Source organism: Bacillus sp. FSL K6-2944 (assembly GCF_038005385.1).
GTDB classification, from domain to species: Bacteria; Bacillota; Bacilli; order Bacillales; family Bacillaceae_G; genus Bacillus_A; species Bacillus_A cereus.
Genome location: NZ_JBBOTE010000001.1, coordinates 2,938,610 through 2,995,564 on the forward strand (window position 1 = coordinate 2,938,610; position 56,955 = coordinate 2,995,564).

Below are 56,955 nucleotides of genomic sequence, written 5' to 3' on the forward strand. Positions count from 1 at the left end.
TAAATCAGTCCAACAAAAAGTAATGGTTCAAGATATTTAAATGTCTCACCGCCTACGATGTAAGCACGACGCATTAAATCAGTCGCGCCTATTACTGTTACTACAGCCGATTCTTTCGTAAGTGTCGCAAATTCGTTCACAAGCGCTGGTAATATATTTTTTAATGCTTGAGGGAAAATAATATTTCTCATCATTTTTCCGTATGGTACCCCTAAAGCCATTGCTGCTTCTGTTTGTCCTTTATCAACCGCTTGAATACCAGCACGAATTACTTCTGACATGTATGCACCTGAATTCAAGCTAAATGCAAGTACAGCAGCTAAGAATGCTGGTATTTCATAACCAATTATTTGCGGGACACCGAAATAAATAATCATTAATTGCAATACAAGGGGTGTACCACGAAAAATTGATGTATAAAAATCTGCTGCTATATTTAATGCTCGTATTCTAGCAATTTTACAAAGTGCTAATAGCGTTCCTAAAATAAATCCTGCTAAAGCTGATACTGCTACAATTTTCAAAGTAACTTCTAAACCTTTTAGTATATATGGTATCGAAGGCGTAATCGCCGAAAAATCTAAGTTCATTCTTTTCATTCCCCTCACAGAAAAGTGAAAGGCAGCTTATTTTCCGCTGCCAAACCATTTCTTCACTAATTTATCCATTTCTCCATTTTCTTGCATTTTTTTAATTACTTTATTAAATTCAGCTGTTTTATCACTGTTTTTCGGAAGGGCAATTGCTGCTCCAACTTCTTCTGGCGCTTCTTTAATTTCAACTCCTTGTAAATCTTTCATTTTCTCTAAATAATTTTTAGCAACTGTGTCTTCTATAATTGCAGCGTCAAAACGACCAGCTTTAATTTCTTGTACGATTTCTGGTATACGGTCACGTCCCTCAACCTGGAAATCTACTTGTTTTTTAAATTCTGCTGCTTTCTCTTCTTGAATAGACCCTGTTTGTACTCCTACTTTTTTCCCTTTTAAATCCTCTACAGATTTAATGTTAGAATCCTTTTTAGAAACGACCATATTTTTCGCAACAAAATAAATATCTGTAAAATCAACATTATTTTTACGCTCTGCAGTTGGCGTCATGCCTGCCATTACGAAATCAACTTTTCCTGAACTAAGAGATGCTAATAAACCACCAAAATCCATATCTTTCACTTTCACTTCATACCCAAGTTCTTTTCCGATATATTTAGCAACATCAACATCAAAGCCGATAATTTCATCGCTCTTTGACGCATCTACATATTCATAAGGTTTATAATCTGCTGAAGTTCCCATTACGAGTACTTTTTTATTTCCTTTTGTTTCTTTCGATTCCCCATTACTACAAGCGCTGAATATACTTACAATTAAAATAAGTGCAAACGATATTGATACTAACTTCTTCATCTTTCTTCCCCCTAATGATGTATATTTAAAAGTTTAATAGAATATTTATTCGATGTTTGTATTGTATCAGCACTTTTATTTTTATGCAATATATAAAATAAAAATAAATAAAAAAGGCGGCACATCCACTTGATTGTGGACGTGCCGCCTTTTCTCTTATTTTTTATAGTTCTTCACAATTCTCTTCAAAATATGATTGTAGTTTCGCAATAACTTGCATCGGTTCATGACCTTCAATTTCATGACGCTCTACCATCGTTACAATTTTTCCATCTTTTAATAAAGCAAATGATGGAGAAGAAGGTGGGTACCCTTCGAAATATTCACGCGCTCTTGCTGTCGCTTCTTTATCTTGACCTGCAAACACCGTTACAAGGTGGTTAGGACGTTTATCATAATGTACGGAATGCGCAGCAGCAGGACGAGCAATACCACCTGCACAACCACATACAGAGTTTACCATTACAAGTGTTGTTCCATTTCTTTTAAACGCTTCTTCTACCGCTTCTGGCGTCGTCAATTCTGTATATCCAGCAGAGACAATCTCTTCACGCGCTTGGCGGACAACATCATTCATAAAAAAGTTAAAATTAATCACTCTTTTCCCTCCTCTAAAACTACCTATTTGTATCTTACCAGTTAATGTTTATGAAATACAAGTAAGTTTACTTGTATTTAAGTATAGAAAAGGTGTTAGAGCTCTTGCTCTAACACCTTTTCTTTAATGACCACGATGTTTTTGCTTTGCTTTTTGTACTTTCATTAAACGTCTTCTTTCTTTTTCAGCTTCTCGCTTCTCTTTAGACTGCACTTTCTTTTCTTGTTTATGCAATTCATAAGATAAACTAATCGCCTCTTGCGCCTTAGTAAAACGTTTAATATTTATTTCTTTTGCTGCTTGTCGTATGATACGCTTTATGTTTTTAGGACGCTGTTTTTCTTTAACTTCTACACCACATTTTGCAAAGTGCTGAAAATGCTCTAAAAGTGAACCATTCACAAACATAAGCACTTCTTCATCTGACGGTTCCGCCCCAAAAATATACCTCGCCCCATACAATTTCCCTTGTTCTTTACATGTAATGATTCCAACAAAAAATTGGCCATCGTGATATACTGTCAAATCCATTGACAGCCCCTCCTTTAAAAGATTAGAAATACAGGACATCCCGGAGGGGAAGGTTACTGACATGAAATCATGCGTCTGGACTACCAACCAGAACTGTGTTTTTGTATTTCTTTCACTATGATTATATCTTTTTTTCCATAATCTTCATATATTCAGCAATCATTTTTTTATGCGATCCTACAATATAGTCAGGTAGTTCTGTTACTGAAAAGAATTTAAGCTGAACTGCTTCTTCTTTATTCATAACAAAATGCCCTTCGTATTCATCTGTATAATAGGCGGTTGTTACAGATTGAAATTCATCACCGTTTGCTAATTTTGTAAAGTAGTTCGCTCCAGAAAATACATTGATTAGTCGCAAGTTCTTCACTTTTATTCCTGTCTCTTCATATACTTCACGATAAGCTGTTTCTTCTGGTGATTCACTAAGCTCCATTAGCCCGCCAGGTAGCCCCCATTTTCCGTACGGCTCTGTCCGCTGCTGCAATAAAACATATCCATTTTCATTTATAATGAGTACAACAGCACCAACTAAAATTAAAGGGCGATGACCAACTATTTTTCGTAATTCTTCTACATATCCCACCGTATCGCCTCCTTTTTCGTTGTCCACACTATTGTATCATATGTTCGAAACGACAAAATGCGTATATTTTTCATTTTTTTAACAAAATATTTATTTTATGTGATTCATCTACTGTAGCTAACATAATAGATTCCACTTCTGTACTCTCCTCTAGAAATTCTCTCGCCCAAGCTTCTGTTTTTCCTAATAATGCAAGAACATCTTTCTGTATCCTCCCATCCTTTACTAATACAAAAGAAACTGGAGATTTTTTTCCCGCCACTTTAAGATCAAGCCGCGAAACTGCTTCATATTCTGGATACCGAAATATAGAAACGACACCGTTTGCTTCCCATAATGCTAATTTAATCGTTTGAATATCGCTCACATTTCGCATACGAAGTTCCGAAAACAAATATTCCACGGTAATTCTCGCCTTTTTCAAATTGCTAAAATCAATGGAACCATTATGTATAAGAATGATAGGTGCTGGCTCTAAAAAACGTCTCCATCTATCCCATTTCAGCATTAAAACTGAGCTTATAATATGAAGTACAACGAGTATGAACGTTGTAATCATCGAGCCCAGTAACCCTACTTTTTCATCAGACAATGCGTTAGAAATATTCCCACCAAGCAATAACACTAATACAACATCTAAAAAACGAAGTTGTGCGATAGACCTTTGTCCCATCGCTTTCGCAACTAATATTAAAAATATGTATGCTATAATAGCCCGAATAACCCATTCACTACTAGAAAGATGCCGTGCTCCTTCAAAAATATGCATATGCATCACTTTGCACTCCTTACCCGTCTCAAACTGCTAACCTGTTTTAGTTTGCAACGTTTATGAGCATATATGTAAAAAAAGCTGGTTCGTTTAAAAACGAACCAGCTTTTTTTACTTAACTGAAAACATATATTTTTTATACGTTTTCCGTACCGATAGTATGAGCCCCATCATAATCATATTCGAGAATAAGGAACTTCCCCCATACGATAAGAAAGGTAATGCAATACCTTTTACAGGCATTAATCCAACGATCATACCGATGTTTTGGAATATTTGAACTGTTAATATACCGATCGATCCAGCGCATAATAATGTACCAAATAAATTATCAGCGGAATAACCAATAATAATTGTTCGATATAGTAGTAATAGGAACAAGAAGACAACTAAGGCTGCTACGATAAATCCACCTTCTTCGGCAATTGTAGCGAAAATAAAGTCAGTATGCTTCTCTGGGATATAGACGCTTCCTCCCCCAAACCCTTTACCTTCCATTCCTCCACTACCTACAGCTAAAATCGATTGTTGCGTTTGATAACCTTGATCTGCATTTTCAAATGGATTTAACCAACCTACAATACGCGACTGTTGGTGAGGTTTTAGTAAAGTAACTAAATTATTATAGAAAAAATCTTGATACTTAAAGAAAATAAATATTAAAGCAGATAATATGGTCAACGGAATAACTGTACATAATGCTATCAATTTCTTTTGAATACCTGACATAAATAGAATACATGCAATAGCAGCAGCATATAAGAACACCATACCTGTATCAGGTTGACTATATACAACCGCCATAGGTGGAAGTGACACTAGCATAATTTTACCTACTAGCTTTAAATCTGTTTGGAATGTCCTTGCCATATACTGTGCATTATGTTTTACTGCTATACTCGCTACTACAAGTAGCAATGCAATTTTGAAAAACTCAGACGGCTGAATTTGTCCAAATACTGGGAAAACAAACCATCTTTTTGCACCTAATTTTTCAGGTGTAAAACCTGATGGTGGTAATACTTTCAAAAGAATAAGTGAAGCAAACCCAGCAATATAAAGCGGCCAAGATAATTTTTGTAACTGATCTAAATCAATGCTTGCAACAAGAAGTAACAATACAACCCCAATTATGTAGTTAACACCTTGTTTCATAGCAAAGTTTGCAGCTCCATACTGTCCCGTTTGCTGACTGCTATATATAGCAGCTATACTCGTCACACATAGTGCACACAAAATTAAAATTAATTTTACATCTAAACTTTTTAGAAACTCGGTACTTCTTTTCATGACATCCTCCTGAAACATTGTTACGGCAAAAATAAAAAACCAGGAGTCAACATTCTTCATGTTTTGACGACTGATTACACATTATCTATAAAACACTTATATAGAATAACTCTCTTTTTCATACAATACAATATATTATACTACAGTTTCATCAGTAAGATTTGCCAAAAAAATTATTCTTTTCTTATTTTATATCCATATACCATATATCAGCAATGTATTTTCGTAAATTCCTAATACATAATCGTTTATTGTAAGATTACTGGGAAAGATATTTATACATATAGTAGGATGTAGATGAAGAAATAAGATAATAAAAAGCTCGCATAAGCGAGCTTTTTATTAATATACAGATGTATTATTTTCTGACATGTTTTCTAAAATTTCTTTAACACGCCCTAAGAACTTACCACAAATTAAACCATCAAGTACTCGGTGATCAAGTGATAAACATAAGTTAACCATGTCACGAGCACCGAACATACCATTATCCATAATTACTGGGCGCTTTACAATTGATTCAACTTGTAAAATAGCCGCTTGTGGGTAATTAATAATACCCATAGATTGAACAGAACCGAATGATCCTGTGTTATTAATTGTAAATGTTCCACCTTGCATTTCGTCTGCTTTTAACGATTTCGTACGTACTTTTCCTGCAAGTTCTGTAATTTCACGAGCGATACCTTTAATTGTTTTCTCGTCCGCTTGCTTAATTACTGGTACAAATAGTTCTTCCTCTGTTGCAACAGCGATAGAAAGGTTAATATCTTTCTTCTGAACAATTTTATCGCCAGCCCACATTGAATTAATTTGAGGATACTCTTTTAACGCTTGTGCTACTGCTTTTACGAAGAAAGCAAAGAACGTTAAGTTAAAGCCTTCACGCTTCTTAAAGTCACCTTTAATTGAGTTACGGTATGACACAAGGTTTGTCACATCTACTTCAATCATCATCCAAGCATGTGGTGCTTCATGTTTACTACGTAACATGTTTGCTGCGATCGCTTTACGCACACCTGTTACTGGAATTTCGATATCTCCAGGCATTGTAGGTACAGAAACTGGTTTCGCAGCTTCTACTTTTTGCGCTACTGGTGCTGCTTTTGGTGCTTCTGGTGCTTCTGGGCGAGCTTCTACTACTGCCGCTACAGCTTCCTCTTTCTTCGCTGCACCTGCTTGCGGAATATTTCCAGATTCCACTAGCTTTAAAATATCTTTACGAGTGATACGGCCGTTTGCTCCCGTACCTTCTACTAGATCTAAATCAACGTTATGCTCACCCGCAAGTTTTAACACAGCTGGTGAAAAACGTGGTTTTCCATCAGTTGGTTGTTTTACTTTCGGTGCTTTTTCAGACGTAGCTACTTCTGCCTTTGGTTCTTCTTTCGTTTTTTCTTCAACAGCTGTTGCTGCTACTTCATCTGCGCCTTCTACTTGAATCACACAAACTACTTCACCTACAGCTAACGTATCACCTTCACCAGCGATTAACTCTTTTACAATCCCCGTGAAAGAAGATGGTACTTCAGCATTTACTTTATCAGTCATTACTTCTGCAAGCGGATCATACTTGTTTACGTGATCGCCAACATTAACGAGCCATTTACTAATTGTGCCCTCTGTAACGCTCTCCCCGAGCTGAGGCATTGTAATATTTTCTACAGCCATGTATAGTCCCCCCGATTAAAATTCCGCAAGTTCACGCATTGCTTTTTCAACTTTATCTGGATTTACCATAAAGAATTTTTCCATTGTTGGTGCATATGGCATTGCTGGAACGTCTGGACCTGCAAGACGTGCGATTGGCGCATCTAAATCAAATAGACAGTTTTCAGCAATAATTGCTGCCACTTCACTCATAATGCTTCCTTCTTTATTGTCTTCTGTTACAAGAAGAACTTTACCTGTTTTAGAAGCTGCTTCAATGATTGCTTCTTTATCTAATGGATATACAGTACGTAAATCAAGAATGTGTGCAGAGATGCCATCTTGTGCTAACTTTTCAGCCGCTTGAAGAGCAAAATGAACACATAATCCGTACGTGATAACTGTAATATCATCACCTTCACGTTTTACATCTGCTTTTCCGATTGGTAATACGTAGTCATCCTCCGGCACTTCACCTTTAATTAAACGATATGCACGTTTATGTTCGAAGAATAATACTGGATCTTCATCACGAATGGCTGCTTTTAATAAGCCTTTTGCATCATATGGTGTAGAAGGGATAACAATTTTTAAACCTGGTTGGTTTGCAAACATCGCTTCTACAGATTGTGAATGATACAATGCACCGTGAACACCCCCGCCAAATGGTGCACGAATTGTAACTGGACAAGTCCAATCATTATTAGAACGATAACGAATTTTTGCTGCCTCAGAAACAATTTGGTTTACTGCTGGCATGATGAAATCAGCAAACTGCATTTCAGCGATTGGACGCATACCATACATTGCCGCACCAATTGCTACCCCAGCAATTGCAGATTCTGCAAGCGGTGCATCAAGCGCACGATCTTCACCAAATTGATCATACAAACCGTGTGTCGCTTTAAACACGCCACCTTTTTTACCAACATCTTCTCCTAAAACGAATACTTTCTCATCGCGTTCCATTTCTTCGCGCATTGCTAATGTAATAGCATCAATATAAGACATTACAGCCATGAAACGTTCCCCCCTATTCTGCGTATACGTGCTTCAATGCATCTTCAGGTGCTGCATACGGAGCATTTTCTGCATATTCTGTTGCTTCATTTACGATATGCATAATTTCGTCTAACATTTGTTTTTCCGATTCCTCAGTTAATACACCAGCTTCTTTTAAATAAGCCGCGAATGTTATAATTGAATCTTTTTTCTTTGCTTCTTCTACTTCTTCTTTATCACGATAAACACGATCATCATCGTCACTAGAATGTGCTGTTAAACGATATGATACTGTTTCAATTAAAGTTGGGCCTTCACCACGGCGACCGCGATCTGCTGCTTCTTTTACAGCTTTATATACTGCAAGCGGATCGTTTCCGTCTATTGTATATCCAGGCATACCGTAACCAATCGCACGATCTGATACGTTTTTACATGCTAATTGTTTTTCAACTGGAATAGAGATTGCATATTTGTTATTTTCACACATAAAAATAACAGGTAGTTTGTGTACACCAGCAAAGTTTGCCCCTTCATGGAAGTCACCTTGGTTTGAAGAACCTTCTCCAAATGTAACGAACGTTACTAAATCTTTCTTCTCCATTTTTCCAGCTAATGCAATACCAACTGCATGTGGTACTTGCGTTGTTACTGGAGATGAACCTGTAACAATACGATTTTTCTTTTGACCGAAGTGACCAGGCATTTGACGACCACCAGAGTTTGGATCTCCAGCTTTCGCGAAAGCAGACAACATAAGCTCTTTAGCTGTCATACCAAATGCTAGTACAACACCCATATCACGGTAGTATGGTAATGCATAATCTTTCTCTCTATCAAGAGCGAACGCCGCTCCAACTTGTGCAGCCTCTTGTCCTTGACAAGAAATTACGAATGGAATTTTACCAGCACGGTTTAATAACCACATACGTTCGTCGATTTTACGTGCAAGTAACATCGTACGGAACATTTCTAATACTTGCTCATCACTTAAGCCAAGCTCTTCATGGCGCTTTTCTTTTACTTCTGCCATTTTTCATAACCTCCTAAATCCACATTTTTATGCGTGTAACGCTCTTCCATCTACAGCAAGTGCTGCTTCACCAATCGCCTCAGATAATGATGGATGCGGATGAATTGTATGTGCTACTTCCCAAGGTGTTGCATCAAGTACTCTTGCAAGACCCGCTTCAGAAATCATATCTGTTACATGCGGTCCAATCATATGAACACCAAGAATGTCATTTGTCTCTTCATCAACTACAAGTTTTACGAAACCATCTGATTCTCCGTATACAAGTGCTTTTCCGATTGCGCGGAATGAGAACTTACCTACTTTTAACTTATAGCCTTTTTCTTTCGCTTCTTGTTCTGTTAAACCGACAGAAGCAACTTCCGGACTGCTATATACGCATTTTGATACCATAGAGTAATCGATTGGTGTAACTTCTTTCCCTGCAATATGTTCTACTGCAGCAATTCCTTCGTGAGAAGCAACGTGAGCGAGTTGCAGGCCACCGATTACATCTCCAATTGCGTAAATATGCGATTCTTTCGTTTGATAAAACTCATTTGTTTGAATGTATCCTTTTTCCACAACGATATCTGTATTCTCTAAGCCAATATTTTGCGTATTCGCTTGTCTTCCTACAGATACAAGCATTTTTTCTGCTTTAAATTCTTTATTTTCACCGTTGTGTTCAGCTTGGATTGTTACTCCATTATCTTTTACCAATGTTTCTGGTAATACTTTTGCACCAGTTACCACTTTAATACCTTTTTTCTTGAATAGACGTTGCATTTCTTTTGAAACGTCTTGATCTTCTAGTGGTAATATCGTTTTCGCATACTCTAATACTGTAACTTCTACACCGAAGTCAGCAAGCATAGATGCCCACTCAATACCGATTACACCGCCACCAACGATAATAATCGAACTAGGAAGCGTTTCCATTTTTAGAGCATGATCTGAAGACATTACGTACTCTCCGTCTAATTCTAAACCTGGTAATGAATTTGGACGAGAACCTGTTGCAATAAGTACATTTTTTGGAATTAACATTTCATTCTCTTCTCCACTTGCAAGTTCAACTGAAATTGTCCCTGGCATCGGAGAGAAAATAGATGGGCCAAGAATACGGCCAATACCTTCAAACACATCAATTTTACCTTGTTTCATTAAATGTTGAACGCCTTTATGAAGCTGCGTTACTATCTTCTCTTTACGCTCTTGTACTTTCGCAAAGTTTAGTTCTACATTGCTTGCAATAACTCCGAACTCTTCGCTTTTTTTAGCAGTTGCATATACTTCCGCACTACGTAAAAGAGCTTTACTAGGAATACATCCTTTGTGTAAACAAGTACCACCAAGATTTTCTTTTTCGACTAGTGCAGTTTTTAACCCTAGTTGTGATGCACGAATTGCAGCAACATATCCACCAGTACCGCCGCCAACGATGACTAAATCATATTCTTTTGCCATTATCTCAACCCCTAGCTACCGTTTCTTTTTCACGTACAACGTATTCTTTTGGAGCTTCTTCTTCACGTAATACACGAAGTGCTCCTTCTGCTAACGCTTCTAACTCATCTTCGCCTGGATGTACGATAACATCTGCAATCCAGTCCACTCGCTCTTTTATTTCATCGACAAGAATTTTACTGTATGCCAGTCCACCAGTTAATACGATTGCATCGATTTTCCCGTGAAGTACAGCGCTAGCTCCGCCAATCTCTTTTGCAACTTGATATGCCATTGCTTTATAAATAAGAGTTGCTTCAGGATCACCTTTTTCAACCATTTGCTCTACTTTAATCGCATCATTTGTACCGATTAAACTTACAAGTCCACCTTGTCCGACAAGTTTTTTAATCATTTCATCACGGTAATACTCACCAGAGAAACACATTTCTACTAGTTGCCCTACTGGTACTGTACCAGCGCGCTCTGGACTAAATGGTCCTTCTCCGTTTAAACCGTTATTCACATCGATTACTCTTCCTTTTTTATGAGCACCAACTGTAATACCGCCACCCATATGTGTAACTAATAAATTTAAATCCTCGTATTTGTGATTTAACTGTTCAGCTACTTTACGAGCAACTGCTTTTTGATTTAATGCATGGAAGATACTTTTGCGTTCCATACCAGCAATGCCACTTATACGAGCAACCGGCTCCATCTCATCTACAACGACAGGATCTACAATGAATGCAGGAATGTTTAATCCAGAAGCAATTTCATATGCTAAAATGCCTCCAAGGTTTGAAGCGTGATGACCGCTAAAGCCATTTTTCAAATCTTCTAACATCGCATCGTTTACTGTATACGTACCGCCTTCGATTGGACGAAGTAATCCACCACGCCCACAAACAGCGTTTAATTTTGAAATGTTAATACCATGAGAATGTAGAACTTCTAAAATCGTTTCTTTTCGAAACTCATATTGGTCGATAATTCTCTTATATTTTCCAATCTGTTCTACGTCATGACGAATCGTTTCTTCTAGAACGGGTCTTTCATTATCAAAAACACCAATTTTTGTGGATGTACTACCTGGGTTAATAACAAGAATTCGATTTACAGACAATGTTGCTACCTCCACTAATAAATTCAAAAGGAAGTGGAAACCTCATAAGAGGTAACCACACCTTTTGTAAAAGTTATATATGAATGATTAGCGACGGCTAATAATATCGTGACCGTTGCGTAAGTAAGTGCTACGAGAATTCTTCAAGCTTGCAATGCGCTCTTCAGCTAGACGATCTGCCGCTACATAAGTTGCTATGCCATCGCGTTTTGAAATTTCGATTACTTTTGCAATCGTGTCATAAATAGACTCAACACGTTTTAGTGCACGTTCTCTATTGTATCCATATAATTCGTCTGCTACGTTAATTACGCCACCTGCATTAATTACATAATCTGGTGCGTATACAATACCCATTTCATGAATGATGTCACCATGACGATCTTCTTTTAATTGGTTATTTGCAGAACCTGCGATTACTTTTGCTTTAAGTTGTGGAATAGTTTCATCATTAACTGTTGCGCCTAGTGCACATGGTGCGTAAATATCGCATTCAACACCGTAAATTTCATTTGGTTCAACTGCTGATGCACCGAATTCTTCTACAGCACGTTGTACAGCTTCTTTATTAATATCTGTAACGATTAATTTTGCTCCTTCAGCGTGTAAATGTTTGCATAGGTGATATGCTACGTTACCAACGCCTTGAACAGCAATTACTTTTCCTTCTAAATTGTCAGTACCGAAAGCTTCTTTTGCAGCTGCTTTCATACCACGGTAAACACCGTATGCAGTTACCGGAGATGGGTTACCAGAAGAACCGAATGATGGTGAGATACCTGTTACAAAGTCAGTTTCTTCATGGATAATATCCATATCATCTACTGTTGTACCAACATCTTCAGCTGTAATGTAACGTCCGTTTAGTCCTTGGATATAACGTCCTAGTGCACGGAACATTGCTTCGCTCTTATCTTTACGAGGATCACCGATAATTACTGTTTTCGCACCACCTAAGTTTAAACCAGCTGCTGCGTTTTTGTATGTCATCCCTTTTGCAAGACGCAATGCATCTTCAATCGCCGCTTCTTCAGAATCATATGTCCACATTCTTGTTCCACCAAGAGCCGGTCCAAGTGTTGTATCATGAATTGCAATAATTGCTTTTAAACCAGACTCTTTATCTTGACAAAATACTACTTGCTCATAATCATATTTTTCTAAGTATTCGAAGATTTCTAATGTCATTGTCGTTTCCCCCTAATGTTTTACCCTTTTTGGTTTATTTTGAAGCAGTCGCAACTGCCAATGCTAATGAATATACTTTTGTTTCTGCTGAATCAGCACGAGATGTTAAAACGATCGGTGCTTTTGCGCCAGCAATCATTGCTCCTACTTTTGCATCCGCAAAGTATACGAGTGATTTATATAGCACATTTCCAGCTTCAATCGTTGGGACGAGTAAAATATCTGCCTTACCTGCTACATCACTTACTATGCCTTTATGCTCTGCTGCAATTTGTGATACTGCATTATCTAAAGCAAGTGGTCCATCAACGATACAATCTTTAATTTGTCCGCGGCGATTCATTTGTGTTAACATCGCTGCATCAATTGTCGCCTGCATCGCTGGATTCACAACTTCTACTGCTGCAATTGGTGCCACTTTTGGCAAGTCGATTCCTATTGCCCGGGCAACTTCTACAGTATTTTGTATAATAGCAGCTTTTTGTGTTACATCAGGTGCGATGTTCATCGCTGCATCTGTAACGAAAATAAGACGATCGTAATTTGGAACTTCAAATGCTGCTACATGTGAAAGTACGCTACCTTTACGTAGGCCCCACTCTTTGTTTAACACAGCCTTCAAAATATTCGCTGTTGGGATGTTCCCCTTCATAAGCACGTCTGCTTCACCATTTCTCACAGCTTTAACAGAAAGTTCTGCAGCCTCTGCACTAGACATTGCTGCAATCACTTGAACATGTTCTGAAGTTTGTAAACCATGTTCTTGTAGCATCCCCATTATTTTTTCTTGATTTCCATATAGACGAAATTGAGCTAACTGTAATTTAATTGCTTTCGCTACAGCTTCAATTACTTCATGATCTTCAGCTACTGCTACAGCTACAGTTTTTTTAGGCTGCCCTGCTGCTTGATCAATTAAGTATTCTAACTTCATATTTTGTAATCAACCCTTTCCGTCGTCCCTCGTCTATTTATAAAGCAAATACCGTGCCAACTTTTAAAAGTGGTCTTACCAATAATGAAAACGCATTCAAAATGCAGTAAAATCAATACTTTGGAAAATAACAAAAGATTCTGTCTTATTTTGTCGCTTTTTGTATACCATGCAATAAATTGCACGGTACGCAATTTATTGCATGCTATTTTTTGCATGGTCATACTTTTCTAGCTTGTAATATAAATTTCGAACGGAAATTCCTAACGCTTTTGCAGTTTGCGTTTTATTCCCATCAAATCTCTCCAAATATTCATGAATAATATTCCCTTCAAACTCTGTCACTAAATGTTCAAGTGGCTTTTCTTCTAATTCAGGTAATAAATGAGATTGCTTTGACTCCACCTGCTCTTCGTTATGTAATGGCGGTAAATGGTGTACATCAATATAGGTCTCGTTATAATTCATAAAGATAATAGCTCTTCCCAGAATATTTTCAAGTTCCCTCACATTCCCTGGCCATTCGTATGATTGTAAATATAAAATGGCTGAATCAGTGAGCCCTTCTACATTACGACCGTAATCTTGATTAATTTTTTGAATCAATCTGTCCGCAATTGTCGGTATATCTCCTTTACGTTGACGAAGAGATGGAATTTGAATTGGGATTTTATTTAATCGATAATATAAATCCTCCCTAAACTTCCCTTCTAGAATAGCCTTTTCTAAATTCACATGCGTCGCTGCAATTACTCGAACATTAATAGGTATCGCTTTCGTTCCACCAACTTTTACAATTTCTTTTTCCTGCAGTACACGAAGGAGTTTCGCTTGTGTATTTGCAGATAACTCCCCTATTTCATCTAAAAAAATACTACCGTTATTTGCTTCCTCAAAGAACCCACGTTTCCCGCCTCTTTTCGCTCCAGAAAACGCCCCTTCCTCATAACCAAATAATTCACTTTCTAACAACGTCTCCGAAATGGCCGCACAGTTTACACGGACGAACTTATTGTATTTTCGATTACTTCCATTATGGATTGCATGTGCAAACAATTCTTTACCAGTCCCAGATTCACCGCGTAACAGCACTGTTGCTGGTGTATTTGCTCCTAGCTTCGCCTGTTCGATAGCTGCCGTTGTTTCATCTGAATTCCCGACAATATCATCAAATGAATATTTCGCTTCTAATGTGCGAATAATTTGCCTTGCTCTATTCAATTCATTTGTTAACTTTTGAATTTCCGACACGTCACGGATAACGCCGACGCTTCCTTTCAATATTCCATCCACAATGACTGGTGCCACGTTTACAATTACATCGCGCTTTTTTTGCCCAATCTTCATATGTATTCCGCGCACCGCACGACGCGTTCGAAGTACTTTCATATGCATACTTTCGCCTTCTACAATATCAGTTGTAGCAGGCTTCCCAATAATATCTTCTTCTGTTAAACCCGTTAATTTCGTATATGCCGGGTTAATGACTAAACCTCTTCCTTTTTCATCCACAACCGAAATTGCTTCTTCAGATGAGTTAATAATTGCCTCTAATAGTGTTTGAATCTCCTTTAAATCTGTAACTTCTTCCGCTAAATCTACAACTTCTGTTATATCTTTAAAAATTGCAAATGCCCCTTGTACCTCTCCGCCCTCTTTTAATATCGGTATACGCGTTGTAATAATTTTCTTTCCATTCTCTAATGTTAGTTCATAATTTACTTCTATTTGTTTCGTACGTATAATGCGAAGTAATTTACTAGTTGGAATGACTTCTAAAATATATTTTCCTATCGCCTCTTCTTTTTTATATCCGATAATACGCTCTGCACTTTTATTAAAAAGACGAACTTGTCCCTCTCGATCAATTACGATCATGCCGTCATGTGTAGAATTTAAAATTAATTCTCCTTGTTGCGTTTGTTCCTCTAATCGCCCAATCAGCCCTTCCTTCTCATGCGCTAATCCTGTAACAATTTTTGCGATATCACCTGGTATAAGAAGAGTGTCTTTTTTCTTTTTTTCCAATAAAACCTTATGCACATCATCTTCACCTGTCATATCAAATATTACATCGATATGCATAGAAAGAAATGGAGTTACACTTTCTCCAATTGCAATCCCGTATTCCTTAGCAATTTGTAGTCCTTTTGCCAACGGATTTATATCAATAATCCCTATAATTTGAAATATATTCGAACTTTGTAACAGATTCAGCAGTGCGCTCCCGCCTTCACCTGCACCAACAATTAATACTTTTTGTTTCATATATCCCACTTCCTCTCGAAGTAACTCTGCAAATTTTTTCACACCTTTATCTTACTCGTTCAGCACCCTCTTGACAAACCCCCTTTTCTTATAACATCATTAAAATATACGAAATAATCTGAAAAGGAGCGTTATGTATGCAGCGTTACGTTGCTCTACTATTAGCACTCATCCCTATTTCATTAGCTGTGTTTGGTATAAAGTTAATGAGAGATACTGTATTCGGGATTCTATTTCCACCAATCTCTATACTGTGGTTACAATTTTTAATCGGCGCTCTCTGCTTCGGGCTCGGGTTTTATATCTTCGGTGGCTTCGTCTTGCACCGAGACCGTAAACGAAATAAAGTACAAGCTCGCTTTAGAAGATAGGAATGCCCCACTATTTATAAATAAAAAAATGAGACCGTTACACGCGGTCTCATTTTTTTATTGGCATTAACGTTCTGGCCGTTTCAGGGTAATCAGTAATAATCGCCGATATATTCATATCAAAATATTTACGCATAAGCGTTTCTTCATTAATTGTATAAGGGCGAACCTCTACACCACTTTCCATCGTTAGTTCGGCAATAGCATCTTGAAGGTAACGATAATTCGGATGTACTGCTGTAGCGCCCATTTTTTTCGCGTATGCCCACGGACTATGCAAACCTTCGCGATATAAAATTGCTGTTTGAATATCAGGAGCCATCATATGGCACCGTTTCATACTGTAGTGATTAAACGAAGAAAATATAACACGATCCTCTAGACTAAATTTCCGTACAAGCGTTATAACTTCTTCCTCTAAACCTCTGTATGGAATTTTATTATTTTTAAGTTCAATATTAAGTAGCAAACTCGTTTGTGCAAGCCATTCTAATACCTCTTCTAAAAGTGGTATTTTACAAAAACCTACTTTATCACCAAATTTATAACTTGCATCTAACTTGCATAAGTCCTCATATACATAATTCCGAACCGCACCTTTTCCATTTGTTGTCCGGTCCACCGTTTCATCATGAATGACGACAACTTTTCCGTCTTTCGTTAATTGAACATCAAGTTCAATTCCATCCGCTCTAAAAGACTCAGCCGCTTCAAATGAAATCATTGTATTTTCTGGGTACGTTCCAGCCGCACCACGATGTGCAAATATAAGAGTCATCCTCACTCCCCCAATCTTATGCTATACTATACGAAAAAGGAGGTACTTCTATGAGACCATTACAAATCTCTCCAGATACTGCAGTCCGCTTATCAAAAGCACTAGGTGTTCCACTTGAACAACTCATGCATATGCCGCAGCACATTTTAATTCAAAAGCTAGTTGAATTAGAAAAACAAAATAAAGACGAAGAATAATACAGTCCTGTTTTGCAGGACTTTTTATTATTTTCTATTATATCACGGATGCCTTTCCTACTAAAATCCTTTAACAGATGTACTACGATGTGATTTAGCCGTTCCTTCATCATTTAATAATGAATCACATCTTTTCTTTTTTTGTTACACGTCATAAAGAAAGCAGACCATTTATTTATAAGTCCCATTACGTCCTTAAAACACGATAATAAAAAAACTAGAGAAGTCCTTTATATTATTTTTTATTGAACGTGCGGAGCATCCCCTGATTCGTATAGTTCTTTCGCTTTTTCCTCCCCGAATGTAGTTAAAATATAATGTTGCTCTTCTAATGCATCCATTGCTCTAGTTACTTTACAAACGCTATCTTCTTGAGCATCCGAGAAATAATTGTGATCTTCTACAATTTTACTAAAATCTTTTTTCGCCCATCTATCAGCAATTGCTAAAAGTTCATTTTTCTTCGTAAAGCTACTCTTATTTATAATTTCTTTTAATTTTTTAGCATTACTTTGAATCATTGGGATAGAGCCCGATTTTCGTTCTGCCACCACTTTTTGATGAGTCATGCGATGCATCGCTGTAATGACTTCGCTTTCAGTAGAATTTTCAGTAACATACACATCAACAAAGACCCCATCCACCTCTCTACCTACTATTGTTTGGTCTTCTTTTTTATCTATTTGAGCGCTCACTTCTTTATCTACTGGATTATCTGCAAGTTCTAACATTCCAAATGTAACTGCAATAGCAAGAACTCCCATAGCTGCTACTATCCCTAGCCAAGTTGAAATTTTATTTTCCATTCCCCTTCTCCCTATCTATATCTATTTTATTGCCTTATAAAAAACTCACTTACATGTAATATTACTGAAAATAGGTTTTATTTTCCACACTATCAAATAATCTCTTTTTCTCAACAAAATAAAAAGACCAACGAATTATAACATTCATTGGTCTTTCATTAAAAAGTTTATTGGCTTTAAAATTAACATCGAGCATAGCGTTCCAGCATACATCGGTTTTACTAAAACGAAAACCCATTGCTACTTCTACTCTCAGCTAGCTTTATGTTCAAGTCTCAGCTTATCCGCAACCATTGCGATAAACTCAGAGTTCGTAGGTTTTGCTTTTGACATGGATACTGTATAACCGAATAAGGACGAAATAGAATCAATATTCCCACGGCTCCAAGCTACTTCAATCGCGTGACGAATTGCGCGCTCCACACGGCTTGCTGTTGTATTATATTTCTTTGCGATATCTGGATACAATACTTTCGTAATCGATCCTAATAATTCGATATCGTTGTATACCATGGAGATTGCTTCTCGTAAATACATATATCCTTTAATATGAGCGGGTACACCAATTTCATGAATGATACTCGTAATACTCGCATCTAAGTTTTTCGGTTTTCCATCTACTGTTGTTGCTGATCGGAATGATGGTAGTGGACGTTTAATCATAGCGTTTGCTTTACCACTCACTTGACGAATATGACTCGTTAAATTCTCCATATCAAATGGTTTTAATATGAAATATGAGGCACCTAAGTCAACTGCTTTTTTCGTCACATCTTCTTGGCCAAATGCTGTCAACATAATTACGCTAGGCTGTTTTAACCTTTCAATATGTCGCATTTTCTCCAATACAGCTAAACCATCTAAGTGTGGCATAATAATGTCTAAAACGAGTACATCAGGTTGCTTATCTGTTAATAAGTTTAAACACTCTTGACCATTATAAGCAGTACCAATTACTTCCATATCATCTTGAGCGGCTACATAGCTCTCTAACATTGATACTAGTTCTTTATTATCATCCACAAGACATACTTTAATTTTCTCCACAGCTTTTCCTCCCTTACCGAATCGATTCTCCGACATGTGTATCCTTCTAGGCTACATGAATTGTTCGACAATTGTGTGAAAATTCCCTTTTAAAGTTTCTTACTTTCCGATAAAATCACAAAAAAATATGTTTATCGTTCATTTATTCCCTTTCGCAACACATTCCATCATAGAAATACAACGAAACGTTCAACCCTTTCCTTTTATTTTACAACAAAAAACACCTCTTGCGGAGCTTTTACAAAATTTCAACGAATTTTTCAACAGAAAAAGCGAGCTAATAATATATATTAGCTCGCTTTTTTCTCTTGATCATAAATATTAATTCCAGCTTGATGTAACATCCATTCAATATGAACACCATATCCTGATGTTGGATCATTTACAAATACATGTGTAACAGCACCAATTACTTTTCCATTTTGTACAATTGGACTTCCGCTCATTCCTTGTACGATACCGCCCGTTTTCGCTAATAGACGTTTATCTGTTACTTTTATTACCATACCCTTTGTGGCTGGGAATTTTTGCTGCACTGTACTAACGACTTCAATATCAAACGCTTCTACTTTATCTTGATCAATAACTGTTAATATTTTTGCCGGTCCTTCTTTTACTTGATGAGATAATGCGATAGGCATTGCTTTATCCATTATCCCGTTTTTCATATTCGTATTTAATTTTCCAAAAATACCATATGGACTATTAATTGTAATATTGCCAATCACTTCACGGTCTGGTGAGAATCTTGCTAATTTCTCCCCTGGATTCCCATGACTACCTCTTTCAATTGATGTAACTGTCGAGCGCATAATTTGTCCATCTTCGACTTGAATCGGCTTTTTCGTATCATTATCAGAAATAACATGACCAAGTGCCCCATATTTCATAGAATCTGGATGAACAAATGTCATCGTTCCAATTCCAGCTGCCGAATCACGGATATACAAGCCAATTCGATAAGACGATTCACCGTTGTCTTTTTGTGGAGTTAGCTTCGTACGAATATATTTTCCATCTCTTAACAATACAAGATTAAGCGGTTCACCTGTTTCTCCACTATTATGAATAAACGGTGCTACATCACTCATTCTTTCAATTGTTTTACCATTAATTTCAGTAATCATATCTCCAATTTGTACACCTGCTGTTTCACCAGGAGATATTTTACCTTTTTCAGTTTGAATTAAATGATGGCCTACAACAAGTACACCTTTTGTATTTAATTTCACACCAATTGATTGTCCACCTGGAATCACTTTAAAATCTTTTAACACTTTCACATTTACTTTTTTTACTGGAAAACCAGCAAGCTGAAATACCATATCAGCTTCACCATTTTGATGAGAATTTACCATAAGTCCTTGTTTTTGTTCATTCGAACTCACTGTAAATACATGACGATTTGTGGATGAAGCTTTGAAAACTGGTAATGATGATATTTCTGATTGTTGTCCTTCAAAAACAACAAGTTGTTTCGGTGATGAAATAAACGTTCGAAGCGGTTTAAAACATCCAATAAAAACTAAAGAAACAAGGAGACAAAGACCTATTATTTTTCGAAATTTTTCTAATTTCAACTTGTTCACTCTCCTCGCTCCTACCCCACATTCAGCCTCTTGGCTTCACTTTTTAATCTCTCCTTGCAGTGCTTTATTTATAACCGGAAGAATTAAGAAATCGTCATTTGAGAAAAAAAGCTATCCATTACTGGATAGCCTCTGCTGTCTGTTTAAAATGATGCGCTTGCGTAAGTAATTCTTTCGCATGCTCTGTCGTTAAATCTGTGATTTCCACACCAGAAATCATTCGAGCTATTTCTGTTACTTTATCCTCCATAGTTAAAACAGTAACCGATGTAATTGTCCGATCATTCGCTACTTGTTTTCGAATAAATAAATGTGAATCTGCCATTGAAGCTACTTGAGGTAAGTGCGTAATACAAAGTACTTGCGAGTTTACTGATACTCGATAAATTTTTTCCGCAATAGCCTGTGCGACCCGGCCACTTACACCCGTATCCACTTCATCAAAAATAACAGATGCAACCCCTTGATGCTTAGAAAAAATGCTTTTTAAAGCTAAAATGATACGAGATAACTCTCCGCCAGATGCAACCTTTGAAAGTGGTTTTAGCGGCTCTCCTGGGTTCGTTGAAATATAAAATTCCACATGATCGTAACCATCCGCCGTAAGTCTTACCGGCGCACCTTCCACAAGGGGCTCTTCTACATTTCCTTCTCTCTTCATAATTCTCACTTCAAATTTCGTTTTTTCCATATATAATTCTTTTAATTCCTGATGAATTGCATTTGTAAGGTGTTCTGCAAGCTCATGACGCATATTACTTAACAACGTTGCTTCTTTCAGAATAACACTTTCTAATTCCTTCAACTGTTTCTTCGTCGTTTCAATATGAACGTCTTTATTTTCAATCGTAAAAATTTCCTGTTCAATTTTATCAGCATACGCTAAAATCTCTTCTACAGTATTTCCATATTTTCTCTTTAGCATACGAATTTCATTCAAACGTGTTTCGATTTCATCTAAACGATTTGGATCATATTCCATCATATCGAGCTTTTCTCTCAGTTGATAGGCAACCTCTTCTAATAAGTAATAGCTATTTGCAATTGAATCATGATTCTCCTGATACACTTCATCTAAATGTGTAATACTTTCCATTTGCCCCATTGCACTTCTTACATTATCTAACCCTTGTCCGTCGGCACTTAACGAACGATATGCATCACCTAACGCTTTATAAATCTTTTCAAAATTAGAAATTTGCAATCGTTCCTCAGTTAATTCATTTTCTTCATCCATCTTTAAATCCGCCTTGCGAATTTCTTCATGCTGAAATTGAATTAAATCTAAGCGATGTGCCATTTGTTGCTCATTTTCACTTAACGATTTCAATTGTTTTTTTAATTTTTCATAGTCAGCGTATACGTTTTGATATATGTCTAATTGTTTAACGATTCGATCCCCATCAAAGTGATCAAGCATAAACAGATGTCGTTCTTCATTCATTAAATCTTGCGTTTCGTGCTGTCCATGAATATCAACAAGTGTTTTCCCAATTTCTTTTAATATGCTAAGTGTAACAAGCTTCCCATTTACACGACATACACTCTTCCCGTTCGCAGCAATATCACGCTTTAAAATAATCATGCCATCTTCTATTTCTATATCTAACTCTTCTGCCTTTTCAATACATGGATGCTTCTCATCTTCAACATAAAATAGCCCTTCAATCTCAGCCTTCTCTGTTCCATATCGAACAAATTCTGCTGACCCACGGCCACCTACAAGTAAACTAATTGCATCAATAATAATCGATTTTCCGGCCCCTGTTTCACCGCTTAAAACCGTTAAACCTTTTTGAAAAGAAATATTTAATGCTTCAATAATAGCAAAGTTTCTAATCGATAATTCCGATAACAATGCCCCATTCACCTCGTTATAAAATAATCCCTTACTAAAGGATTTTCTCAGTTCTTCATTCAAATAATCATGCTATATATTTGTATGTATATACTCTTCTAACCCGCTTCATTGTACCAAACATTTGTTTTACGGGTCAATCCATCTATTTTCTAACTTTATGCAAACAAAATATTATATTACAATTGAAAATTCATATTTTTAACCAATAAAAATATCTTGTTCACTTTCCACTTTACGATGGAAAGCAAACAAGATTTTTTGTTACAACATATTTAAGAAACGATCAGAGACAACACCTGTATCGTCAGGTGTACGGCAAATAATTAAGCAAGTATCATCACCACAGATGGTTCCGATGATCTCATCCCACTCTAAATGATCAATAAGTGCTCCAAGTGAATGAGCGTTACCAGGCAATGTTTTTAGCACAAGCATATGTCCTGCCGTGTCTAATTTTACAAATGAATCCACTAGATTTCGTTTTAATTTTTGTAACGGGTTAAATCGTTGATCTGCTGGCAAGCTATATTTATAGCGCCCATCATGTAATGGCACCTTCACTAAGTGCAGTTCTTTAATATCGCGCGATACTGTTGCTTGCGTTACATTAAATCCCTCATTACGTAAAATATCAACTAATTCATCTTGTGTTTCAATTTCTTTGTTTGCAATAATTTCCCTGATTTTAATATGGCGCTGACCTTTATTCATACATTTGCACCTCACACTATCTCTTACCATAGTTTAAACATTGGTATACTTCACTTATTTATGTTAACTTATAATTCGTTTCTTGTACACAATTGTTTTTACAATCATTATACAATTACAGCAAAAAGAGGAACAACATATGTTATTCCCCTTTCCCTTTTTGTTTTAGAACTTCATGCGCTTCTGTAACAACTTGCTCTATAGAAATCGGAGAATGATTTTCGCCATTCTCACGTTCACCATGCCATTTCAGATGAATTAAAAATTCAATATTACCATCCCCACCCGTAATTGGTGAGAATGTTAAACCTTCCACATCATAGCCTTCTTTTAAAGCAAACTCGACAATCATTTCTACAACAGCTTCATGTACTTTTCTATCACGAACGATACCTTTTTTCCCAACTTGCTCTCTTCCAGCTTCAAACTGCGGTTTAATTAACGCTGCTACATCTCCGTTAGGCATAAGCATTGTTTTTAAAACTGGCAGTATAAGCTTCAATGATATAAATGAAACATCAATACTTGCAAATTGAGGTAAACCACGTTCTAAGTCTGCTGGTGTCACGTAACGGAAGTTTGTTCGTTCCATTACAACAACACGCTCATCTTGACGTAATTTCCACGCTAGTTGATTGTATCCTACATCTAATGCATAAGATAATTTCGCTCCATTTTGAAGCGCGCAATCTGTAAAGCCACCAGTTGATGAACCAATATCTATCATAACTTTATCTTGTAAATCAAGATGAAATGTCTCTAATGCCTTTTCAAGTTTATAACCACCACGACTTACATACGGCATAACTTGTCCCTTCACCGTAATCTCAGTATCTTGCGAGATTTTCTCTCCTGGCTTATCAAGTCTCATCTCATTTGCATATACGAGTCCGGCCATAATGGCGCGCTTTGCTTTCTCACGCGTTTCTATAAGTCCTCGCTCTACTAATAGTACATCTACTCTTTCTTTTTTTACGCTCATTTGTTACGCCCTTTTTTGTTTTGATGGAATCATTGTATGAATACGGTCTACAACAGCATCTGTCGTTAAACCAATTTCTTCTAATAATTTTGTTACACTTCCGTGCTCTATGAAGCGATCTGGAATACCCATTCGTTCAACTAATGCACTATGGTAACCATTTTCAGATGCAAATTCAACTACTCCTGTTCCAAAACCACCGATTAAACAAGCTTCTTCAATCGTTAAAATCGGTATATTCTTTCCTAGAAGATCATGCAAATATGCTTCATCCATTGGTTTAATAAAGCGAGCATTCACTACTTTCACTGAAACCCCAGCTTTTTCAAGACGCTCAGCTGCTTCCATTGCCATTGGTATTGTCGTACCAAACGTTAAAATAGCTGCTTGTGTACCCTCTTTTAACGTCTCCCACGTACCGATTGGAATCGCCTTTAATTCTTCATCCATATGAACGCCAAGTCCATTACCGCGCGCATAACGCAATGCGATTGGTCCATCTTCATATTGCATCGCCGTATAAACTAAATGTTGCCCTTCATTTTCATCTTTCGGCATCATAAGCACCATATTCGGCAAGTGACGTAAGAATGAGATATCAAATACGCCTTGATGCGTTTCACCATCTGCTCCTACTAATCCCGAACGATCTATTCCGATGAAAACATTTAAATTTTGGCGGCATATATCATGAACAACTTGGTCATATGCTCTTTGTAAAAATGTTGAATAAATCGCTAAGAATGGCTTCATTCCTTGCGTTGCCATACCTGCTGCCATTGTTGTAGCATGCTGTTCTGCAATACCTACATCAATCATACGATCTGGGAATTCTTTTTGGAATTTCTCAAGTTTTGATCCAACAGGCATTGCAGGTGTAATTGCTACGATACGCTCATCTGCTCTCGCTAGCTTAAGTACTGTTTCACTAACGACAGCACTCCATGCTGGTGCAACTTCTTTCGGCTTAACGAAGTCACCTGATTCAATTTTATAAGGTCCTGTTCCATGCCAAGTTCCAATAACGTCACTCTCAGCCGGTTTATAACCTTTTCCTTTTTTCGTAATAACATGAACGAGTACTGGGCCTTTTGTTTTCTTTGCATATTGCAACGTTTCGAATAACTTTTCATAATCATGCCCATCGACTGGACCTAAATATGTAAAGCCTAACTCTTCGAAAAAGACACCAGATACTAGTAAATATTTAAGACTATCTTTTATTTTCTCTGCTGTCGCAGCCACTTTCCCGCCAACTGCTGGGATTTTCTTTAATATATACTCTAATTCATCTTTTACCCAGTGATATTTTCCTGCGGTACGTAAACGACCGAGCACATTATGAAGCGCACCAACGTTTGGTGCAATTGACATTTCATTATCATTCAAAATAACAATCATGTCTGTTTTTTCATGTCCAATATGGTTCAATGCCTCTAAAGCCATTCCGCCTGTTAAAGCACCATCTCCAATAATTGGTATAACATATTCTTTCGTTTTCTTTAAATCACGTGCCAGAGCCATTCCCATTGCAGCCGATAACGAAGTCGAACTATGACCAGTTTCCCATACATCGTGCTCACTCTCACAACGTTTCGGGAAACCACATAGACCTTGATATTGCCTTAATGTACCAAACTCTTTCGCGCGTCCAGTTAAAATTTTATGTACATAGGATTGATGTCCTACATCCCATAAAAATTTATCTTGCGGGCTATCAAATAATTTATGCAGAGCAATTGTGAGTTCTACTACACCTAAATTAGGTGCAATATGTCCACCTGTTTGAGAGAGCTCTTCAATTAAAAACTTACGAATATCCTCACTCAATCCCTCTAGTTCACTGATAGACATATCTTTCAAAAAACTAGGGTTTTGAATTTGCGTTAGATCCACACGGATCACTCACTTTCATTTCATAATCTGTCAACATGTCAAATATTATAAAAAACATTTACACAAAACAAGAAATTCTCTTTTCTATTTTTCGTCTTGTCCCGCTATTAACCAGTCTATTGCGCCTTAATCCTATTATAAACCATATTTCTTTAGGCGATGAAAAAAATAGCCGCTAACACGAAGTGATAACGGCAATGTAATCTACATATATTTTTGCCAATAACAAGAAAAGAAAAACCTTTTCCTACATTTATATCATAAAATGATGAATGACTCAACAAATGAAAACGCTGTTATATTAGTTATTACGTTTTGCAATCAAATCGCAAATAGATAGTAAATATTCATCTTGTAATTGCAAGGAGCTAATCGCACCTTTTGCTTCTGCAATTGTTTCTTCTAAAATCTCCTTTGCTCTATCTACAGTAAACAACGTCGTATATGTGCTCTTTTCATTAGAAAGATCGCTACCAATCGGTTTTCCAATCTCTTCTTCAGTTCCTTCCACATCTAAAATATCATCTCGAATTTGGAAAGCTAGACCGATATATTTGGCAAACGTAAGCAACTTTTCTTCTTGCTCTTCTGTCGCATCAGAAAGTATCGCACCCGCAAGTACAGCAAATTCAAGTAGTTTTCCGGTCTTATGTTTATGGATGTACTCCAATTCATCAATCGTAAGGCGTTTCCCTTCCGCTTCCATATCTGCCACTTGTCCGCCAACCATTCCTTCTGGTCCTGCTGCTTTTGCGAGTTCAAGTACAAGTCTTACTTTTTTTTCAGCAGAAATTTCTTTTTGCTCATATGCCATAATAACTTGAAAAGCATATGTCAATAAGCCATCTCCTGCTAAAACTGCCATCGCTTCACCAAATACTTTGTGATTTGTGGGCTTTCCTCTTCTTAAATCATCATCATCCATACAAGGTAAATCATCATGAACTAACGAATATGTATGAATCATTTCAAGAGCACAAGCTGCACCTACTCCAAGATTTCTTTCTTTCCCAAACGCTTGTAATGTTGCAAACAAAAGTAACGGGCGGAGACGTTTTCCACCCGCTTCCAAAGAATATGCCATCGCTTCACGAAGTACATTTGGACATTGTAATCCATTTGCATAGCTTACAAGTTTTTCTTCTACGAAAGTTTTACTTTCTTTCAAAAAAGTATCAAAAGCAATCGTCACTATGCTTCATCTCCTAAAGCAGTAAACGGTTCAAGCTCTCCATCTTCCCCAAGAATAACTGCCATTTGTTCTTGTACATTCTTCAGCTTCTCATCACAAAGCTTAGATAATTCCATACCTTCTTTAAAATAAGAAATCGCTTCTTCTAAAGGTACGTCACCTTGTTCTAGCTTAGAAACAAGATGCTCAAGTTGCGAAATTGCCTCTTCAAAGCTTAATTTATTTTCCATTATTCAATTCACGCTCCTCTATGCCTGATACGCTACAATCTAGTATTCCATCTTGTAATTGAACTGAAACAGCATCTCCAAGGCTTACATCTTTCACACTTTTTAACACTTGCTTCTCTTCATCATATACAAGCCCGTACCCTCTCATCATTACTTTAAGCGGACTTAATGCTTCAAGTTTTTGAGCAGCTCTTACAAAGGCAAATTCTTTCGTTTGAAGTAACGTTTGCATTTCACGTTGTAATTGCTTTTGCAACGTTTCCACAGCTACCTTCGTTTGCATAATTTTTTGAGATGGGTGGTGCTTCTCTAAATAAAATGAAAGTTGCTTTAACTGATTCACCTTTTTATCAATATAGCGCTCTTTCGCTAAAACAAGCTGTTCTAGCGCTCTATCTAATTGCTCTTCCTTTTGCTCATATACTTGTCTTGGATAACGGAACGCATACGATTTTTGCAACACTTGTAGTTTTTCTTCTTTTTTATGTACTAACTCTCTCATCGCTCTTTGCAATCTCAGAGTTCTTTGTAATACCTTTTCTTGTAACTCTATAATATTAGGTGCTGCCAGCTCAGCTGCTGCGGTCGGTGTTGGCGCGCGTAAATCTGCAACAAAATCTGCAATTGTAAAATCTGTTTCATGGCCTACTGCCGAAATAATAGGAATTTCACTCTTAAAGATTGCTCTTGCAACCATTTCCTCATTGAAAGCCCATAATTCCTCAATAGAACCTCCACCACGACCAACGATTAGTACATCTATCTCTCCCATTTCATTCGCTGTACGAATCGCTTGTACAATCGAGGGAGCCGCTGACTCCCCTTGTACAAGTACCGGAAATACAATAACATTCCCAATTGGATAACGACGTTTAATCGTTGTTATAATATCACGAATCGCTGCTCCTGTTGGCGACGTAATCACACCTATTGTTTTAGCGTAAGGAGGAATCGCTTTTTTATAAACTTGAGAAAAAAGTCCTTCCTCTTCTAAACGAACTTTTAACTGTTCGTACGCTAAATGTAAATTTCCGACTCCGTCAGGCTGCATGTCTTGAATATAAATTTGATAAGAACCACTCGCCTCGTAAACAGAGATTTTTCCTTTCACGAGTACCTTCATCCCATTTTCAGGTTTGAATTTAATATTACGATTATGGCCCGCAAACATAACCGCTGCGATTCTTGCATTTTCATCTTTCAATGTAAAATACATGTGGCCACGGCTATGATTTTTAAAGTTGGAAATTTCACCTTTTAACCAAACAGACTGCAAATGCGGATCATATTCTATTTTTGTTTTTATATAGCGTGTTAACGCTGTAACGGTTAAATATTGCTTCTCCATTTCTCTCTCCTCATAGCCGACTCAAATTATTTACAAACGACACCTGCACGTTTGGCAGATTCAACAGTATTATGAAGAAGCATTGTGATTGTCATTGGACCAACACCCTTTGGCACAGGTGTAATGTAACCCGCAACATCTAACACGTTGTCAAAGTCAACATCACCACAAAGTTTTCCTGTTTCTAAACGGTTAACACCAACGTCAATTACAACCGCCCCTTCTTTAATATAATCCGCTGTTATCATTTTAGGTCGTCCAACAGCTACGATTAAAATATCAGCTAACTTCGATAACTCTTTCATATTTTGCGTCTTAGAATGACAATATGTGACAGTAGCATTTTCATTTAAAAACAATTGCCCCACTGGTTTACCGACAATATTACTTCTTCCAATTACTACTACATGTTTTCCAGAAATATCAAGATTTGTTTCTTTTACTAATTCTACAATACCATGCGGTGTACATGGAAGGAATGTATCTTGTCCCGTCATCATACGTCCCACGCTGATTGGGTGAAATCCGTCTACATCCTTTTCTGGTGAAATTCTTTCAATGATAGCTTTTTCTTCAATATGTTTTGGTAAAGGTAATTGCACTAATATGCCATTAATACGGTCATCGCCATTTAAGCGATCGATTTCAGCAAGCAAACGTTCCTCAGTAATTGTTTCAGGAAGTTCAATTAGCTCTGAGTAAATCCCTACTTGTTCACAGCCTTTTTCTTTTCCTTTCACATAAGAACGAGATGCTGGATCTTCTCCAACTAAAATAACTGCTAATCCTGGTACAATACCTTGCTCTTTCAACTTCACAACTTCTTCTGTTAATTGTGCTCGTTTTTTCTCCGCAACTTCATTTCCTTTGATGATTACTGCTACCATTTTAAGATTCCCCCTTAAAGAATTTACAGTGTATCTTTTATATTAGATAAAACGCCGTTAATAAAACGACGAGATTCCTCATCCCCAAATGTTTTAGCAATTTCAATTGCTTCGTTAATTGTTACGTTGTGTGGAATTTCTTCCATGTATTTCATTTCATACACAGCTACACGTAAAATACTGCGATCAACAATACTAATACGCTCAAGCTTCCACTTTTTTAAATTTTGACGAATCGCTTCATCGATTGCTTCTTTATTTTCTACAAAACCTACTACAAGTGACTCTAGAAACTCATTTGTTTCTTCGCCTTCATCTAGCGTGTTTTCCACTGCTACTTTCGGTTCTAATTCACCTGTAATATCCATTTGGTATAATGCTTGCATTGCTCTTTCTCTAGCCGTCCTACGTTTCATTGTAACTCTCCTTTATGCTTCAAGTCTTTCCTTATACTTTGTTATATTATTATAATTTATAAGCCGTCAATTCACTTACTCTTACAGTTTTCATTGATTTTCCAACCTTATAATACAATGATAATAACACAATTTATCGTTTCACACACGGGTTACAAGGCTGAAAAATAATAAAAAGATTAACTTCAAGTTCCATATCTTATCACAATGTACGTTTTTTGGAAAAACGACACATTTTCTTGTTTATTTCTTATTTTTTGAAATAGTATAATAATTAGAGGGTTGTAATTTGTGAAGAAATGAAACGATAAAAAAGATGCCTATGTTACTAGGCACCTTTTCATTCTTACACTGGTTCGATTTCTGTTTTTTGTGTTTCGAATGTTACGCCAACGATGTGAACATTCACTTCTTTTGGCTCAAGTCCTGTCATTGTAAAGAGTGCTTGGCGAATATTGTCTTGAATCTTTTGTGCAACAACTGGAATTGCTACACCAAAATACATTACAACATAAAGGTCAACGATAATATCTTCGTTTGCTAATTCAACCTTTACACCTTTACCATGATTTTTCTTACCTAACTTCTCAACAACATCTGTAGCAAAATTACCGCGCATTGCCGCTACACCTTCTACTTCAGCAGCTGCAATACCTGCAATTACTTCAATTACTTCTGGTGCAATTTCTACTTTACCAAGAGTTGTATCTTGACCCATATCTAACATATGTTCAGCCATGAAAAAAACCTCCTTTAATGTATCACTGCGTCACAAGTTCATGCTCTTCCAAAAATTTCGTATTAAACTCACCTTTTACAAAATCAGGATGATCTAGCAATTGCAAATGGAACGGGATTGTTGTATGTACGCCTTCAATGACAAATTCACTAAGTGCGCGCTTCATTTTTGCAATTGCCTCTTCACGTGTTTTTCCGTGAACAATTAATTTAGCAACCATCGAATCATAGAAAGGTGGGATTGAATATCCCGGATATACAGCTGAATCGACGCGAATACCAAATCCTCCTGGTGGTAAGTACATTTCTACTTTACCTGGAGATGGCATAAATTTTTTGGCAGGGTTTTCCGCATTAATTCGACATTCAATTGCCCAACCATTAAATTGTACTTCTTCTTGCTGTAACGATAACTTTTCTCCTGAAGCAACAAGAATTTGTTCTTTAATTAAGTCCATTCCTGTTACCATTTCAGTAACCGGATGCTCAACCTGAATTCTCGTATTCATCTCCATGAAGTAAAAGGTTTTCGTTTTATATTCATAAATAAACTCAACCGTACCAGCACCTGTATAATCAACCGCTACCGCCGCTTTAACTGCCGCTTCACCCATCTGCTTGCGAATCTCTTCATCAAGTGCAGGTGATGGACTTTCTTCTAATAGTTTTTGCAAACGGCGCTGAATTGTACAATCACGCTCTCCTAAATGAATGGCATTTCCGTGTGTATCTGCCATTATTTGAATCTCAACATGGCGGAAATCTTCAACGTACTTTTCTAAGTATACACCAGGGTTCCCAAAAGCGGTACTAGCTTCTTGCTGTGTAATTTGAATTCCTTTTATAAGCTCTTCTTCATGGCGTGCAACACGAATACCTTTTCCACCGCCACCTGCAGTCGCTTTAATAATAACTGGATATCCAATTTGATTAGCAAGCTCAATCGCTTCTTCGGTATTTTTAATAATCCCTTGTGAACCTGGTACAATCGGAACCCCTGCTTCTTTCATTGTATCACGAGCAACGTCTTTTGTGCCCATCTTTGAAATAGCTTCTGGACTTGGACCGATAAAAATCAAGTTACATTCACGGCATAACTCTGCGAAATCTGCATTCTCTGCTAAAAATCCGTATCCCGGATGAATAGCATCGCAGCCTGTTAACTTCGCAACGCTAATAATGTTTGTCAAATTTAAATAGCTTTCTTTCGAAATCGTTGGTCCTACACAATACGCCTCGTCTGCAATCTGTACGTGAAGTGACTCTTTATCTGCTTCTGAATAAATTGCAACTGTTTCAATATCCATTTCTTTACAAGCACGAATAATTCGTACAGCAATTTCCCCACGATTGGCTATTAATACTTTTTTTATCATCACAAAGACTCCCTTATTACGCTTTTACAAGAAATAGCGGTTGTCCATATTCAACAAGCTGTCCGTTATTAACAAGAATTTCAACAATTTCGCCCTCTACATCAGCATCAATTTCGTTAAATAACTTCATAGCCTCGACAATACATACGATAGAATCTTTCGATACTCTATCCCCAACACTTACATATGGAGGTGTATCAGGCGAAGAAGAAGAATAGAATGTACCTACCATCGGTGATGTGATTTTATGTAGGTTTTCATTTTGAACAACCTTCTTCTCTTCTTGTTTTGGCACTTCTGCTTGCGCTGCTGCTACTGTCGTTTCAACTTCAACAGGCGCTACTGGTTGCATAGCTTGTTTTGCTGCAGGTGCTTGCACAGCAACAACTTCATTACCACGCTTTTTCATTTTGATTGTTGTACCGTCTTTTTTGTATTCAAATTCATCAATATTAGAGCTATCAATTAATTTAATTAATTCACGAACTTCTTGAATTTTAAACATGTAAAATCCACTCCCATACTCTTGTTTGTCCCGTTTTTACAGATTCTCGTCACGAAAACTAGATTGACTGTAAAAATACGATGTACTCTATTAGAAAATATATTTCATTAACTAATAGAAATATTTACTATTTCCATCTTACGATAAATTTTTTAAACATTCCAATTTATATTTCTTTATAATAAATCGAAATTCCTGTAAAAATATTATTCCAATAAAAATTTAATACCTAGTAATAATACCAAGTTTCACATGAAATTGGCAAGACCACTTCTTAAAAAACATTCACTACTTTTGCAAAACGTTACAAAGCAAACATGCCATTCCCTCCTCACTCTTCACCACACCTATAGTCAATAACATATTTTTACCAAATATTATTTTTTTGTTTACACGCCGTTCATCATTCCTTCATATAAGAATAGTATGTTCAAAGTGTAGAAAATATATTGTGTTGAGGTGTGGAAATATGATATGGCTCATTCTCTTTTTACCTGCCGTAATCGTTTGGGCATGCGTTCTTTTCATCCACGTCAAATCCGGAAAAAGTAATCATCAGTACCATGAACCATTAATCTTTTACTCACAACGTGTTTCTCCATTCCGAGTTGAACATAGTAAAAATAATTACAAAGACGACATAGAAAAAAGCTATCGAAAATGATAGCTTTTTTCTATTCACACATTTACTTACATACTCTATTTTACTATTTGCATACCCTTTGCTTAGTAAAAGATAATAATCCGCAGGGAAATCCCTACGGATTAAAGTTTCACTTATTTCGCTGGTGGATCAAATTTCACACCTACATCTTTTGATCCGCCTTCACTTCTTACAAGTTGAATAATTTTATTTGCTTCTTTCTGTGAATGTTTTGCCGCTTTAACCGTTACTCTAATATCAGTGCCATCAGCTCTTACAAGAGCATCTGGATATCCTCCTTGAGATTTAATTACTGTCTCAAGTAATTCTTGCTTCGTTTCCATTGTCGTAATGGCATCAAAATTTTCTTTCGCTTTATTCTTTTCTGTTGCTGAAGCTTTTGTTGAACTCATCACTTCTTGTAATTTTGCTTTTTGTTCACTACGCTGATCTTCCATTTGCATACGTAAAGCTGTGAAATTCTCATCACTTGATTGAACTGATACATTGCCCTCTTTTTTACTTGTTTCTTTTTTTGCATTTTCTTTTTTGTCTGTTTCTTTATTTGTTGTTTCCTTGCTTGTATTTTCTTTTTTCGGAGTTTCTTTAGGCGCTTCGTTTGTTACTGCTTTATCAGTACCTTGTTTTTCTTGTCCAATCTTTTCACCTGTTGCCGGCGATGCTGTATTCATTTTGTCAGGAGTTGTCACGTAATACACAGATAGTACAACAACTAAACTTAACATCGTTAATAACCAAACTGTTTGTTTTTTTAACACTTTATTTCCTCCCTATCAATTTTTCGGTGAAACTGAAACGCGATGGGCCGGTACATCTAGCAGCCTTATCACAGCTTCTTTTACCATTGCTTTAACTTGTATATTATCCACTCCCTTTGCTACGACAAGAACACCACGTACTTTCGGCTTCTCTGTTCGTAAAACAACAGGAGTTTCTTTATCCCCTTCACGTATAATGACAGTCTTTTCATCAAGAGACTCGTCCTCTACTTCTCTCTTACCGCCTGTTTTATCTGTTTCACCTGTTGTTTGTGAGCGTTTCACTGTATTTTTTTCTAAAATTTTTTCTTCAGATGAATCTAAATTCACTTTAATCGTTACGTCTTTTACTCCTGCTATTTCTTCTAAAGCAGTTTTTAATTCTTGTTCATACGCTTTTTCATATTTTTCTACATTTGACATATTATCATTATTTTTTTGTCCAAAAGTTGGTACATCTTTTTCCTGGTTTTGAGTTTTTTGTTCTTTAAATACAGGTACTTCTTCTTTTTTACTTGAAAAAAAACTACTAGAAAACATAAGCAAAATTCCAAGTATGAGTAGGACAAGTAAGAACTTAGGTGTTACCTTTCTTCCCTTCTCATTACTTTCTTTTTCATCTCCATTCAATAAGTTTCGAAAAAATGAGAACTTCGAATTTTTATCTTTATTGTCCATTTACTCTACCTGTCCTCCCTTCCATTTGAACTTGGATTTGTTTATTCTCTAGTTGCCACCTGCTTGAAAAGAAGTCTTTCATTTCTACATTCGTTTCCTCTACTTTTTTCGGTGGTTCTTTCGTGTTAATTTCAACTGGTTTTACTGTTTCGATTGCATCATTTTTACTACGTTCTTTTTCTTTTAACGTCACAACAACAGATTGAATATCTTTCGCTGACTTTACTTCCGCTGTGCTTTCCGCTGCGACTATTTGTATTTCAGAGACTGACATACCATACTGTTTCTCAAACTCTTTTCCTACTTCTTTTTTCATTTTGGTAGCCATCTCTTCTAAACTATATGCACGTGTTAGAGCTTGTATTTCTTTTTTCTTCGAATCTATTGAATTTTTTACAGATCCTTCTGCTACGTACTTTTCTTCATTAAAATTTGCAATTACTTCATTTACATCTGTCTGCAATAGTTTAAAAAGGGGTGTTAAAATTAATACGACTAACAAAAGACTTACAACGAATTTAACGTATTTTTGCAAATTCGAATTTGGAAGAATAAGATGAAGCATTGTCGCTAAGAGCAAAAAAACGATAATATTTCTGATCCACTCTGTAACAAATTGCATACTCTTCACCTCCTACCGCATCATAAGTGTAATATTCCCCGCAGCAATAATAATTGTAATACTTAAAAAGAACATAAATGATACGATAGCTAAGCAAGCAAATACGTAAATGATGCTTCGTCCAATAATGTCTAAGCATTGAATAATTGCTCCGCCGCCAACCGGTTGCAATACTGCTGCTGCGAATTTATAAATAAATGCGATACAGAAAATTTGAATCGCTGGAAAAGCAACAATTAAACATAAAATGACGAGCCCAATAATTCCGACTGTGTTTTTCAATAATCCTGATGCGCTAATAACAGTATCTGCCGCTTCTGTAAACATCCTTCCGACTACTGGAATGAAGTTCCCTGTTACAAATTTAGCAGTTTTCACAGCTATTCCATCAGCAACGGCTGTTGCTGTTCCTTGTACAGATAATACTCCTAAAAAAATCGTTAAGAAAATACCGATAATCCCAACGCTAACGTTTTGCAGAAGCTTGGACAATTTCGTCACTTTATATTGATCACTCATTGTACTTACAATACTTAATATCGTTGCCAGTAATAAAAGCGGTAGAACGATATAATTCATAAGAAGCCCGCTTGTATTCATTAAGAAAATGATAATCGGATGAAAGAAAGATACAGATACAACCCCGCCACCAGTCGCTATAAGCGCCAATAAAATTGGCAATAGCGCTAATATGAAATCTACCATTGTTTGTATCGTTTCTCTTGCATATGTCATAACGACATAAAAACTATTTAAAGCAAAAATAATAAGTACCATATATACAACAGCATCAGCAATTTTACTTACACTACTTTTTGAAAAAGCGGATTGCAGTGATTGCAACAATGCACTAAAGATTGTGAGCATAATGAGTGTGCCAAGCAGTTTTCCATTAGCTGCAAGCTCATGAAATAAATATTTTAATAACCCTATCATCCACTCTTTTAGAGAGAATTCTTTTTCTCCCTTTACAAACTCCATAAAACTCCCTTTTTGACTCTCTGGCAAATAGCCTCCATATTTTGTAACAAGCCCGTCCCAAAATTGCTTCACATCTTCAATTCCGAGCTTATCCAATTGTTGATCAACGACGTTTGTTTCTACAGGAGAAGCTTGTACAACAACCGGTAAAGAAAAGAAAAGGAAGCAAGCAAATAGCAGCTTAGCTCCAAACCTCCTCAACATTCACTCCCCCTTATCCCGTCGGTAAAAATCCGAGAATAGTTTCAATTACAACCGTCAAAATAGGAATTGCCATAACGAGAATTAAGATTTTCCCAGCAAGTTCAATTTTCGAAGCGATGGCACCTTGACCAGCATCTTTTGTAATTTGAGCTCCAAACTCGGCAATATAAGCAATTCCAATAATCTTTAGTAACGTTTCCACGTAGACGTTACTAACTTTCGCTTCACTCGCTACTCTCTCAATCATTTGTAAAATAGAATGAATTTGATCGATTAAAATAAGAAACATCACGCTACCTACGAACACAATAAATAAAGATGTAATACTAGATTTATGCTGGTTCAAAACAGCAGCTAAAAACGTAGCAACGAGGCCTAATCCGACAATTTGTATAATTTCGATTCGAACCGCCTCCTTTACTGGAAGAGAAAGACACTTTTAATCTTGTCGAATAGCGTATTAATTAAAAATGCAACATGAAATAAAATGACGACAAAACCGACAAGGATAACCCAATTTGCAATATCCTCACGCTTCAATTCTTTTAGTACAGTATGAATGAAAGCTAAAACAATGCCGATTCCGGCGATTTGAAATATTAATCCAACATCAATGGACATCGCCTTTCTCCCCCCTATAGCAGTAAAATTACAATTAGTAGCCCTGCTAGTACCCCTAAGCTCTTAATCATTTTTTCGTATTGCAGTTGTAAAGCTTTCGCTTCCTCTTCTTCTCTCTCCAAATGTGTAATACATAAGCGAATATGTTTTTGTTGTGATTCACGATCATGTTGCCCGAGCGTTTCACCAAATTGCTGCAGTATTTCATACTCGGTTTGTTGAAAAGCCGTCAACTTCCAATTCTCTTTCAAACTATCTATCCAAGCTTCCCTTACCGTTTGTTCTCCACTTTCTAGTTTTTTAGCGAAACTTTGAAATATCCAATTTAATGGCTTTGGCATTTGTTTAACTAATCGCTCGGCAGCCTCAGATAAAGGTGTGTGTCCATACATAATTTCTGCCTCTAATGATTGAAGTGCTGATTTTAATAACCTAAGTTGCCTCGGCCTCTCACTGTATCTTTTAGCGTACGAAAACCCGAAAAAGGTGCTGACCGCAACGATTAACACTGCACCAAATATTTTCACCATACGCCCTCAGCCTTTCTATTTGATAACACTGGTTTTCCATATTTATCTTTCACCTGCATAACCGTTCCTGGACCCCTCGCTTTTGACAACTCCACAAACCTATCAAATATACCAAGCTCTAGCACTGCCTTGAGCGATGGACGTCTCACAACATCCTCATAGGAAAATCCGTGTGCGCTTATAAAAAGCTGAACACCTGCATGCACTGCCTCCATAATTGCTTCACTATCTTCTTTACGGCCAATTTCATCTACGATCAAAATATCAGGACTCATAGAACGAATCATCATCATCATTCCTTCTGCCTTTGGACATGCGTCTAACACATCGACTCGGGTACCAAAATCATATTGCGGGATTCCTTTCACACAGCCAGCAATTTCTGAACGTTCATCAACGATCCCCACTTTACAGGAAGGAATTTCCGAAGCACTTACCCCTTGACTCATGCAACGTGCTACATCTCTTAAAAGTGTCGTTTTTCCCGTTTGGGGAGGGCCAATTACCATCGTGTTTAACCACCTTTTTTCATACAAATATGGCAAAAGCGGTTCAGCAATCCCTATTTTTTGACGAGCAATACGAATATTAAAGGAAGAGACATCACGAATCATTTTCACTGCGCTTTTTTCTGTAATGACTTTTCCTGCTAACCCGATTCTATGCCCCCCGCGAAGCGTCACATACCCACGTTTTAATTCCTCTTCCATCGTATAAATTGAGAATTGACTTAATTTATTCAATAAGTAAATAGCATCCTCTGCAGTAGTGATATAGTCATAAAAAAACACCTTTCCGTGTGCAATACACTCTAGCGGCCTTCCAATTCGAACACGAATTTCCTCTAAAGCATCGTATTGCTTACATTCTTCAATTAAGTACTTCATCGTTTTTGGTAAAACTTCTAATACCTCTTTCATCGGCTTCTCCCCACTATACTCGACTTACTATTTCAGTAATGCGATAAAAATACAGCAAATTCCAAGCGCTAGAAAAAAGAGCTTCAAGAAAGAAATTTCACTTGCTACACTCGCTATCCCAATTGTCATTGTTAAAATTAATACGGTAGGTCCAACAAACGCCAACATACCATTTATAAACAACGCTTTCTTCGCATCATTCACATAAAGCATAAGCAAAGCAGCAAATATCTCCGCACTACCTGAAAATAATCGAAGTGCCCCCATAACAAGCACGGATGTTTCCATTGCCGCTAGCCACTGTTTCATTCTTCCACCTTCTCCCGTAACAGTTACTAACTTCGTATTCTAAAAAAGAATATATTTGTACAACCATATGCAGAGGTTGTCTATTTCAGAAGTAAAAACATAATTTTTCTCTAAAGTCCGAATTAGAATCTGAATATTCATATTATTTTATGGTATATTATGGTATATTTAATTTGAAAGGGGTTTAAACCATGCAGCACGTCACTTTATTACCACTAGATTTATGCTATACAAATGTGATTTTCGAGCTATCAAGTGATCCACATATAAAAAATGCATTGGGGATAACGGTAGAAAACATCGAAGACACGAAAACATTTCTTCTTTTCGCAATAGAAGAAGAGCGTCAAAAGAAATCCTTATCGAGAATGATTGTGAATGAAGAAAATGAAATAATTGGCCTCACCACACTTAAACATATTAATAATGAAAAAAGCAATCTCACATTGGTAGTTGGATTGGCTATCCATACTGGGGAAAAGGCTATAACGAGGCTGCTAAAAAAGAAATCTTTAAAATCGCCTTTTTAGACTTACAACTTTCCTACGTATTTGCTGGTGCTAAAACGAATAATATCCGCTCACTAAAAGCACAAGAAAAACTACCCTATATTTCATTGCATGTGGAAAACAAGTTTCCAGACGAACACGCTGCACTAGAGAAAGAAGTAAGGTCACCTTGCTCTCTGCATGTCGTGTCACGTGAAAATTTTTTAAACTGGTTGAAATTACAGAATGAGGAGGAAAAATATGAAGGCATTGAAAATTAGTTTAACCGTTGTAGTAGAATTAGCTCTTATTTATCTTTTTTCATTATTAGTCGGTTGGTCATTTATAGAGACCTTTTTCCTTGGTAGTTTAGCAATATTTGCAATTATGTGGTTAATTATTATGAGTAACCATAGAAATAACATTACAGATCACGCAATAAGCAAAACATTAACTGGCGTTGAGACTGGCGAAATAAAACCATTTCAAATTGTTTTGACTCCATCTATTATGGGTACTCTTTCACTTGTTTTAGTCAGTTTTATAGTAACAGCTATTTACTATCTACCCTATTTCCTATAAAAAAAACACTCGTGAATTATCACGAGTGTTTTTTTACTATGCACGAGAAACGTATTTACCTTCACCAATGTTGATGATAAGCATTTCGCCTTCGTTAATGAAGATTGGTACTTGTACAACAAGACCAGTTTCTAATGTAGCTGGTTTTGTTACGTTAGAAGCAGTATCACCTTTAATACCAGGCTCTGTTTCTGTAACTTGTAATTCAACTGTGTTTGGAAGTTCAACACCAAGTACTTCGCCTTGGTAAGTCATAATTGCTACTTCCATGTTTTCTTTTAGGAATTTAAGCTCGCGCTCAATTTGTTTTTCACCAAGTTCGATTTGCTCATAAGTTCCGTTATCCATAAATACGTGAGCCTCACCGCTTGCGTATAAGTATTGCATACGACGGTTTTCGATGTGTGCTTTTTCTACTTTCTCACCTGCACGGAATGTTTTCTCTTGAACAGAACCTGTGCGAAGATTACGTAGTTTAGAACGAACGAATGCAGCACCTTTACCTGGCTTTACGTGTTGGAAATCAAGTACTTGCCAAAGGGCATTGTCCACTGAAATTGTTAAACCTGTACGAAAATCGTTTACTGAAATCATGTAAAAAAATCCTCCTGTGTATTACAAAATAATAAGTTCTTTTGGTGATTTCGTAATTACTTCATTACCTTCACTTGTCACAATGATATCATCTTCAATACGTACGCCGCCAATACCTGGAATATAAATACCTGGCTCTACTGTTACAGCCATACCTGGTTCAAGTACTGTATCAGAACGGAACGCTAAACCTGGTGCTTCATGGATTTCAAGACCTATTCCATGACCAGTAGAGTGTCCAAAGTATTCACCATATCCTTTTTCCGTTATGTAGTCACGCGTTAGCGCATCAGCCTCGCGACCTGTTAAACCAGCTTTAATACCGTTCACACCACGTAGTTGTGCTTCTAAAACGATATTATAAATTTCTTTTAATTTATCAGATGGTTCACCGACTGCAATCGTACGAGTAATATCAGAACAATATCCTTTGTAATAAGCGCCGAAGTCTAATGTAACGAAATCTCCTGTTTCTATCACTTTTTCAGATGCCACGCCGTGCGGTAATGCCGAACGAAGACCTGAAGCAACGATAATATCAAACGAAGAAGATGTTGCTCCTTGTTTTCTCATGAAAAATTCAAGTTCATTTGACACTTCAATTTCAGATACTCCCGGGCGAATGAATGATAGAATATGCTCAAAGGCAGCATCTGCAATCTGTGCAGCTTCCTTTAATATCTTAATCTCTGAATCAGTCTTTATCAAGCGTAACTTTTCTACAAGTCCAGAAGTCGGGATAAATTCAGCATCAATCGCTTCCTTATGCACTGAATAAGAACTATATGTAAGAGTATCTTGCTCAAAACCAAGTTTTTGAATTCCAAGCTCTTTCACTTGCTTTGCCACTTCATCAATGATCAATCCTGCGTGCTGTACAACCTCATATCCAACCGCTTGTTTACTTGCCTGCTCGACGTAACGGAAATCTGTAATAAATTGAGCACGATCTTTTGAAATAAGAACAACGCCTGCTGTTCCTGTGAAGTTAGCCATATATCTACGACTATGTTCATTTGTTAACAAAATACCGTCAATGCCAGCCTCATCAAATGCACTTCGTAATCTTTCAATTTTCTCCATTACTTTATGCCTCCCTCAATTTCTCCATTAATGCAAATAATGCTAACTTATAGCCATAAAAACCAAATCCTACAATTTGACCTGCACAAACAGCTGCCGTCACAGATTCATGACGGAACGATTCACGCTGATGAATGTTAGAAATATGTACTTCAATAACAGGAATCGAAATGCTCGCAATGGCATCACGAATCGCATAGCTATAATGCGTAAATGCTCCCGGATTTAAAATGATCCCTTCATATATATCTTCCGCTTCATGAATAATGTCGATAATGGCACCTTCATGATTCGATTGGAAACATTCTAACTCCACTCCCATTGTTTCTGCTTCTTGCTTCATATCTGCTTCAAGTGTCGCTAGCGTGCCCTTTCCATATACATTTACCTCACGAACACCGAGGCGATTTAGGTTAGGACCGTTTACGAGGAGTAACTTTTTCATATTCTTAAAACTCCTTAATATTAAATATCTATACAATATTTTAACATAGGAGTTACTTATTTGAATAGTTCGTCTTCTCTTGCCCTTCTTGTTCTGCTTTATTGCTATTTACTGCGTAAGAAACAGAATATGCTATAAACACACCATACAATATAAAAATACATATTGTCGTCACAATTGTCTCTTTTGGTAAATGGAGCGCACTTTTAATAACAGGAGCCACTAAACCCATCCCCAAAAACAGTAGTGCCCACCAAAATAGCCCATAAATAATTCCCGCTATAATCCCTTCAAACTTCGCAAAAAATGCTTTATACAAAAAGGCGATCAAAATTGAAAGAAGTCCCATACACACTATTCCGAACACATTGCCCCATACCCCCTCTTTCCAACTTCCAAACGCAAATGGTAAAAGGAAATAATTCGGTCCCGCCTCCGTGAATGAAAATATATGAAGGAAATACCAGATCCCGCCCCAAAAGATTCCACCAAACAAACCAATCTGCACAAAATTCCTTGTTCCTAATTGTTCTTGACTCACATCGACACCTCCGCTCAATAGTATGCCCGAAACTATTTTGAAGCATGTTTAAATCCTGCGAAATTTGTCTATAAAAAGAATAAGAAATGTCCGACTCTCATAACATTTTCCCTTGTCATCTACTTGTATTTGCCGATAAAATAAAGGAAACTCGGTGATTGTCTTATTTCAAAACGACAGAACCCAGTATGACAATTGCCTCTTTTTCTACATAAGAGAGAAACAAATACAGGTTGGTGTTAACATGGCAGAAGAGTCAAAACAAATATATGGCGGGCAAGCGGTCATAGAAGGAGTTATGTTTGGCGGTAGAGAATATACTGTTACAGCGGTTCGTCGTAAAGATAAATCGATTGAATTTTATCGATTACCACGCGTTCGTAATAAAGTACTATCTACCCTAAAAAAAATTCCATTTTTACGAGGGATTGCCGCTATTGTGGATGCAAGTGCGAATGGAGCAAAGCATTTAAACTTCGCTTCAGAACGATTTGACGTCCACCCAGAAGATGATGAACAAATTGCAAATAAAAAAGAAGAACAATCAAAATTAACGATGGTATTAGGAGTTGCAGCTGTTGGCGTTTTATCTTTTATATTCGGTAAAGTCATTTTCACAGCAGTTCCTGCACTATTAGCTGAATTAACGAGACCGATTTTCCCATCTCATACTGGGCAAATCATTGTCGAAAGTGTCATTAAGCTCATGCTATTATTGAGCTATATATACTTTATTTCTTTAACCCCACTTATTAAGCGGGTATTTCAGTATCACGGTGCAGAGCATAAGGTAATCAATGCTTACGAGAATAACCTTCCTCTGACTGTAGAAAACGTTCAAAAGCAAACTCGTCTCCATTATAGATGCGGCAGTAGCTTTATTATATTTACAGTCATTATTGGAATGTTCGTTTATTTCCTAGTCCCTACAGATCCTCTTTGGGCACGAGTTATAAACAGAATTTTATTAATTCCAGTTGTACTTGGTATTTCTTTTGAAGTATTGCAATTTACAAATCGATTACGAGATATTCCCGTATTACGCGTACTTGGATATCCTGGATTATGGCTACAACTATTAACAACGAAAGAACCAACAGATGATCAAGTGGAAGTAGCAATTGCATCGTTTGAAGAATTATTACGTTTAGAGAACAAACAATAATTATTTAAAAATGGTGTTCAACTCCTTTCCTCATCGTTAATATACTAATTTCAATATATGTTTTTAGGAGGTGTCCCTTATGAACGGTCGTTCGTTTACTTTCGCTATATTTGTGCTTATTATCGGATTGGCAATATTCGGCCTTGTTTCATCTGTTATTACAAATCCCATGGGTGTATTAAGAAATATCGGGTACATGTTACTTGTTGTCGGTATCTTTTACTTGCTATACAAGATGTTTACAAATTCCAGTGGTTCCGCAAATTCGCAAAGCTCATATAAGCGTGCGGCAAAACAATCGAACCGCAAACATGGGAAACAAAATGTAGCACCCCTAGGCAATTCTTTCTTTAAGTCAAATACTTCTAATGACAAAAGTAAAAAAGGGAATTCTTCCACTTTGAAACGAAAAAGAAAACAGTCTCATTTAACTGTCATTGAAGGCAAAAAAAGCAAAAAGAAAGACCGTGCTTCCTTTTAGGAAATACGGTCTTTTTTTATACTTTGAAGCACTTCTTTTAAACTTTTCTCTCTCATACTTTCAATTCGAAGATGATGATTTTCAAACGGTAAATTCCGTGTCACATCATTAGGTACCACAACGCACGTTAATCCCGCTGCAACTGCTGCTCTCAATCCATTTAATGAGTCTTCAAATACAACAGCTTCAGATGGCTTAATTCCTAATTCTTCTATTGCAACTCGATAAAGAGCTGGATCTGGTTTTACCTTCTCAACATCTTCTCTCGTTTTAATTACTTCAAAATATTCTCGAATTTGTAGCTCTTCTAAAAAATGAATAACCCATTCTCTAGAAGAACTAGAAGCTAGTGCAATTTTTAATCCCATTCCTTTCGCTTCTTCTAAATATTCTTTTACCCCGTCACGAGCTTCTGGTATTCTCATTTTCTCTTTATGTAAAGTTGCCACTTTTTCTTTTAATACACTTTTGTTAAACTTCTCTTTTAATTGATCATTTAAATATGTATAAAGTACCTCATCTGTTGTTCCAATGCATTTCGCAAATTCCTCTAAAGGTAGTTCCCCGCCGTATTCACGAACAGCATCTCTGAAAGAGTGAAACCATATCGTTTCTGTGTCCACAATTAATCCATCAAAATCAAAAATAATTGCTTTCATAATTCTCCCATCCTTTTCGAATTGAAATAAAAAAGGAAACGCCATACGTTCCCCTTAATTACTTTTCTCTTCATTTGCTCTTTGAACACCGCGAAGTGTTTCCACTCGGACTGCATCTTGTTCAAAGTATTGCACTAAATCACCAATGCGATCAATCGCTTCCCAACTTAAATGATGTTCAATTCCTTCTACATCATTGTAAATTTTACTTTCATCCACACCGATAATACGCATAAATTGCTCTAGCAAGTCATGACGATATACGAGACGTTCTCCGATTTTTTTACCTTTTGTTGTTAATACAAGCCCTCTATATTTTTCATAAATTAGATATTCATCTTTGTCTAATTTTTGCACCATTTTTGTTACAGAGGATGGATGTACACTAAGCGCTTCAGCAATATCAGATACGCGGGCGTAACCCTTTTCATCAATCAACAAATAAATTTGTTCAATATAATCTTCCATACTAGGGGTAGGCATCGGTTTCCTCCATCCAAGTTCATTTTGCTTATTCCGTACGAAGCAATCAATAAAATGATACACCAGAAAGAATAACGTGACAAGTTGAAAACGAGCCTAAATATATAAAACAAAAAAGAATCTGTATTTGCATACAGACCCCCCTTAAGTAAAATATTGTATTTCTGCATTAGGAAAAAATTCATTTATATAACCTCTTATCGTTTCTTCCAATACTGCTGCATCATCCTTTTTATATACATATTTTCCGATGCCATATCGTCCCCATTTATACTTCCGCTTCTCTTCATCCATTTCAAGCTTCGTATTTGGATAACGCTCTTGAATAACCTTTTTCGCTGGTTTCGTAAAACGATGCTGAATTAATTCAAACGTTAAATTTGGTATCGTCATATCTTTCAGCGCATTGTACAGTCGCTCAAATAGTTCACGATATCCTTCTTCCCATCCTTCATGCATATAAAGTGGCGCGACTATAAAACCAAGTGGATAACCTGCACCTGCTACTTTACGTGCCGCCTCAATTCGCTCCTCAAATGGCGATGTCCCTGGTTCAAAATTTTTAATTACATATCGTGAATTTATACTAAACCTGAAACGAGTTTTCCCATTATGCTTTGCATCTAATAAATGATCAACGTGCGAATATTTCGTGACGAAACGTAAGCGCCCATATTCACTTTCTCCAATGAATTCAATCGCCCGCTTTAATGCATGTGTTAAATGATCAATCCCAACAATGTCTGATGTACACGCTGCTTCAAATCTTGTTATTTCAGGTGCCCTTTCATCCATATATTGCTTTGCCTTCTCAAATATTTCATCAAGATTGACATACACACGAACGTAAGGCTTACTCCCAAGTGTTGTTTGCAAATAGCAATAATGACAATGTCCCATACACCCTGTTGCGAGCGGAATTGCATATTCAGCTGACGGTTTTGACGTATCAAACTTTAGCGTCTTCCTTACTCCAACGACAAGTGTAGCCTTTGCATTACGATACTTTTGCAAATCATTTTCTCCTGGCAAATTTCTAATTTGATTATGTGATGTCGTTTCACGAATTTCTAATCCCATCTTCGTAAACTTCTCATAAAGCTCTTTTCCAAGCGGATATTCAAGTGCCTTTGGTTCAAAGTAAACGAGTTTTGGCATAAATGGTTTCATGTGCTTCCCTCCCTCTCGTTAGTATGGGAAACGTTGAAAAATTAACACGCATTAAAGTTTTCCACTTCAGTAACTTGCGTTGCAAGTTACTGAATGTTATAATTTGGATAACAGCTACCTTGCAACGCAAGTTACCTGAGTAAAAGGTGGTGAAATCATGCACAGCCAAATGTTAAAAGGTGTACTAGAAGGTTGCATCCTATACATCATTTCACAAGAAGAAGTGTACGGATATGAACTGAGCACAAAATTAAATAAACACGGATTTACATTCGTAAGCGAAGGAAGCATATATCCGTTATTGTTACGTATGCAAAAAGAAAAATTGATTGAAGGAACATTAAAAGCCTCCTCACTCGGTCCAAAACGAAAATATTATCACGTAACCAATAAAGGATTAGAGCAGCTTGAAGAATTTAAACAAAGCTGGGGAATGGTTTCAACTACGGTAAATAACTTATTACAGGGGGAGTGATAGGGATGAATGCACAAGACATGATTGAATTGAATAATAAAAAACGTGAGCTTCTAACACCTGAAAATGAAGTTGCTTATAGCGATATGTTAGTTTATCTTCGTTTATCTAACGTGCCAGAGCAACAAATGGAAGAACTGTTACTAGAAATATTAGATCACCTCATCGAAGCACAAGCAGAAAATAAAAACGCTTATGGCATCTTTGGAGATAATTTACAATCTTATTGCGATGAACTTATATCAGCTTTACCAACTCAAACAAAGTTAGAAAAAGCCTCTTTAATTGGATTTTCTATTAGCTTACTTCTTGCTATACAGTTTGGCATAAATGCAATTATTTCATTTTTTATGTTTTTCTTTGAAAAAAACAATACATTATCAAGTCCGCCTTTTAGCATCCTTGGAACTACTTTGTCTGTTTCAATAATTATACTAGGTATACTATTTATTTTATATTTATTAAAGCGTTACTCCTTTAATCAGGAAATAAATTGGAAAAGAAGAATTCTATTTGGATTCGCATTTGCTACTCCATTTTGTTCCGCTGTATTCTTAAATATTTATTTCCAAAAGCAACCTTATCTCATTTATCATCTAAACTTTTGGCAAAATGCTTTAATTGCTATCTTATTTTTTATTTTATATAAATTACTATATAAAAAATCAAATTTTTAACAGCCCTTCAAAAGGCTGTTTTTTCTTCTGTCTAATTTTACAAATTGAAAAATTTCATAAAGAAAATAAGAAAAATGCAAAATAATTAAAGTTAATTGTTGACGTGATGCTTTTATTATCGGTATCATAAATCTTCGTGAGCAATTATTTTTCGTTATACGATTTTTTTATTATTACTGAATTTTTGAGAGGAGAAATTAGATGTCAGTTAAGAAGAAAACGCAAGTACGCACCGGCAAAATGGTACGTGAACTAATGTTAGCAGACGAAGATGTAAATGCTTCGCTAATTATGGTATATAGTGAAAACGGTGTAAACGCAGAAATTAAAATCGAGGGCTTAACGCCGAAATGTAACGAAGAATTATTTTTGAGCGGAAACGTGGATTGGAACAAGAGTGTTATTTATAAAATTGTTGATTTCACTGGAAACGCTGAAGTTGGTAAAGTTACATTAACAGCGATGAACAAAAACAATGTTTCTCTAGAAATTGAACGCGTTATGTGGAGTAAAGAAAATAAAGAAGCTGCCGAGCAAGAAGAAACACAGGTAGAAGCAGCACCGAAAAAGGAAGTAGTTGTAGAAGCTCCAAAAGCAATTACGCCTGCTCCTAAGCCTGTTACGCGTGTGGAAACACCTGCTATGGCACCTAAGCCTACTCCGGTACCGACACCGAAGCCAGTAAGCGTAGAAGCAGCTGTAGAACTAGTTACTCCAGCGCCTGTGAAAAAAGCGGTCCCTACTCCAGTTACAAAGCAAGAGACAGCACCGGTTGCTCCTGCAAAACCGAAGCAGCCTGCTTTGACTGAAACAAATTCAAAACTACAAGAAAATTATGTTAAACTCGTGAAAAAGACAATTGAAGTTTGTCAAGATTACGAGCTTGGCATCGACATAGATGATTCTATTGAAAGCTTAAAAGAAGAACTACAAAGCCAAGGTATTAGCGTTACATTTGACAAAGAAATTATGGACGTTGTAAATCGCCTTCGTTCTTTACAAGATAAAGGAATCAAAGTAGAAAAAGTACTTAATTTACTATAAAAAATAAGAGGTGGCAATTGCCATCTCTTATTTTTTATAATTCCACTCATTACTTTCATACTTTTCTTTCGCTAACGTTTGAACTTCATGTAACTGTTCTTCTGTTAATTCATATGGAACAAGTTCTACATCCAATCCTTTTTCAAAGCCAACTTCAAACGCTTTAATTAACTGTTCTATCGTAAATGTACGGTCTGTTAATTCATTAATTGCTACTGCTTTAGAAGAGAACATACTCTTCATACGTTCCTTCACACGTTCATTTGGGAATAAAAATAGATCATATAGTTCATCTAAATCAATTTCTAATGGAATCGATCCATGCTGTAAAATAACACCTTTTTGACGTGTTTGAGCACTACCAGCAATTTTTCGTCCTTCCACTACAATTTCATACCAAGATGGTGCATCAAAACATACGCCGGAACGTGGATTTTTTAAATTTTCACGATCTGCTTCTGTTTTTGGAACTGCATAATATGCTTCTAACCCTAATGCCTTAAAACCATCTAATAAACCTTGCGAAATAACACGATACGCTTCTGTAACTGTTTTCGGCATATTCGGATGATCTTCAGACACAATAACACTATACGTTAACTCTTTGTCATGTAGTACACCCCTGCCGCCTGTTTGACGACGAACGAATCCATATTTCTTTTCGTTAACTACATCCATATTAATATCTTTTTCAACACGTTGAAAATACCCAACTGTTAATGTTGGTACCTCCCATTCATAAAAACGAATTGTTGGTGGCATTTTCTTTTCACTTTGCCAATTTAATAAACATTCATCTAACGCCATATTAAATGCCGGTGAACATTGACCAGAGTTAATATAACACCATTTTTCTTTTCCCATCCTGCACCTCATATAACCAATTATTTTTCACATTCTCTAGTCTACCAAATTCGACAAAATTTGTGAAAGAATACGAAATTTCTTCTTATATGCAAATGAATCTGTTGCATAAATACATAAGGGCATTATAATATTGAAAGTAGGATAAGAAAAAAGGGAGCGATAGAATCGTGTCAACAACTTGGATTATTTTATTAGCCGTAATCGTAGCATTTATCGGCTACACTGTATGGATGTACTTCTATCAGAAAAAATTAATTAAAACTCTTACAGAAGAAGAATTTCGCGCTGGCTACCGTAAAGCACAGCTTATCGATATTCGTGAAGCAGACGAATATAACGCAGGGCATATTTTAGGTGCACGTAACATTCCGTTATCACAAATTCGCCTTCGCCATAAAGAACTTCGTCAAGATCAACCTGTTTACTTATATTGCCAAAGCGGATTCCGTACAGGTCGTGCAGCGCAATACTTAAAAAAACAAGGCTACAAAGATTTCTACCAATTACAAGGCGGATTTAAATCTTGGACAGGCAAAATTAAAAAGAAATAATAACATACAAAAAACTAGCTGAATAAATCAGCTAGTTTTTTCATTTCATCTTATTCGCAATGTATAATAAATTCTGCTTGATTACCTTTTCATCGTTCTCTTCTACATTCCGATACAGCAGTTGATATTCAATTCCTTTCTCTTTCCATATAAGCGTAGCAAATTCGTCACCACGTTCATAATCATCTTTATTTTTAAAATAAGCAGACGTTCCATTATTCAGTTTCATTTGTTCTTGAAATCGCTTCTCTTCCACAAGATCCGGAAAACTATAAGGAAAGTTCGCGACATTTAACTCAATATACTCATTTCTACCTGGTTCTTTCTGTTTATATTTAATCGTTAAGACAGTGTTCTTTTTCCCAAGCGTTCTTACTTCCCCCTTCACATCACTTGTAATATCGTACGGTAAAAACGTTGGAACTTTAAACTTCACCGGAAAATATTTTGGAAGTTCCTTTAGCGGAATAGGATCCGTAACACGATCCATAGCTCCTCCCGTTGTTCCCACAAAGTGTTTTTCTTCTTGCATCGTTTGCTGAAACGAACACGAACTAAGCACGAAACTAGAAAACACGAAACAAATGATTCTTTTTTTCAATTTGTTTCCGCCCTTTCATATCGCTCTCTTAACGAACGAAGCGTTGATATTCTCTTCATATTCGCTTTGTCACCAAACTCCACCTTTGAAAACTTTCCACGTTATTCTCACACATTTTGACAACACTTTTTGCAAACAAAAAAGACCCCTATCATTCTTACGCCCAAGTGAAAAGGTTACGCGAATAAAAAGAAGTCTTATTAATACCATAGTTTGTGAAAAGCTTTTCAGGTCAAGATTTTTTCTTTCTTATTATTTTCCCTTTATAATAAGGGAAAGAGGTGATACATATGGCCAATATAAAACAAATTGCTAAAACTGCTGGTGTATCGATATCAACTGTTTCTCGTGTCCTGAATAATCACCCTTACGTAAAAGAAGAAAAGCGTAAGCGTGTTCTAGATGCTGTTGAAGAATTAAACTACGCAAAAAATATAAATGCTGTCCATTTAATAAGAGGGAAAACATATACAATTGGCGTTATGCTTCCTTTCATTAACCTCCCCTACTTCAGTACGATTATTGAAGGAATCGGAAACGAAGCGTTATTAGCTGGGTATCATATTAATTTATGTCAAACGAATTACGATAGCATTGAAGAAATTCGTGTTCTTGAAATGATGAAAATGAAACAATTTGATGGGATGATTATTTGCTCCCGAACGAGCTCTTGGGAACAAATCGAACCTTTTGCAAAATTTTCCCCTATTATTTCATGTGAAAAAATGAAGCATCCCCTCATTTCATCCATCTACGTAGATCATTATGAAGGTTTCCGTCTTGGTACTGCCTATTTACTAAGTAGAGGCCATGAAAAAATCGGAATTTGTTTAGCAAGAAAAACAAGTGTAAATTCCATGGAGCGCGAAAAAGCGTTCGCCGATACACTTCGTAACGAAGGGAAAACGTTGCATCCTGAATGGATTTTCCACCAATGCTATACAATGCAGGACGGAGCACAAATACTCCATCGTATTTTAAATATGAAAAATCGTCCAACTGCTATTTTCACAGCGAACGATCAAGTTGCAGCTGGTTTATTAACAGAGGCTCGAAAACATGGTATTCGAGTACCTGAAGACCTTGCTATCCTTGGATTTGATAATCATGAAATTTCAAAGGCATTAGAAATTTCCACAATTGAACATCCCGGTCTCGCAATGGGCTCACATGCTTTTTCTTTATTCCATAAGCAGATCCAAAGCGAGCAAATTGTCGGCAGTGCAAAAGAACTTTCATTCCATTTAATTGAGCGAGAGACTGTCTAAAAAGAGCGTTACTTATAACGCTCTTTCTCAGCTCTTCACCTATTGACATTATATTTCCCATCTCATATAATGAACCTAACGAACGGTAGGTAGGGGATGAAAATGACAGCAAACCGCATTAAAGCTGTAGCACTTTCTCATTTCGCACGCTACGGCTATGAAGGAACTTCATTGGCAAATATTGCTCAAGAAGTTGGGATTAAAAAACCATCGATTTACGCACACTTTAAAGGAAAAGAAGAGCTATATTTCATATGCTTAGAATCTGCTCTTCAAAAAGATTTGCAGAGCTTCACAGGCGATATCGAAAGCTTTTCCAATTCGTCCACTGAAGAATTGCTTTTAAAATTATTAAAAGGGTATGCAAAACGATTTGGTGAAAGTGAAGAATCAATGTTTTGGTTACGAACTTCTTATTTTCCGCCTGATGCATTTCGCGAACAAATTATTAATAAAGCAAATGTACACATTGAAAACGTCGGAAAACTTTTATTCCCTGTATTTAAAAGAGCAAGCGAACAAGATGAGCTGCATAACATTGAAGTAAAAGACGCCTTAGAGGCTTTTCTATGCTTACTCGACGGTCTTATGGTTGAACTATTATATGCAGGTTTAAATCGTTTTGAGACACGTTTAGACGCTTCTTGGAAAGTATTTTGGCGCGGACTTTCAAACTGACGGATTGCTCCTTTGCAATGCGTCGTTTTTAAGCCCTTTACCTAACGACTGGTAGGAAGGAGAAATGACATATGGCATGGATTTATGTAATCATCGCTGGTATTATTGAAATATTTTGGGTGATTGGACTAAAAAAAGCAGAGGCACCACTTGAATGGGCTGGTGTTGCTCTATTAATTACAATTAGTTTCGTCTTATTATTTAGAGCTTATAAAGATTTACCTGTCGGCACTGTATACGCAGTCTTTACAGGAATCGGAGCTGGCGGAATCGTTCTTACAGAGATTTTCATCTTCGGAGAACCTTTCTCTATCGTAAAAGTTTTATTAATCGGTTTAATCTTCTTCGGAGTAATTGGTTTAAAACGAGTAACAGAAGAAAAAGAAGCGAAGGAGGCCGCATAAAATGGCTTGGGTATTTTTAATTCTAGCTGGTATTTGTGAAATTATTGGTGTACTCTTTATGAAAGTAGCCACTGAAAAGAAAGGCTGGGCACCAAAAGTTATTTTAATCGCTAACTTCGGCGTAAGCTTCTTCTTCTTATCTCTTGCGATGAACACATTACCGATGGGAACTGCTTACGCAATTTGGACTGGAATCGGAACTGCTGGAAGTGCACTTCTAGGCATTCTCATTTTCCGAGAATCAGCGGATTGGCGTCGTCTTGCTTTCTTAAGCTGTATTCTATGCGGCGCTGTTGGCTTAAAACTATTAAGCTAACGTGAGATAATATGAAGTGACCTCCTAGATTATCAAGTCAGGGATTTTAACCCATAATAATGAATGAAAACATTATGAATGGGGTTATACCCTATGATAATAGGAGGCCACTATGGAAAATATAATCTATATTGGGATGGATGTCCACAAGGAAAGTTTTAGCTTATGTGCACTACACGGAACAACTGGGGAAATTGTAAGAGAAGCACGATGTGCTTCAAATGTATCTCTCGTAAAAAAATTCGTTGAGAAACTGAAAACAAAATATGGTGAAGATATAAAAATTAAAGCTGGATATGAGGCTGGTTGTTTAGGGTATTCACTTCATAATCTTCTTGAACAAAATGGAATTGATTGTGATATTTTAGCTCCCACAACAATGTACAGTTCATCAAAAAATAAAATGGTTAAAAATGATAAATTCGATGCCAAAATGATTGCTCTTAATTTAGCAAATGGCACCTATAAAGAAGTATATGTTCCAGAAGAAGAGGATGTTGCCGTGAAAGAGTATATCCGCATGTTAGGTGATTTTAAAACATCTTTGAAAAAAATAAAACAACAGATAAAAGCATTCCTTTTAAGGCATGGCTATGTGTATGAAGGGAAATCAAGCTGGACAATCGCTTATATGAAATGGTTAAAGAATCTTGATCTACAAGGATTATTCAAAGAAACGTTAGGCGAATACCTATTACAGTATGATGTTCTAGTCGATAAAATTGAGCGGTTCAGTCTGAGATTAGAAGAATTATCTCATCGTGAAAGGTACGAAGAACCAATCGCAAATTTAAGATGCTTAAAAGGTATAGATACAACATCGGCAATGACTGTTCATGTGGAAATTGCAGACTTCACTCGTTTTCCCACGGCTAAAGCATTTATGGCTTATGTAGGATTGACACCAAGCGAAAGCTCAAGTGGAGAAAAAATCAGTCGACGTTCGATTACAAAACAAGGAAATTCGACCGTTAGGTCTACTCTTGTAGAATGTGCAAATGCGTTGGTAAAAGGAACAATCGGATTAAAATCGAAGCGAGTGAAAGCAAGACAAAAAGGGCAACGAAGCGAAGTGATTGCTTATGCGGATCAGGCTGTAGAAAGGTTACAAAGAAAATATTATCGCATGATATATCAAGGGAAACCTAGAAATGTTGCCGTTACAGCTATCGCAAGAGAACTGGGGTGTTTTATATGGGGATTAGAAACAGGTAAAATTCACCGAAAATAAAGAGGGAAGGATATGAAGTTGATTGATTCATTCATAGTTAGAAACCAAAGGTATCAATTGATGGCATAGATGAGCTTCAGAGATAGTGAATTACAGGTCTGGCTATCTATGACTCACCTCTTCTGGCATGGCTGAAATTCTGATAAACAAGCTATTTATTAGAATTTGAAAAGGTGTGATCCACGCAGTGAGATTATAAGAGCCTAACGACGAACCATTAACCTGAGGTAACCAATCCACGAATAACAGAGTGGTTAACTGTCGATAGATCTTATTTCTGAAGCTTTTGTATGCCATCAAGAAAAATATTATGGGTGAAAAACTATTGACAAAGGTCACTTCATAACAGGTGAATGTCATGTGGAAAGAAAAAGGAAAGAAAATATTAGCATGGATCACACTTGGTATCGTCATTCTATTACAAATAAGTTTTCATATAATAGAATCATTGTTTCATAAAGTATTATCCATTCTCACATTCCTTCCTAACATGACACTTGAAATTATATCAATTGTTTGGTCCATTATCGCCTCCATTGCAATCGTCATTATATGGAGTATCGCCAAAATATGGAATAAGTTATTAAAAAAGGACAGTACTTCTGAAAAAGAGTAACTGTCCTTTTTTATATTCATTCAGACTTTCTGTAGAAGTTAGATGTGATAAGACAAAACAGACCAACTATGGCAATACTTATACCAACCCTTTTATGTAAACTTGGAAATAACGGTGGTATATCCGAGTAAACATTTGCTAATATGAGACCGATTGAAAATAAAAATATTCCTATTCTATATAACCATTTTCTTTTGTTCATCATTCTCCTCTCCTAACATTTTTCATACACTCCTTTCTTTTGGACATACTACCTAAAAAAAGGAGTGAATAATATGCAAAATTCTATACATAAGCAAATCCTATTTTTATTTTTCCTATTTCTTATTCTCGTTATCGTTTTCAGCTTTATATTACATACTCCAAAAGATGTACCAAATAGCGTTTCTTTTTATAAACTACTGCTCTCGTATTGTCGTTATTGAAGAAGGTGCCTTTTTTAAGGCACCTTTTAAAATTCTCTTTTTTCATATATTTTTACTGAAACGAAGATAGATATTATGAACATGCATATTGAACTAATGAATAACAAGCTGTTATATAGTTGAATTTGTTCTAAGTTGATTTGAAACAAAGCTTCTAAAACAACTATCGGTGCCATGAATATTACTATCGTAATGAAAATGGATTTCTTATACCCTAGCCAAAAGGCTATTGGTAAAACAAAGCTTAAATACAATAAAAGGTTCTGGTGCAAAAAAGCGAAATGATTTGAAAATGCTCTTTCAAACTTGGCAATACTGGTGCTATTACTAAAAAAAGGTGTGTGATCAGTATGGAAAAAGAAAATATATTCAAATGGAAACAGTATCAGCCTGATATCATTGTATTAACCGTACGTTGGTACCTGCGGTACAACTTAAGTCTTCGTGATTTAGTGGAAATGATGGAGGAAAGAGGATTATTCTTAGTACATACAACAATTATGCGATGGGTGCATCAATATGGACCAGAATTAAATGAGCGTATTCGAAAACATTTGAAACCAACCAATGATTCTTGGCGTGTGGATGAAACATACATCAAAATCAAAGGAGAGAAAATGTACTTATATCGCGCGATTGATTCTGAAGGAAACACGATTGATTTTTATTTAAGTCGTAAAAGAGATGCGAAGGCTGCCAAACGTTTTCTAAAGAAAGCCTTGGCTTCTGTTCATGCCACAAAACCTCGTTCGATAACTGCTGATGGCGATAAAGCCTATCCTGTTGCAGTACGTGAACTAAAGGAAGAAAAGTGTATACCACACGGTATACCACTTCGTGTAAAAAAATACTTAAACAATATCATTGAGCAAGATCATCGGTTTATCAAAAAACGGATTCGGAATATGCTAGGATTGAAATCATTCCCTACAGCTATAAAAATGATTACTGGAATAGAAGCTATGCATATGATCAAAAAAGGACAAACTCTCCAAGGGGAGAAGTCTGTCCAAAAGCAGATATATCTTATCAATGAACTCTTTGGTTTAACAGCATAAAGTTCCATTCCGTTAGGAATC

General features: G+C 36.5%; 67 protein-coding genes and 2 pseudogenes (1 of these 69 running past the window's edge). 18 read left to right on the forward strand and 51 right to left on the reverse strand.

Going from position 1 to position 56,955, the window contains the following annotated elements:
• The 15 genes from MHH55_RS14835 to MHH55_RS14905 all read right to left on the reverse strand — a co-directional run.
• Positions 1-590, reverse strand: partial view of an amino acid ABC transporter permease gene (locus tag MHH55_RS14835; protein WP_001046916.1) — the 5' portion only. The gene continues 70 nt to the left of window position 1, outside the view; the window shows 590 of its 660 coding nt (coding positions 1-590); its start codon is at positions 588-590; its stop codon lies off the left edge, out of view.
• Positions 591-626: 36 nt separating this feature from the next.
• A complete protein-coding gene (locus MHH55_RS14840) occupies positions 627-1,406 on the reverse strand; it encodes a transporter substrate-binding domain-containing protein (RefSeq protein WP_000737675.1) in 780 nt (259 codons plus the stop codon).
• Between the two features lie 163 nt (positions 1,407-1,569).
• Complete coding sequence (locus tag MHH55_RS14845) at positions 1,570-1,983, reverse strand: BrxA/BrxB family bacilliredoxin (RefSeq protein WP_001979317.1); 414 nt, start codon at positions 1,981-1,983, stop codon at positions 1,570-1,572.
• Between the two features lie 144 nt (positions 1,984-2,127).
• A complete protein-coding gene (locus MHH55_RS14850) occupies positions 2,128-2,535 on the reverse strand; it encodes a YjdF family protein (protein WP_000366599.1) in 408 nt (135 codons plus the stop codon).
• Between the two features lie 121 nt (positions 2,536-2,656).
• Positions 2,657-3,121: an NUDIX hydrolase gene (locus MHH55_RS14855; protein ID WP_078186517.1), complete on the reverse strand. Its 465-nt coding sequence runs from the start codon at positions 3,119-3,121 to the stop codon at positions 2,657-2,659.
• Positions 3,122-3,191: 70 nt separating this feature from the next.
• Positions 3,192-3,896, reverse strand: coding sequence for a DUF421 domain-containing protein (locus MHH55_RS14860; RefSeq protein WP_000550974.1), 705 nt, complete (start codon positions 3,894-3,896; stop codon positions 3,192-3,194).
• Positions 3,897-4,004: 108 nt separating this feature from the next.
• Entirely contained in the window at positions 4,005-5,183 is a 1,179-nt protein-coding gene (locus tag MHH55_RS14865) for an FtsW/RodA/SpoVE family cell cycle protein (protein ID WP_000831181.1), read from the reverse strand.
• Positions 5,184-5,525: 342 nt separating this feature from the next.
• Entirely contained in the window at positions 5,526-6,854 is a 1,329-nt protein-coding gene (locus MHH55_RS14870) for a dihydrolipoamide acetyltransferase family protein (RefSeq protein ID WP_078186518.1), read from the reverse strand.
• Positions 6,855-6,869: 15 nt separating this feature from the next.
• The gene (gene bfmBAB / locus MHH55_RS14875; RefSeq protein WP_000290071.1) at positions 6,870-7,853 is read right to left on the reverse strand and encodes a 3-methyl-2-oxobutanoate dehydrogenase subunit beta; all 984 of its coding nucleotides are present in this window, start codon (positions 7,851-7,853) and stop codon (positions 6,870-6,872) included.
• 13 nt (positions 7,854-7,866) lie between these two features.
• A complete protein-coding gene (bfmBAA, locus tag MHH55_RS14880; RefSeq protein WP_000852551.1) occupies positions 7,867-8,868 on the reverse strand; it encodes a 3-methyl-2-oxobutanoate dehydrogenase subunit alpha in 1,002 nt (333 codons plus the stop codon).
• Positions 8,869-8,895: 27 nt separating this feature from the next.
• Positions 8,896-10,317, reverse strand: a complete 1,422-nt coding sequence (gene lpdA / locus MHH55_RS14885) for a dihydrolipoyl dehydrogenase (RefSeq protein WP_001051289.1) — start codon at positions 10,315-10,317, stop codon at positions 8,896-8,898.
• A gap of 4 nt (positions 10,318-10,321) precedes the next feature.
• Positions 10,322-11,425, reverse strand: a complete 1,104-nt coding sequence (gene buk, locus MHH55_RS14890) for a butyrate kinase (RefSeq protein WP_000115781.1) — start codon at positions 11,423-11,425, stop codon at positions 10,322-10,324.
• Positions 11,426-11,512: 87 nt separating this feature from the next.
• Positions 11,513-12,613 (reverse strand): leucine dehydrogenase, encoded by a 1,101-nt coding sequence (locus MHH55_RS14895; RefSeq protein ID WP_000171355.1) that lies wholly within the window; start codon positions 12,611-12,613, stop codon positions 11,513-11,515.
• Between the two features lie 34 nt (positions 12,614-12,647).
• Entirely contained in the window at positions 12,648-13,547 is a 900-nt protein-coding gene (gene yqiS, locus MHH55_RS14900) for a phosphate butyryltransferase (protein WP_000764678.1), read from the reverse strand.
• 195 nt (positions 13,548-13,742) lie between these two features.
• On the reverse strand, positions 13,743-15,815 hold the full coding sequence (locus MHH55_RS14905; RefSeq protein WP_033666632.1) for a sigma-54 interaction domain-containing protein: 2,073 nt from the start codon (positions 15,813-15,815) through the stop codon (positions 13,743-13,745).
• 137 nt (positions 15,816-15,952) lie between these two features.
• Between MHH55_RS14905 and MHH55_RS14910 the strand changes: the two genes are divergently transcribed.
• On the forward strand, positions 15,953-16,186 hold the full coding sequence (locus MHH55_RS14910; protein ID WP_001190211.1) for a DUF2627 domain-containing protein: 234 nt from the start codon (positions 15,953-15,955) through the stop codon (positions 16,184-16,186).
• A gap of 49 nt (positions 16,187-16,235) precedes the next feature.
• On the opposite strand, the gene MHH55_RS14915 is transcribed toward MHH55_RS14910, so the two are convergent.
• Positions 16,236-16,964 (reverse strand): glycerophosphodiester phosphodiesterase, encoded by a 729-nt coding sequence (locus MHH55_RS14915; RefSeq protein WP_000172575.1) that lies wholly within the window; start codon positions 16,962-16,964, stop codon positions 16,236-16,238.
• A 50-nt stretch (positions 16,965-17,014) separates the two neighbouring features.
• On the opposite strand from MHH55_RS14915, the gene MHH55_RS14920 reads away from it, so the two are divergent.
• A complete protein-coding gene (locus MHH55_RS14920) occupies positions 17,015-17,161 on the forward strand; it encodes a YycC family protein (protein WP_001247671.1) in 147 nt (48 codons plus the stop codon).
• A gap of 242 nt (positions 17,162-17,403) precedes the next feature.
• Here MHH55_RS14920 and MHH55_RS14925 read toward each other — a convergent pair whose 3' ends face one another.
• The 15 genes from MHH55_RS14925 to accB form a co-directional block, all read right to left on the reverse strand.
• Positions 17,404-17,967 (reverse strand): PRK06770 family protein, encoded by a 564-nt coding sequence (locus MHH55_RS14925; protein ID WP_000428229.1) that lies wholly within the window; start codon positions 17,965-17,967, stop codon positions 17,404-17,406.
• Positions 17,968-18,219: 252 nt separating this feature from the next.
• Entirely contained in the window at positions 18,220-19,014 is a 795-nt protein-coding gene (gene spo0A / locus MHH55_RS14930; RefSeq protein ID WP_011110369.1) for a sporulation transcription factor Spo0A, read from the reverse strand.
• Between the two features lie 290 nt (positions 19,015-19,304).
• Complete coding sequence (spoIVB, locus tag MHH55_RS14935) at positions 19,305-20,603, reverse strand: SpoIVB peptidase (protein WP_002000940.1); 1,299 nt, start codon at positions 20,601-20,603, stop codon at positions 19,305-19,307.
• 118 nt (positions 20,604-20,721) lie between these two features.
• Complete coding sequence (recN, locus tag MHH55_RS14940) at positions 20,722-22,461, reverse strand: DNA repair protein RecN (protein WP_000947768.1); 1,740 nt, start codon at positions 22,459-22,461, stop codon at positions 20,722-20,724.
• Between the two features lie 264 nt (positions 22,462-22,725).
• Positions 22,726-23,175 (reverse strand): arginine repressor ArgR, encoded by a 450-nt coding sequence (gene argR, locus MHH55_RS14945; protein WP_001032580.1) that lies wholly within the window; start codon positions 23,173-23,175, stop codon positions 22,726-22,728.
• A 142-nt stretch (positions 23,176-23,317) separates the two neighbouring features.
• A complete protein-coding gene (locus MHH55_RS14950; protein WP_000111875.1) occupies positions 23,318-24,157 on the reverse strand; it encodes a TlyA family rRNA (cytidine-2'-O)-methyltransferase in 840 nt (279 codons plus the stop codon).
• Positions 24,158-24,160: 3 nt separating this feature from the next.
• Complete coding sequence (gene dxs, locus MHH55_RS14955; RefSeq protein WP_000366452.1) at positions 24,161-26,053, reverse strand: 1-deoxy-D-xylulose-5-phosphate synthase; 1,893 nt, start codon at positions 26,051-26,053, stop codon at positions 24,161-24,163.
• Between the two features lie 301 nt (positions 26,054-26,354).
• Entirely contained in the window at positions 26,355-27,245 is an 891-nt protein-coding gene (gene ispA, locus MHH55_RS14960; protein WP_000150381.1) for a (2E,6E)-farnesyl diphosphate synthase, read from the reverse strand.
• Entirely contained in the window at positions 27,245-27,475 is a 231-nt protein-coding gene (gene xseB / locus MHH55_RS14965) for an exodeoxyribonuclease VII small subunit (RefSeq protein ID WP_000428423.1), read from the reverse strand. Before xseB ends, ispA begins: the two co-directional genes overlap by 1 nt.
• On the reverse strand, positions 27,465-28,823 hold the full coding sequence (gene xseA / locus MHH55_RS14970) for an exodeoxyribonuclease VII large subunit (protein ID WP_000415249.1): 1,359 nt from the start codon (positions 28,821-28,823) through the stop codon (positions 27,465-27,467). The genes xseB and xseA overlap by 11 nt, the downstream gene beginning before the upstream one ends.
• Before the next feature lie 26 nt (positions 28,824-28,849).
• The gene (folD, locus tag MHH55_RS14975) at positions 28,850-29,710 is read right to left on the reverse strand and encodes a bifunctional methylenetetrahydrofolate dehydrogenase/methenyltetrahydrofolate cyclohydrolase FolD (RefSeq protein WP_000226732.1); all 861 of its coding nucleotides are present in this window, start codon (positions 29,708-29,710) and stop codon (positions 28,850-28,852) included.
• Positions 29,711-29,733: 23 nt separating this feature from the next.
• On the reverse strand, positions 29,734-30,126 hold the full coding sequence (nusB, locus tag MHH55_RS14980; RefSeq protein ID WP_000830247.1) for a N utilization substance protein NusB: 393 nt from the start codon (positions 30,124-30,126) through the stop codon (positions 29,734-29,736).
• A 346-nt stretch (positions 30,127-30,472) separates the two neighbouring features.
• On the reverse strand, positions 30,473-30,865 hold the full coding sequence (locus MHH55_RS14985) for an Asp23/Gls24 family envelope stress response protein (RefSeq protein ID WP_000807630.1): 393 nt from the start codon (positions 30,863-30,865) through the stop codon (positions 30,473-30,475).
• Positions 30,866-30,887: 22 nt separating this feature from the next.
• Positions 30,888-32,240 (reverse strand): acetyl-CoA carboxylase biotin carboxylase subunit, encoded by a 1,353-nt coding sequence (accC, locus tag MHH55_RS14990; RefSeq protein WP_000592871.1) that lies wholly within the window; start codon positions 32,238-32,240, stop codon positions 30,888-30,890.
• A 16-nt stretch (positions 32,241-32,256) separates the two neighbouring features.
• Positions 32,257-32,745 (reverse strand): acetyl-CoA carboxylase biotin carboxyl carrier protein, encoded by a 489-nt coding sequence (gene accB / locus MHH55_RS14995; RefSeq protein WP_000472866.1) that lies wholly within the window; start codon positions 32,743-32,745, stop codon positions 32,257-32,259.
• A gap of 469 nt (positions 32,746-33,214) precedes the next feature.
• On the opposite strand from accB, the gene MHH55_RS15000 reads away from it, so the two are divergent.
• Positions 33,215-33,409 carry a hypothetical protein gene (locus MHH55_RS15000; protein WP_002179810.1) on the forward strand — a complete coding sequence of 65 codons (195 nt, stop codon included), beginning with the start codon at positions 33,215-33,217 and terminating at the stop codon, positions 33,407-33,409.
• 113 nt (positions 33,410-33,522) lie between these two features.
• On the opposite strand, the gene MHH55_RS15005 is transcribed toward MHH55_RS15000, so the two are convergent.
• From MHH55_RS15005 to MHH55_RS15045, 9 genes are read right to left on the reverse strand one after another with little or no spacing between them, the layout of a single operon-like run.
• Positions 33,523-34,167 (reverse strand): SpoIIIAH-like family protein, encoded by a 645-nt coding sequence (locus MHH55_RS15005; RefSeq protein ID WP_000914710.1) that lies wholly within the window; start codon positions 34,165-34,167, stop codon positions 33,523-33,525.
• A gap of 15 nt (positions 34,168-34,182) precedes the next feature.
• On the reverse strand, positions 34,183-34,845 hold the full coding sequence (gene spoIIIAG / locus MHH55_RS15010; protein ID WP_000368880.1) for a stage III sporulation protein AG: 663 nt from the start codon (positions 34,843-34,845) through the stop codon (positions 34,183-34,185).
• On the reverse strand, positions 34,835-35,467 hold the full coding sequence (gene spoIIIAF / locus MHH55_RS15015; protein ID WP_001161052.1) for a stage III sporulation protein AF: 633 nt from the start codon (positions 35,465-35,467) through the stop codon (positions 34,835-34,837). Before spoIIIAF ends, spoIIIAG begins: the two co-directional genes overlap by 11 nt.
• 12 nt (positions 35,468-35,479) lie before the next feature.
• Entirely contained in the window at positions 35,480-36,652 is a 1,173-nt protein-coding gene (gene spoIIIAE / locus MHH55_RS15020; RefSeq protein WP_000946110.1) for a stage III sporulation protein AE, read from the reverse strand.
• Positions 36,653-36,662: 10 nt separating this feature from the next.
• Positions 36,663-37,046, reverse strand: coding sequence for a stage III sporulation protein AD (spoIIIAD, locus tag MHH55_RS15025; protein WP_077393170.1), 384 nt, complete (start codon positions 37,044-37,046; stop codon positions 36,663-36,665).
• A 23-nt stretch (positions 37,047-37,069) separates the two neighbouring features.
• Positions 37,070-37,273: a stage III sporulation protein AC gene (spoIIIAC, locus tag MHH55_RS15030; protein WP_000020914.1), complete on the reverse strand. Its 204-nt coding sequence runs from the start codon at positions 37,271-37,273 to the stop codon at positions 37,070-37,072.
• Positions 37,274-37,287: 14 nt separating this feature from the next.
• Positions 37,288-37,803, reverse strand: coding sequence for a stage III sporulation protein SpoIIIAB (gene spoIIIAB, locus MHH55_RS15035; protein WP_000238702.1), 516 nt, complete (start codon positions 37,801-37,803; stop codon positions 37,288-37,290).
• Positions 37,797-38,723: a stage III sporulation protein AA gene (gene spoIIIAA, locus MHH55_RS15040; RefSeq protein WP_000665905.1), complete on the reverse strand. Its 927-nt coding sequence runs from the start codon at positions 38,721-38,723 to the stop codon at positions 37,797-37,799. Before spoIIIAA ends, spoIIIAB begins: the two co-directional genes overlap by 7 nt.
• 27 nt (positions 38,724-38,750) lie before the next feature.
• Positions 38,751-39,032: a YqhV family protein gene (locus MHH55_RS15045; RefSeq protein ID WP_000816050.1), complete on the reverse strand. Its 282-nt coding sequence runs from the start codon at positions 39,030-39,032 to the stop codon at positions 38,751-38,753.
• A 191-nt stretch (positions 39,033-39,223) separates the two neighbouring features.
• On the opposite strand from MHH55_RS15045, the pseudogene MHH55_RS15050 reads away from it, so the two are divergent.
• Positions 39,224-39,801: pseudogene (locus MHH55_RS15050) on the forward strand (GNAT family N-acetyltransferase).
• Positions 39,782-40,102 carry a hypothetical protein gene (locus MHH55_RS15055; protein ID WP_000645572.1) on the forward strand — a complete coding sequence of 107 codons (321 nt, stop codon included), beginning with the start codon at positions 39,782-39,784 and terminating at the stop codon, positions 40,100-40,102. The pseudogene MHH55_RS15050 and the gene MHH55_RS15055 overlap by 20 nt, the downstream one beginning before the upstream one ends.
• Before the next feature lie 36 nt (positions 40,103-40,138).
• On the opposite strand, the gene efp is transcribed toward MHH55_RS15055, so the two are convergent.
• From efp to MHH55_RS15075, 4 genes are read right to left on the reverse strand one after another with little or no spacing between them, the layout of a single operon-like run.
• Positions 40,139-40,696: an elongation factor P gene (gene efp / locus MHH55_RS15060; RefSeq protein ID WP_078186519.1), complete on the reverse strand. Its 558-nt coding sequence runs from the start codon at positions 40,694-40,696 to the stop codon at positions 40,139-40,141.
• Between the two features lie 21 nt (positions 40,697-40,717).
• Complete coding sequence (pepQ, locus tag MHH55_RS15065; protein WP_000411040.1) at positions 40,718-41,779, reverse strand: Xaa-Pro dipeptidase; 1,062 nt, start codon at positions 41,777-41,779, stop codon at positions 40,718-40,720.
• Between the two features lie 4 nt (positions 41,780-41,783).
• Positions 41,784-42,224 (reverse strand): type II 3-dehydroquinate dehydratase, encoded by a 441-nt coding sequence (aroQ, locus tag MHH55_RS15070; RefSeq protein ID WP_000735140.1) that lies wholly within the window; start codon positions 42,222-42,224, stop codon positions 41,784-41,786.
• A 52-nt stretch (positions 42,225-42,276) separates the two neighbouring features.
• The gene (locus MHH55_RS15075) at positions 42,277-42,765 is read right to left on the reverse strand and encodes a YqhR family membrane protein (RefSeq protein ID WP_134207623.1); all 489 of its coding nucleotides are present in this window, start codon (positions 42,763-42,765) and stop codon (positions 42,277-42,279) included.
• Positions 42,766-43,009: 244 nt separating this feature from the next.
• Between MHH55_RS15075 and MHH55_RS15080 the strand changes: the two genes are divergently transcribed.
• Both MHH55_RS15080 and MHH55_RS15085 read left to right on the forward strand, forming a co-directional pair.
• On the forward strand, positions 43,010-43,930 hold the full coding sequence (locus MHH55_RS15080) for a DUF1385 domain-containing protein (RefSeq protein WP_000807121.1): 921 nt from the start codon (positions 43,010-43,012) through the stop codon (positions 43,928-43,930).
• 79 nt (positions 43,931-44,009) lie between these two features.
• Entirely contained in the window at positions 44,010-44,411 is a 402-nt protein-coding gene (locus MHH55_RS15085) for an SA1362 family protein (protein WP_001014463.1), read from the forward strand.
• Here the strand turns inward: MHH55_RS15085 and MHH55_RS15090 are convergent.
• The 3 genes from MHH55_RS15090 to splB form a co-directional block, all read right to left on the reverse strand.
• Positions 44,408-45,070: an HAD family hydrolase gene (locus MHH55_RS15090; RefSeq protein WP_048538414.1), complete on the reverse strand. Its 663-nt coding sequence runs from the start codon at positions 45,068-45,070 to the stop codon at positions 44,408-44,410. The genes MHH55_RS15085 and MHH55_RS15090 overlap by 4 nt on opposite strands.
• A gap of 54 nt (positions 45,071-45,124) precedes the next feature.
• A complete protein-coding gene (gene mntR / locus MHH55_RS15095) occupies positions 45,125-45,553 on the reverse strand; it encodes a transcriptional regulator MntR (protein ID WP_001143084.1) in 429 nt (142 codons plus the stop codon).
• 144 nt (positions 45,554-45,697) lie between these two features.
• Entirely contained in the window at positions 45,698-46,723 is a 1,026-nt protein-coding gene (splB, locus tag MHH55_RS15100; protein WP_000802107.1) for a spore photoproduct lyase, read from the reverse strand.
• Between the two features lie 157 nt (positions 46,724-46,880).
• Here splB and MHH55_RS15105 point away from each other — a divergent pair, with 157 nt between their 5' ends.
• From MHH55_RS15105 to MHH55_RS15115, 3 genes are all read left to right on the forward strand, one after another.
• Positions 46,881-47,198, forward strand: a complete 318-nt coding sequence (locus tag MHH55_RS15105) for a PadR family transcriptional regulator (protein ID WP_000556087.1) — start codon at positions 46,881-46,883, stop codon at positions 47,196-47,198.
• A gap of 5 nt (positions 47,199-47,203) precedes the next feature.
• The gene (locus MHH55_RS15110; protein ID WP_139362428.1) at positions 47,204-47,875 is read left to right on the forward strand and encodes a DUF1129 family protein; all 672 of its coding nucleotides are present in this window, start codon (positions 47,204-47,206) and stop codon (positions 47,873-47,875) included.
• A gap of 201 nt (positions 47,876-48,076) precedes the next feature.
• Positions 48,077-48,919 carry a hypothetical protein gene (locus tag MHH55_RS15115; protein ID WP_000111898.1) on the forward strand — a complete coding sequence of 281 codons (843 nt, stop codon included), beginning with the start codon at positions 48,077-48,079 and terminating at the stop codon, positions 48,917-48,919.
• Between the two features lie 27 nt (positions 48,920-48,946).
• On the opposite strand, the gene MHH55_RS15120 is transcribed toward MHH55_RS15115, so the two are convergent.
• Positions 48,947-49,783: a lipoate--protein ligase family protein gene (locus MHH55_RS15120; protein WP_000514081.1), complete on the reverse strand. Its 837-nt coding sequence runs from the start codon at positions 49,781-49,783 to the stop codon at positions 48,947-48,949.
• Between the two features lie 170 nt (positions 49,784-49,953).
• Here MHH55_RS15120 and MHH55_RS15125 point away from each other — a divergent pair, with 170 nt between their 5' ends.
• Positions 49,954-50,337 carry a rhodanese-like domain-containing protein gene (locus MHH55_RS15125; RefSeq protein ID WP_000108653.1) on the forward strand — a complete coding sequence of 128 codons (384 nt, stop codon included), beginning with the start codon at positions 49,954-49,956 and terminating at the stop codon, positions 50,335-50,337.
• Between the two features lie 40 nt (positions 50,338-50,377).
• On the opposite strand, the gene MHH55_RS15130 is transcribed toward MHH55_RS15125, so the two are convergent.
• Complete coding sequence (locus MHH55_RS15130; protein ID WP_033666640.1) at positions 50,378-50,914, reverse strand: hypothetical protein; 537 nt, start codon at positions 50,912-50,914, stop codon at positions 50,378-50,380.
• Between the two features lie 314 nt (positions 50,915-51,228).
• Between MHH55_RS15130 and MHH55_RS15135 the strand changes: the two genes are divergently transcribed.
• The 6 genes from MHH55_RS15135 (at position 51,229) to MHH55_RS15160 (ending at position 55,451) form a co-directional block, all read left to right on the forward strand.
• Positions 51,229-52,206: a LacI family DNA-binding transcriptional regulator gene (locus tag MHH55_RS15135; protein ID WP_017657275.1), complete on the forward strand. Its 978-nt coding sequence runs from the start codon at positions 51,229-51,231 to the stop codon at positions 52,204-52,206.
• Between the two features lie 96 nt (positions 52,207-52,302).
• Positions 52,303-52,884: a TetR/AcrR family transcriptional regulator gene (locus MHH55_RS15140; RefSeq protein ID WP_002005730.1), complete on the forward strand. Its 582-nt coding sequence runs from the start codon at positions 52,303-52,305 to the stop codon at positions 52,882-52,884.
• A gap of 71 nt (positions 52,885-52,955) precedes the next feature.
• Positions 52,956-53,288, forward strand: a complete 333-nt coding sequence (locus tag MHH55_RS15145; RefSeq protein ID WP_000312339.1) for a DMT family transporter — start codon at positions 52,956-52,958, stop codon at positions 53,286-53,288.
• 1 nt (position 53,289) lies between these two features.
• Positions 53,290-53,604 (forward strand): DMT family transporter, encoded by a 315-nt coding sequence (locus MHH55_RS15150; RefSeq protein ID WP_000312623.1) that lies wholly within the window; start codon positions 53,290-53,292, stop codon positions 53,602-53,604.
• Between the two features lie 112 nt (positions 53,605-53,716).
• On the forward strand, positions 53,717-54,835 hold the full coding sequence (locus MHH55_RS15155) for an IS110 family transposase (RefSeq protein WP_340880263.1): 1,119 nt from the start codon (positions 53,717-53,719) through the stop codon (positions 54,833-54,835).
• A gap of 358 nt (positions 54,836-55,193) precedes the next feature.
• Positions 55,194-55,451, forward strand: coding sequence for a DUF3975 family protein (locus MHH55_RS15160; RefSeq protein ID WP_074554868.1), 258 nt, complete (start codon positions 55,194-55,196; stop codon positions 55,449-55,451).
• A 16-nt stretch (positions 55,452-55,467) separates the two neighbouring features.
• Here MHH55_RS15160 and MHH55_RS15165 read toward each other — a convergent pair whose 3' ends face one another.
• Together MHH55_RS15165 and MHH55_RS15170 are read right to left on the reverse strand one after the other, a co-directional pair.
• On the reverse strand, positions 55,468-55,656 hold the full coding sequence (locus tag MHH55_RS15165) for a hypothetical protein (RefSeq protein ID WP_002164431.1): 189 nt from the start codon (positions 55,654-55,656) through the stop codon (positions 55,468-55,470).
• A gap of 246 nt (positions 55,657-55,902) precedes the next feature.
• A pseudogene (locus MHH55_RS15170) lies at positions 55,903-56,217 on the reverse strand (ABC-2 transporter permease); the annotation flags it as partial.
• 9 nt (positions 56,218-56,226) lie between these two features.
• Here MHH55_RS15170 and MHH55_RS15175 point away from each other — a divergent pair.
• Positions 56,227-56,934 carry an IS6 family transposase gene (locus tag MHH55_RS15175; protein WP_100910607.1) on the forward strand — a complete coding sequence of 236 codons (708 nt, stop codon included), beginning with the start codon at positions 56,227-56,229 and terminating at the stop codon, positions 56,932-56,934.
• Positions 56,935-56,955: the final 21 nt, after the last annotated feature.

Excerpts from the sequence above, each read along its gene's own strand:
- MHH55_RS14840 (WP_000737675.1), bottom strand. The coding sequence starts at position 1,406 with ATGAAGAAGTTAGTATCAATATCGTTTGCACTTATTTTAATTGTAAGT.
- MHH55_RS14845 (WP_001979317.1), bottom strand. The coding sequence starts at position 1,983 with ATGAATGATGTTGTCCGCCAAGCGCGTGAAGAGATTGTCTCTGCTGGA.
- MHH55_RS14850 (WP_000366599.1), bottom strand. The coding sequence starts at position 2,535 with ATGGATTTGACAGTATATCACGATGGCCAATTTTTTGTTGGAATCATT.
- MHH55_RS14860 (WP_000550974.1), bottom strand. The coding sequence starts at position 3,896 with ATGCATATGCATATTTTTGAAGGAGCACGGCATCTTTCTAGTAGTGAA.
- MHH55_RS14865 (WP_000831181.1), bottom strand. The coding sequence starts at position 5,183 with ATGAAAAGAAGTACCGAGTTTCTAAAAAGTTTAGATGTAAAATTAATT.
- MHH55_RS14870 (WP_078186518.1), bottom strand. The coding sequence starts at position 6,854 with ATGGCTGTAGAAAATATTACAATGCCTCAGCTCGGGGAGAGCGTTACA.
- bfmBAB (WP_000290071.1), bottom strand. The coding sequence starts at position 7,853 with ATGGCTGTAATGTCTTATATTGATGCTATTACATTAGCAATGCGCGAA.
- bfmBAA (WP_000852551.1), bottom strand. The coding sequence starts at position 8,868 with ATGGCAGAAGTAAAAGAAAAGCGCCATGAAGAGCTTGGCTTAAGTGAT.
- lpdA (WP_001051289.1), bottom strand. The coding sequence starts at position 10,317 with ATGGCAAAAGAATATGATTTAGTCATCGTTGGCGGCGGTACTGGTGGA.
- MHH55_RS14895 (WP_000171355.1), bottom strand. The coding sequence starts at position 12,613 with ATGACATTAGAAATCTTCGAATACTTAGAAAAATATGATTATGAGCAA.
- yqiS (WP_000764678.1), bottom strand. The coding sequence starts at position 13,547 with ATGAAGTTAGAATACTTAATTGATCAAGCAGCAGGGCAGCCTAAAAAA.
- MHH55_RS14905 (WP_033666632.1), bottom strand. The coding sequence starts at position 15,815 with ATGAAACAAAAAGTATTAATTGTTGGTGCAGGTGAAGGCGGGAGCGCA.
- MHH55_RS14910 (WP_001190211.1), top strand. The coding sequence starts at position 15,953 with ATGCAGCGTTACGTTGCTCTACTATTAGCACTCATCCCTATTTCATTA.
- MHH55_RS14915 (WP_000172575.1), bottom strand. The coding sequence starts at position 16,964 with ATGACTCTTATATTTGCACATCGTGGTGCGGCTGGAACGTACCCAGAA.
- MHH55_RS14920 (WP_001247671.1), top strand. The coding sequence starts at position 17,015 with ATGAGACCATTACAAATCTCTCCAGATACTGCAGTCCGCTTATCAAAA.
- MHH55_RS14925 (WP_000428229.1), bottom strand. The coding sequence starts at position 17,967 with ATGGAAAATAAAATTTCAACTTGGCTAGGGATAGTAGCAGCTATGGGA.
- argR (WP_001032580.1), bottom strand. The coding sequence starts at position 23,175 with ATGAATAAAGGTCAGCGCCATATTAAAATCAGGGAAATTATTGCAAAC.
- MHH55_RS14950 (WP_000111875.1), bottom strand. The coding sequence starts at position 24,157 with ATGAGCGTAAAAAAAGAAAGAGTAGATGTACTATTAGTAGAGCGAGGA.
- xseB (WP_000428423.1), bottom strand. The coding sequence starts at position 27,475 with ATGGAAAATAAATTAAGCTTTGAAGAGGCAATTTCGCAACTTGAGCAT.
- xseA (WP_000415249.1), bottom strand. The coding sequence starts at position 28,823 with ATGGAGAAGCAATATTTAACCGTTACAGCGTTAACACGCTATATAAAA.
- folD (WP_000226732.1), bottom strand. The coding sequence starts at position 29,710 with ATGGTAGCAGTAATCATCAAAGGAAATGAAGTTGCGGAGAAAAAACGA.
- nusB (WP_000830247.1), bottom strand. The coding sequence starts at position 30,126 with ATGAAACGTAGGACGGCTAGAGAAAGAGCAATGCAAGCATTATACCAA.
- MHH55_RS14985 (WP_000807630.1), bottom strand. The coding sequence starts at position 30,865 with ATGGCTGAACATATGTTAGATATGGGTCAAGATACAACTCTTGGTAAA.
- accC (WP_000592871.1), bottom strand. The coding sequence starts at position 32,240 with ATGATAAAAAAAGTATTAATAGCCAATCGTGGGGAAATTGCTGTACGA.
- accB (WP_000472866.1), bottom strand. The coding sequence starts at position 32,745 with ATGTTTAAAATTCAAGAAGTTCGTGAATTAATTAAATTAATTGATAGC.
- MHH55_RS15000 (WP_002179810.1), top strand. The coding sequence starts at position 33,215 with ATGATATGGCTCATTCTCTTTTTACCTGCCGTAATCGTTTGGGCATGC.
- spoIIIAG (WP_000368880.1), bottom strand. The coding sequence starts at position 34,845 with ATGGACAATAAAGATAAAAATTCGAAGTTCTCATTTTTTCGAAACTTA.
- spoIIIAF (WP_001161052.1), bottom strand. The coding sequence starts at position 35,467 with ATGCAATTTGTTACAGAGTGGATCAGAAATATTATCGTTTTTTTGCTC.
- spoIIIAE (WP_000946110.1), bottom strand. The coding sequence starts at position 36,652 with ATGTTGAGGAGGTTTGGAGCTAAGCTGCTATTTGCTTGCTTCCTTTTC.
- spoIIIAC (WP_000020914.1), bottom strand. The coding sequence starts at position 37,273 with ATGTCCATTGATGTTGGATTAATATTTCAAATCGCCGGAATCGGCATT.
- spoIIIAB (WP_000238702.1), bottom strand. The coding sequence starts at position 37,803 with ATGGTGAAAATATTTGGTGCAGTGTTAATCGTTGCGGTCAGCACCTTT.
- spoIIIAA (WP_000665905.1), bottom strand. The coding sequence starts at position 38,723 with ATGAAAGAGGTATTAGAAGTTTTACCAAAAACGATGAAGTACTTAATT.
- MHH55_RS15045 (WP_000816050.1), bottom strand. The coding sequence starts at position 39,032 with ATGAAACAGTGGCTAGCGGCAATGGAAACATCCGTGCTTGTTATGGGG.
- MHH55_RS15055 (WP_000645572.1), top strand. The coding sequence starts at position 39,782 with ATGAAGGCATTGAAAATTAGTTTAACCGTTGTAGTAGAATTAGCTCTT.
- efp (WP_078186519.1), bottom strand. The coding sequence starts at position 40,696 with ATGATTTCAGTAAACGATTTTCGTACAGGTTTAACAATTTCAGTGGAC.
- pepQ (WP_000411040.1), bottom strand. The coding sequence starts at position 41,779 with ATGGAGAAAATTGAAAGATTACGAAGTGCATTTGATGAGGCTGGCATT.
- aroQ (WP_000735140.1), bottom strand. The coding sequence starts at position 42,224 with ATGAAAAAGTTACTCCTCGTAAACGGTCCTAACCTAAATCGCCTCGGT.
- MHH55_RS15080 (WP_000807121.1), top strand. The coding sequence starts at position 43,010 with ATGGCAGAAGAGTCAAAACAAATATATGGCGGGCAAGCGGTCATAGAA.
- MHH55_RS15085 (WP_001014463.1), top strand. The coding sequence starts at position 44,010 with ATGAACGGTCGTTCGTTTACTTTCGCTATATTTGTGCTTATTATCGGA.
- MHH55_RS15090 (WP_048538414.1), bottom strand. The coding sequence starts at position 45,070 with ATGAAAGCAATTATTTTTGATTTTGATGGATTAATTGTGGACACAGAA.
- mntR (WP_001143084.1), bottom strand. The coding sequence starts at position 45,553 with ATGCCTACCCCTAGTATGGAAGATTATATTGAACAAATTTATTTGTTG.
- splB (WP_000802107.1), bottom strand. The coding sequence starts at position 46,723 with ATGAAACCATTTATGCCAAAACTCGTTTACTTTGAACCAAAGGCACTT.
- MHH55_RS15105 (WP_000556087.1), top strand. The coding sequence starts at position 46,881 with ATGCACAGCCAAATGTTAAAAGGTGTACTAGAAGGTTGCATCCTATAC.
- MHH55_RS15110 (WP_139362428.1), top strand. The coding sequence starts at position 47,204 with ATGAATGCACAAGACATGATTGAATTGAATAATAAAAAACGTGAGCTT.
- MHH55_RS15115 (WP_000111898.1), top strand. The coding sequence starts at position 48,077 with ATGTCAGTTAAGAAGAAAACGCAAGTACGCACCGGCAAAATGGTACGT.
- MHH55_RS15120 (WP_000514081.1), bottom strand. The coding sequence starts at position 49,783 with ATGGGAAAAGAAAAATGGTGTTATATTAACTCTGGTCAATGTTCACCG.
- MHH55_RS15135 (WP_017657275.1), top strand. The coding sequence starts at position 51,229 with ATGGCCAATATAAAACAAATTGCTAAAACTGCTGGTGTATCGATATCA.
- MHH55_RS15140 (WP_002005730.1), top strand. The coding sequence starts at position 52,303 with ATGAAAATGACAGCAAACCGCATTAAAGCTGTAGCACTTTCTCATTTC.
- MHH55_RS15145 (WP_000312339.1), top strand. The coding sequence starts at position 52,956 with ATGGCATGGATTTATGTAATCATCGCTGGTATTATTGAAATATTTTGG.
- MHH55_RS15150 (WP_000312623.1), top strand. The coding sequence starts at position 53,290 with ATGGCTTGGGTATTTTTAATTCTAGCTGGTATTTGTGAAATTATTGGT.
- MHH55_RS15155 (WP_340880263.1), top strand. The coding sequence starts at position 53,717 with ATGGAAAATATAATCTATATTGGGATGGATGTCCACAAGGAAAGTTTT.
- MHH55_RS15160 (WP_074554868.1), top strand. The coding sequence starts at position 55,194 with ATGTGGAAAGAAAAAGGAAAGAAAATATTAGCATGGATCACACTTGGT.
- MHH55_RS15165 (WP_002164431.1), bottom strand. The coding sequence starts at position 55,656 with ATGATGAACAAAAGAAAATGGTTATATAGAATAGGAATATTTTTATTT.
- MHH55_RS15175 (WP_100910607.1), top strand. The coding sequence starts at position 56,227 with ATGGAAAAAGAAAATATATTCAAATGGAAACAGTATCAGCCTGATATC.